The sequence below is a fragment of the Polyangium fumosum genome (assembly GCF_005144585.1).
Taxonomy (GTDB): domain Bacteria; phylum Myxococcota_A; class Polyangia; order Polyangiales; family Polyangiaceae; genus Polyangium; species Polyangium fumosum.
In genome coordinates this window covers 57,672-113,901 of record NZ_SSMQ01000014.1, presented here as the reverse complement: position 1 = coordinate 113,901, position 56,230 = coordinate 57,672, and the positions used below count along the sequence as shown (strand labels likewise).

Below are 56,230 nucleotides of genomic sequence, written 5' to 3'. Positions count from 1 at the left end.
GGCGAGCGCGCTCCAGTCGGAGGCTTGCTCGCACAGCTCCGCGAGGGCCCGCGCCGCGCGCACGCCCGCGTCCTCCGCGAGCCCCGCGTCCACGGCGCTCTGGAACGACGCGCGCGCCCGCTTCGGATCTCCCGTCTCCAGGAAGAGCTCGCCGAGGTCGGAGGCGATCTTCGCGCGTACGAGCGGGTCCTTCGCGCCGGCCGAGGCGCGCGTCAGCACGCGCGTCACGTCGAGCCGACGATCGAGCGCCGCGCCGATGGAGCGGTACCGCGCGCGCACCTCGTCGTCGTTGGGATCGACCGTGAGGATGCCCTCGTAGAGGGTGAACGCAGCGCCGAGGTCACCGAGGTGCTGGTATTGCAGCGCAGCGAGCCGCTTCTGCGCTTCGAGCCGGCGCGGACCGCGCACGCTGTCGATCTGGATCGTCAGCATGCGCGCGGCGTCCTCGTACTGCTCGCGCGACATGTACACGTTCTCGATGGCGGCGGCGGCGCGCGCGGCGAGCGTCTTGTGCGTGAGGAGCTGCTCGCAGGTGCTCCACGCGAGCTCGCTGTCGGGGTTCTTCTTGAGCACCTCCTCCGCGTGCGGCAGCGCCTTCTCGATCTCGTGCAGGCTGACCGAGTAGAGCTCGATGGCCTGCTCGCGCAGCGCGAGCAGATCTTCGTCGGCGGGCGGCGGGTCGGCGGAGATGGCTTGCTCGTAGAGCTTCGCCACGTCGGCGAAGCGGCCCGCGGCGATGAACCGCTCGGCCATCGCGTTGCGGCTGTCGGCGTCGGTCGGGTCGAGCCGGAGGATCTGCTGGTGGAGCTTGAACGCCTTGTCCTCCTCGCCTTGCAGCGCGGCGAGGATCTGCACGGCGGCGCGGAGGAACGCGAGCTGCTCCTGTTTGTCCGGCCGGTGCGCCGCCATCTGCGTGTAGAGATCGGCGAGCTTCGTCCAGTCCTCGCGGTCACGCAGGATGCCTTCGAGCCGCTGGAACGCGTCGACGTTGCCCGGCGACAGTTGCATGACGCGCTCGAGGTGCGGCTGCGCCGTCGCTCCGTCACCGGCGTAGTCCACGAGGAACGCCGAGGCGCTCAGCAAGAGCTCGATCTGCGCGGCCGGTTGAAGCAGGCGAATCTTCCGGTCGCGGCAGATGGCGTCGTAGGCAGCGGCGAGCTCGGCGATGCGGTTGTCCCGATGCGCAGCCTGATGGAGCATGTCCCATAGCTCTCCGGGGCTCGCGCCCTTCGCGAGGGCCTGCGCGAGCAAATCCAGGAGCGCGGGTTCGTTCTCGATCGTCTGTTCCAGGGCCGAGGCAACGGTGTCCAGCTGCGGTACGGCGCGACCGGTCTTCGATTCCTGCATGTCCCTTCCCGAGCCGCCGGGGAAAATCGGCGCGGCCGAGAACGTATCAAGGATCGTTCGGACGGATCGCATTGATCTGAATCAGCCGCCGGCAAAATCACGAAATGCGGCTGGAACCCCGGGGGACCCCGTCGGCCACCTCGCCCTCGCCCCGGGGGGTGGCCCCGCGCAGGGGGCGTGGGTTACGCTGCGTCACTGTGCGGACGACACGTCGTGGCTTCCTGATCGGCGCCTCCGCGGCGGCATGGACGTTCGGCACGACGCGACGCGCCGAAGCCGGAGGGACGACCGATCTCGGCGCCCCGGATCTCGACGTGCGCGACCTCGATCTTCCCGGCGATCGCGCGCTCGGCCGGCGCATGACCCTTTCGATCCCGCGCGGCCTCGATCCCACGAAGGCCCCGGCGCCGCTCCTCGTTCTCCTGCATGGCCTCGGCGAGACCGGCGACGAGCGCATGGGCGCCTACGCCTGGCTCGAACGGTACGGCCTCGCGACCGCGTTCGCGCGCCTCGGCCGGCCTCCCGTCGTGCGCACGTCGAAACGGCTGGACTTCACCGACGAACATCTCCGCGCGGTCAACGAGGAGCTCGCGCGCACGCCTTTCCGCGGCTTCGTGATCGCCTGTCCCTACACGCCGAACGTCAACAAGGCGGCGAACCCCAAGGCCGCGCTCGATGGCTACGCGCGCTGGATCGCCGAGGTCGTCGTCCCGCGCGCGCGCCGCGAGGCGCACGTGGCGACCGACGTCGCGCGCACCGCCCTCGATGGATGCTCGCTCGGAGGTTACGTCGCGCTCGAGGTCTTCTCACGCCGCCCCGAGACGTTCGGCGCGATCGGCGTCGTGCAGACGGCGATCGGCGCGCACCGGGCCGCGGGCTACGCCGATCGCCTCGCCGCGATCGTCACCGCTCACGGCGCGCGCGGCGTGCACGTCGAGACGAGCACCACGGATCCGTTCCGCGCAGCCAACGAAGCACTCTCCGCCGAGCTCACCAAGCGCAACGTCCCGCACGACGCCGTCGTCTTGCCGGGTCCGCACGACCAACCCTGGCTCCGCGAGGTCGGCACGCTGGAGATGCTCCGCTGGCACGACCGCCGCTTCCGCGGTTTGTCCGTCCGGAACCCCTGAGCGCAGCCTTCGTTACGCCTCGCCCACGGTCCGCATCGACATCATCACGGCGGGCGTAAGCCCGTGCAGCGCGTAGGCGCGCTCCCACCGATCGTCCACGTCGACGTCGAAGAGCACGCCTTCGTCGAGCGGCGTCGGCAGCCACGCGCCCGTCCCGATCTCCTTTTCGAGCTGCCCGGGGCCCCAACCGCTGTAGCCGAGCATCACCATCCGCCGCTTCGGATCCGGCGCGCCCGCCTGCGCCACGCGCTCCTGCACGAGCTCGTCGAACGCCGCGCGGCGCGACGTGATCCGGATCCGACCGTCCACGGCGAGCACGCCCTCCTGCTCCGCGTCAAGGCTCGGATCCACGCAGAGGATCCAGCCCATCGTCGGCGCCACCGGGCCGCCGAGGAACACCGGCCCCTCGTCCTTCGACTCGGGACCCTTGTACCCCGCGAGCTTCAGCACCTCGCCGAGCGACATCGGGGCCACGCGGTTCACCACGAAGCCGAGCGCGCCGTCCTCGTTGTGCACCGCGAGCAGCACGACCGTCCGATCGAAGTTCGGATCTCCGAGCGGAGGCGAGGCGATCAAGAACCCGGGCGCGAGCGAGCGGTGGGCTTTGTTCATCCGTTCCCATCTTAATCGAATTCGTCGCCGAGGGCGTCCTCGCTCCATGCTTCTTCCGCGTGCCTCGCCCCGCGCGACGCTCGACGCTACGCTCGCCTCACCATGCGCGACTGCACGGAAGGAATGCCGCCTCGCTCGCGGCCCTGGGTCACCGTGCATTTCGCGCAATCCCTCGACGGCCGCATCGCCACCTCCACCGGTGATTCGCGCTGGATCAGCGGCCAGGAGACCACGCGCTTCGCCCACGCCCTCCGCGCTGCCGCGGACGCGGTCCTCGTCGGATCCGGCACCGCGCTCGCCGACGATCCGCTCCTCACCGTGCGACACGTGCCGGGAAAACAACCCCTGCGCGTCGTGCTCGACACCCGCGGCCGCGTGCCTCCCGCAGCGCAGCTCTTCCGCGACGCGACCACACGCACGTTGCACGTCACGCGGCAGGCCTCACGCGCGACGCTGCCGTCCCACGTCGAGTGCTGCGCGCTCCCCGTCGCGACGAACGGGGAAGGCATCCACCTCGACGCGCTGCTCGGCGCGCTCGCGGAGCGCGGCACGCGCGAGCTCCTCGTCGAAGGCGGCCGCGGCGTGATCACCTCCTTCCTCCGGGAAGGGCTCGTCGATCGGCTCGTCGTCACCGTCGCGCCTCTCGTCATCGGCGCGGGCATCGAGGCCGTCGGTGATCTCGGCACCCGCAAGCTCGATCAAGCCCTGCGCCTGGAGCTCCGCCGCGTGGTTCACGTCGGCGGCGACGTGCTCCTCGAACTCGCCCGCGAAGGCGCGCCGCCCTTGCCGCTCTCCCTCCCCCACGCTGCCTCGGAGGCCTCGTGACCCGGGCCCGCGCGATCTGGTTCGAACGCCCCGGCGTCGCGGCCCTCCGCGACGAACCCCTCTCCGATCCTGGCCCGCACGAAGCCCTCGTCCGCACGCTCGCGTGTGGCGTCAGCGCTGGGACCGAACGCCTCGTTCTCATGGGCCGCGTACCGCCCGACATCCGCGCCGTGATGGCCCTGCCCGCGCAGCGCGGCTCGTTTGATCTCCCGACGAGCTACGGCTACGCGGCCGTCGGCGTCGTCGAGGCGATCGGCGTGCACACCTCGCCCGATCTGCTCGGCCGTACGGTCTTCGCGCTCCACCCGCACCACGATCGTTTCATCTCCAACGAACACGCGCTCCGCCCCTTGTCCGAGGGCATCCCCGCGCCCCGCGCCACGCTCGCGGCGAACCTCGAAACCGCACTGAATGCCGTGTGGGACGCGGAAATTGCGCTCGGCGAGCGCGTCGTCGTCGTGGGCCTCGGCGTTGTGGGGCAGCTCGTCGCGCGCCTCGCCACGCGCGCGGGTGGCCACGTCGCTTGCATCGACCCGGACGAACGCCGCGCCGCGCTCGCCCGCGACCTCGGATGCGCCGCAGCGCTCCCCTCGATCGACGCCGCGATCGTCGCCGAAGCCGACGTCCTGATCGAAGCCTCCGGCTCCCCCGAAGCCCTCGCCGCGCTCGTCGCTTCCGCCGGCTCCGAAGCGCGCATCCTCGTCGTCTCCTGGTACGGCGAGCGTGGCGTCCCCTTGCCCCTCGGCGGCCGGTTCCACCCGAACCGCGTCACGATCCGTTCGAGCCAGGTCGGCGCGATCCCGCCCGCGCGCCGCGCTCGCTTCACCTTCGATCGACGCTTCTCCGTCGTGAACGAACTGCTCCGCGACGACCACCTCGATCGCCTCGTCGGTCCGCTCGTTCCGTTCACCGATGCGCCCCGCCTGTACGCGTCGCTCGCTGCCGGCGAGGCGTGGAATCCGCCGCATCGTGTGCTCGATCCGTCACGTTGATCCGTGGCTCCTGCGGTATCTTGGAGCGCATGTACACGGTCGGCGTTCGCGATCACATCATGGTGGCTCACCGCCTCGACGGTGACTTCTTCGGGCCCGCGCAACGCATGCATGGCGCGACGTACGTGGTCAGCATCGAGGTCGAGCAAGAAGAGCTCGACGAGCATTGCGTCGTCTGCGACATCGGCATGCTCCGCGCCAAACTGCGCGGCGTCCTCGAGCAACTCGACTACCGCAACCTCGACGATCACCCGGGTTTTTCGCCGGGCAGGTCCACGACCGAGGTGATCGCGCGGTACATCCACCGCGAGCTCGGGCACGTGCTGCCGCTCCGCGCGGGTACGATGCTCACCGTCGTGCTCGACGAGTCCCCGAACGCGTGGGCCAAGTACCGCGGGCCGATCCGCCCGGCGTCGACCATGCCCGGCGTGGAGCCCGGGGTTGCTTGATGGCGCGCGCGTCGCATTCGTCGTCGATGGCCCGCTCGATCAACCCACGGGCGGCTACCTCTACGATCGCATCGTCGCCTCGGGCCTGAGGACACGCGGCTGCCACGTCGACGTCGTGAACCTCGACGTGCGTGGGCCGCTCGCCCCGCTGCGCGAAAACGTTCGCCTCCTCGGCCTCCTCGCGCCGCGCGTGTCCTCTCCCCGCATGCACGACGTCGTCATCATCGACGAGCTCTGTCATCCGCGCGCGGCGTTCGCGGCTGCGCTGCGCGCTCGATCGCCAGCGTCCCCGCGCCTCGTCACCTTGCTCCATCACCTCGCCGCAAGCGAACGAGCGGGCGCCTCCGCAAACCTCCGCCTCGCCCTCGAACGTGTCCTCCTCACCGCCTCGGATCACGTCGTGGTCACGAGCGAGACCACTGCACGTGTGGCCAAGGCCGCGGGCCTCCCGCGGGATCGCATCACCGTCGTGCCTCCCGGCCGCGATCGACTCGGCGCGCGCGCCACGCCCCCCGCGCGCGCACGCGGCGCCCCCGTGCGCCTTCTTTTCCTCGGCGCCCTCACGCCCCGCAAAGATCCGCTCGCCTTGCTCGAAGCGTTCGCCGCCGTCGCCGCGCGCGCCGTGCTCACGCTCGCCGGGCCTGCCGATCGCGACGCGTGGTACGCCGCGCGCGTGCTCGCCGCGGCCTCCCGCTTCGGGAGCCGCGTGCGCGTGACGGGCGCGCTCCCGGACGAAGCGCTCGCCCGGGAGCTCGGCGCGCACGACGTCCTCGTCCTCCCGAGCCGCTACGAGGGGTACGGCATCGCGCTCGCCGAGGCGGTTTCGCACGGCCTCGCCATCGTGTCGTGTCGCGCGGGCGCCATTCCCGAGGTCGTCCGCCATGGCGAAGAGGCCCTCCTCGTTTCGCCCGGCGATCCGCGCGCGCTCGAAGACGCGCTCGTCCGTGTCGTGAACGACGAGCAGCGTCTCGACGCCATGCAACACGCCGCCCTGCGACGCGCCGGGACGCTGCCTACGTGGGCCGACACCCAGGATGCCTTTTGCCGTGCCGTATTCCCGGCAGCGCGTTGACCCCCGCGCCGCGCGCGCTTTTTGCCGCCTTCACGAAACCCCGAACCACGTCCGCCTTCCGTTCTAGAATGGTTCGAGTTTCGTACGGATGGGCCACGCCATGCACGACGAGCACGTCGCACAGACCTCCCGCTTCGAAGGTGCCGTGGAGGAGGCTCTCGCGGGGGTGCGGGGCCTCTTTCGCCTCATCGTGGAGAAGACGAGTGAGCTCGTCGTCGTGCACCGCGGCGGCAAGATCCTCTACGCCAACCCCACGCTCCTCACGTGCCTCGGCCATGAGAGCGCCGAGTCGCTCTACGGCCGACCCCTCGGCGAGATCCTCCACGCCGAGGACGTCACGCGCGAGAACCGCCGCGTGCGCGTCATGCTCGCGACGGGCGAGGCCGCGCCGCTCTACACCTACCGCCTCGTGCGCCGCGACGGCGGCGTCATCACCGTCGAAGTCGCCTCCGCGCCCGCGCCCTTCGAGGGCGGCATCGCGATCATCAGCCTCTGCCGCGACATCACGACGCGCATCGAGACCGAGGCGCGCGTCTACCAGGCGAACCTCATGAACTCCATGGGCACGCTCGCCGCCGGCGTCGCCCACGAGATCAACAACCCCCTCGCCTACGTCACGCTCAACATCGCGCTCGTCACGAAGAAGCTCGAAGATCTCGCGAGCACCTCCGGCGCGCGGGGCGACACCGAAACCCAAGCGCTCGCGCGCGAGCTGCTCGGCTTCTGCGGCGAGGCCCTCGACGGCACCGGGCGTGTCGCGCAGATCGTGCGCGACTTCCGCGTCTTCTCCAGCGCCAACCAGGAAGAGCGCCGCCCCATCGACGTGCGCCGCGTGCTCGACGCCTCCATCAAGGTCGCCGACAACGAGATCCGCCATCGCGCCCGCCTCGTCCGCAGCTACGGCGACGTCCCGCTCGTCCACGCGAACGAGGCTCGCCTCGGGCAGGTCTTCTTGAACCTGCTCGTCAACGCCCTCCAGGCCCTCCCGCAAGGCTCGGCGCAGACGAACGAGATCCGCGTCGTCACGGCCACGCACAAGGTCTCGGGCAGCGCGCTCGTCGAGATCCGCGACAACGGCCCCGGCATCCCGACCGAGATCATGAACCGCGTCTTCGAGCCCTTCTTCACGACCAAGCCCGTCGGCGTCGGCAGCGGCCTCGGCCTCTCGATCTGCCGCAGCATCGTGAGCGCGCACGGCGGCCGCATCGAGATCGAGAGCGAGGTCGGCAAAGGCACCGTCGTCCGCGTCACGCTCCTGCCTGCCGAGAACGTCGATCTCGGCGGCGAACCTCGCTCCGAGATCCCGAAGCGCGCGCCCGTCCCGCGCCTCACGGTCCTCGTCGTCGACGACGAGCCCGCGCTCCTCTCGGCCATCGTGCGCCAGCTCGAGCGCAGCCACGACGTCGACGGACGGACGAGCTGGAAAGGCGCGCTCGAAGCGCTCTCAGACAAACCCTACGACGCCGTGCTCTGCGATGTGATGATGCCCGGGGTTTCTGGCTTCGACATCCACCGCGCGCTCTGCGAGCGGATGCCCGAGTCGAACGAGCGCATCGTCTACATGACGGGCGGCGCTTTCACCCAGGATGCCCGCAGTTTCCTGGCCCAGGCCCCGAACCGGTGCCTGGAAAAACCCTTCTCGCCGGCCGACCTCGAAGAGATCCTCCGCGCGATCGCCCCGCGCGCGCGCGCGTCGTCCTCGGTTTGAGCTAACCTCCGCCCCCGAGATGATGAGCGATGGCCTCCGCCTCGCGTTTCAGGGCGGCACCGTGCGCCTCGACGGCCTCGCGCAGGACGACGCGACGAGCCTGCCGCCCGCTTGCGCATGGGACGCGCGCGAGAACACCTTCCGCCTCCCCGCGTCTTCGTACGCGGACATCGTCCTCTGGCTGCGCGCCAAGAAGCTCGCCTTCACCGACGAAGCGCGCACCTACGACACGCTCGACATCGAGCCCGCCGCGCGCCACGAGCCCTTCCCGTACCAGCGCGAGGCGCTCGACGCGTGGGCCGCTCATCGCTTCCGCGGCGTCGTCGTCCTGCCAACCGGCGCGGGAAAGACCTACGTCGCGACCATGGCCATCGCTGGCCGCAAGCGCTCCACGCTCGTCGTCGTGCCCACGCTCGACCTCTTGAACCAGTGGTACGACATCCTCGCCGCCGCGTTCGGCCGCGCCATCGGCGTCATCGGCGGCGGCTACCACGAAGTCGAGCCGATCACCGTCACCACCTACGACTCCGCGCACCTGCACATGGATCGGCTCGGCGGGCGCTTCGGCCTCGTCGTCTTCGACGAGTGCCATCACCTCCCGAGCCCCTCCTACCAGCTCGCCGCGCGCATGAGCATCGCGCCCTTCCGCCTCGGCCTCACGGCCACGCCCGAGCGCACCGATGGCCGCGCCTACGACGAGCTCATCGGCCCCATCGTCTATCGCAAGGACATCACCGAGCTCTCCGGCGAGTACCTCGCTTCCTACGAGACCGAACGAATCAGCGTCCCGCTCTCGCCCGAGGAGCGCGAGGCCTACGACGCCGCCCGCGGCGAGTACGTCACGTTCCTCCGCGAAGAGGGCATCCGCATGTCGGCGCCCGACGGCTGGAGCCGCTTCCTCTACCTCTCCTCGCGCAGCGAGGCGGGCCGTCGGGCCTTCCTCGCCTACCGCAGGCAACGCGCGCTCGCGCTCGCCGCGCCGGGCAAGATCAACGTCCTCGCCCGCTTGCTCCACAACCACCGCCACGACCGCACGATCGTCTTCACCGAGGACAACGCGACCGTCTACCAGATCTCGCGCCGCTTCCTCCTGCCCGCGATCACCCACCAGACCCGCGTCAAGGAGCGCAGCGCCATCCTCGCCGCCTTCAACGCCGGTGACCTCACGGCCGTCGTCACCTCGAAGGTCCTGAACGAAGGCGTCAACGTCCCCGAGGCCAACGTCGCCATCGTGTTGAGCGGCAACGGCTCGGTCCGCGAGCACGTCCAGCGCCTCGGCCGCATCCTGCGCAAGGGAACGGACAAACGCGCGCTGCTCTACGAGCTCGTCGCCGAGAACACCGCCGAGCAGTACACGAGCGACAAGCGGAGGGAGCACGTTGCTTACAAGTGATCTCCTCCGCGTGCGCCGCAAAGGCGGCCGCGTCCTTCCTCGTTACCTCCGCGGCAACGACGCCGAGCTCGCCAAGACGCTCGCGAAAGACTTCGTCCGCATCCTCGGCAGCGCCGTCGGCCACAGCCGCGACGAGATCGAAGCCGCGCTCGACGCGGTCCCCGTCCCCGCCGACGCGCGCCTCGTCGGCGACGGCCTGCGCAAGGTCCTCGACGGCCAGTGCACATGGACTGTCCCCGCCGGCGTCGATCCCGAGGAGATCCGCCGCGAGGTCTTCCTCGCCGCAGCCCTTGCCCACCGCGCGCTCGACGTCCGCAGCGAGTTCGATCGCGACGCCGTCCTCGCCGAGCTCGCGCCGCGCCTCGGAAAAACCCCGGCGGAGATCGACGCTGCGCTCTACGCCGATCTACGCGAAAACGAGCGGCTCGAAGCCTTCCGCCCGATCGGCCCCGACGCCTTGCTCGAGCGCTACGACCTCGGCCTCGCCCAGGCCGTCTTGCTCAAGGCCACGCGTGTCACGATCCGCGTCGCCGACGAGGGCCCGGATCGGTACCGCAGGCTCTTTCGCGCCGCGCGCTTCCACGGCCTCATCCACGTCGTCGAGGGCTCGCCAGCGGAGGGCTACACGATCACGCTCGACGGCCCGTGGAGCCTCTTCGACGCGGTCCAGAAGTACGGCCTGCGCCTCGCCATGTTCCTCCCGCAGGTCCTCGCGTTCCGCTCCTTTCACGTCCGCGCCGAGCTCGCGTGGGGCAAGGCCAAGACCCGCGCCGTCCTCGAAATCGCCCCCGAAGACGGCCTCGTCTCGCACGTCGCCGAGGCCCCCTCCACGGGCCCCGATCTCGACGTGTTCAAGCAGGCCTTCGAGCGCCTCGGCTCCGAGTGGGTCGTCACGGACAACGATCACGTCTTCGCCCTCCCCGGCGAGATCGCCTGCGTCCCCGACCTCGTCTTCCGCAGCGAGACCACGGGCGAAGAAGTGTTCCTCGAGGCCTTCGGTTTCTGGAGCCGACAGGCCGTCTGGCAACGCGTCGAGCTCGTTCGCAAGGGTTTTCCCGCGAGGTTCCTCCTCGCCGTGGGCAAGCAGCTCCGCGTGAGCGAGGAGGTCCTCGGCGAGGACGAGGCCGGCGAGATCTACGTCTACCGCGCCACGATGTCCCCGCGCGCCGTGCTCGAACGTCTTCGTCGCAAGGGCTGACACGTCAATCCGTGGGCAGCGCCGACTCGTTGCCGATGAGCGAACGGGCGAGCAGCGGAACGCCGAACCCCTTCGCCGTGTGCAGCGTCGAGCTCGCCCCTCCGCAGTCGTACGTCGGCTGCGCGCTCGCCCATCGCGACTTGCACACTTTGTTCACGTACGCAGCGACCGATCCGCTCGTATCGCCGTGCCACCGCGTGTGCTCGATGCAGCGCGCGCCCATCGGCGTCCACTCCGCCTCGAACGCGAAGTCCGTCACGGCGGCGTCCTGGATCCCGAACTCGTCCCACACGTCCACGGGCGTCCCGTCCTGCGTGTGGGGCACGCCGTCGCCGCAGTAATCGGCGCGCAGCATACGCGTGCACGTCTGGTGCAGAAGCGCGCCGGGGATCTCCTTGCACACGCCCGGCGCGGCGCACTCCGTCACGCTGCTCCACGGCTTGTAACCAAGCTCGACGCACTTCGCGATCGCGAACGGCCTGCACGCGAAGGTGAAGGTCGTGTCGGACGGCTGGTGCATGCCGCTCGTCGGCTTCTTCTGCGAGTAGTCCCAGGTGCCCGCGAGCGGGATCGCGCGGCGCGGCGTACCACTCGACGTCGTGCCGCAGAGGCTCTTCCACGTGTTCTGGCTCGTGTTCGACAGGTACGAGACCTCGTACAGGAACACGTCGGGGCGCGTCGACGGCACGCGATCGTCGATCCGCAGCTTGATCGTCTGCCCGTTGCTCAGCGTGCCCGTGAGCGTCACGCCGACGAACGCGTCCGGGGCGAGCGGCGCGCCCGACGCCGTCTTCCCGACGAACGTCGTCCCTTCGAGCGTTACCCCGTTCAACGCGAGCCCGTTCAGCGCGAGCCCGTTCAACGCGAGCCCGTTCAACGCGAGCCCGTTCAACGCGAGCCCGTTCAGCGCGAGCCCGTTCGTCGTGCTGAGCGCCTGAACGGACGTGATGACCTCCTCCTCTTCGGGCTCTCCCGTCGGCTCGGTACAAGCGGAGCCGAAGAGCATTCCCAGGAGGATCGGGGCCCCCAAAGCGGCGCGTCTCCATCCATTTTCGGACGTGCAGGACATCCACGAATGCATGTTTCTCCCCTCTCTCGAACCGCAGATGCCCCGTCGCGCGGGCGCGTTTCGCCGGGGCCGGAGGGAAGCAACAAACCGTCGCCTCGAGATCCGTGGCTCACGGATCGCGGCGACGGTTCCCGATCCAACCCTTTCGCCAATAGAAGACGAAGAGCCCCGCCACGCTCAGCAACATGAGCCCGATCGAGGCCGGATATCCGAACCGCCATTCCAGCTCGGGCATGTTGTACGGCGAGATCTTCGTGTCGAAGTTCATGCCGTACACGCCCGCGATGAACGTGAGCGGCAGGAAGATCGTCGAGATGATCGTGAGCACCTTCATGATCTCGTTCATCCGGTTCGACACGCCGGAGAGGTGCAGATCCATGAGGCCCGAGGCGATCTCGCGGAACGTCTCGACCATATCCATCACCTGCACCGCGTGGTCGTACGTGTCGCGCAGATAGATCCGCGTGTGCTCCTGGATGTGCGGCGATCCGTCCCGGAGCAGCGAGTTCGCGACCTCGCGCTGCGGCCAGATCGTCCGCCGCAGCGCGAGCAGATCCCGCTTCACGTCGTGGATCTGGTGCGCCGTCCCGTCCTTGCCCTGCAACGCGTCGAGCTCGATCTCGTCGAGCCGGTCGCTGAGCTTCTCGAGCACGGGGTAAAACCCGTCGATGATCGCGTCGAAGAGCGCGTACGCGAGGTAGTCGGCGCCGCCCGTCCGCATGAGCTGCCTTCCTTTGCGGATGCGCTCGCGCACCGGTTCGAGCACGTCCGCGCTCGGCTCCTCCTGCACCGTCAGCACGAAGCCTTTGCCGAACACGATCGCGATCTGCTCGGTCACGAGCGCGCCCTTCACGTTGGACTGCGCCATCCGGCAGATGATCACCTGCTGCTCCGGGTACACGTCGCTCTTCGGCCGCTGCGGCACGTTCACCACGTCCTCCAGCGCGAGCGGGTGGATGCCGAAGATCTCCCCGAGCCGCTCGAACGTCGGCTTGTGCCCGATCCCCTGCACGTCGATCCACGTGACGCTCGGGCGGTCGTCGGTCAGGTAAGGCACGGCCTCGTCGACCGAGTCGATCCATTTCTCGACGATGTGCTCGAGGCAGTAGTCGATCAGGTAGATCTTCGGCTTGTTCGGGTCCTCGACGAGGAGCGTGCCGGGCGGCGCGCCGGGCGTGGGCTCGTTCGAGAGGATCAGGCTCGGCCGGGGCCTCTTGCGACCCGAGGCCAGGCTCTTCGACGAAGGCGGCGGGGCGTCCTGGGTGTCCTGCACGGAGGACATCCTACCGAAGGCCCGGCCTTGATTCGCCGCTCGCTTGCGCCGATGGGCGAGACCCCTCGCCATCGGCCTGGACTCTCGCTATGGACTTCCTCCCATGCCGGTCCCCGTCATTTCCGAGCAAGATTTCGAACGCGAGGTCCTGCGCAGCGAGCTGCCCGTCCTCATCGACTTCTACGCCGACTGGTGCGGCCCCTGCAAAACGGTGGCCCCCGAGGTCGAGGCGCTCTCGCGCGAGCTCGAAGGCAAAGCCAAGTTCGTCAAGGTGAACATCGACCAGAGCAAGCGCCTCGCGCAGGCGATGCGCGTGCAGGCCGTGCCGACGTTCATGGTCTTCTTCCGCGGCCGCCCTGTCGCCGGAGAACAAGGCGCCGTGCGCAAGGCGCGCCTGCGCGAGCTGCTCGATCCCTTCCTCCCGCGGGCCGAGGGCGCCATCCGCGTGCAGGAGCTCGCGCAGCTCCTCAAGCAACACCAGGTCGTCGCCGTGGACACGCGCGAGGCCGCTGCCTACAACCGCGCGCGTATCCCGGGCGCCGTCAACATCCCGCTCGAAGAGATCGAGACCCGCCTTGCCGAGCTCCACATGCTCCCGGGCGAGCCGGTCCTCTACGACCGCGCTGGCGACAAGGCGAAGGTCGTCGTCGAGACGCTCGCGAAGAGCGACGTGCAGATCGCGTTCCTCGAGAGCGGCTTCCTCGGCTGGGAAGCCGAGGGCCTTCCGATCGAACGACCCGATTGAGCCTCTTTGCATCGACCGCATCGCGGTCGATGCACCTGAGGTCCAGGGCTGTGCCCTGGTTCGGGTCCAGGGGCGAAGAGCCCCTGGTCGGGCCCGGGGTGAAACCCCGGCGCATCGCCTTCAGACGGCCAGCGCAGCCAGCGCAGCCTGGATCACCTCACGCAGCGCCACACCGTGTGTCTTCGCCGCGGCTGCGCAGTCCTCGAACTCCGGCTTGATCTGCGGCGGACCGAAGGGCCCCTCGCTGATCTTCACGCGCACCCGCCCGTAGGCCGTGTCCACGGCCACCGTGCGCCGCGGCCGCTCCGTCCGCGTCACCGGGATCTTCCGCAGCCCGATCGACGTCGTCTCGCGCAGGAGCGTCGCGCCCACCGCGTCTGCTTGCGGCGCTGGCGCGAGCGCTGCGATCGTCAGCGCTGGCCGCCCCTTCTTCATCGTGATCGGCACGGCCCACGCGTCGAGCGCGCCTGCTGCGAAGAGCGCCTCGATGGCGTGCGCCGCCATCTCGCCCGTCATGTCGTCCACGTTCGCTTCGAGCACCACGTGCGACGCGCCGATCGCGGGCTCATCCGTGTCGCCTCCGCGCGCGCCGAGCACGACCCGCAGCAGGTTCGGCCGATCCGGCAGCTCCCGCGACCCTGCGCCCCAGCCCACGCGCTCCGGCGCGAACGTCGGCCACCGCTCGAAGCGACCTGCTGCCGTCGCGAGGATCGCCGCGCCCGTCGGCGTCACGAGCTCCGCGTCGAGATCCACGCCGTACGTCGGCACGCCGCGCAGGCACTCCACCGTCGCTGGCGGCGGCAGCGGCAGGATCCCGTGACGTGCCTTGACGAACCCTCGCCCCATCGGCAGCGGCGCGCCCCGCACCTCGGCCCCGAGGTACACGAGCGCTGCGGCTGCGCCCACGATGTCCACGATCGCGTCGACGGCCCCCACTTCGTGGAAATGCACCTCGTCGAGCGGCATGCGGTGCACTGCGCTCTCCGCCTCGCCGAGCCGCCGGAAGATCCGGCGCGCGAGCGCTCGCACCTCGGGCTCGAGCGGGCAGGACGTGAGCATCGCGTCGATCGACGCGTACGTCCGCTCCGGCTGCGGCGTCTCCACGTGCACCTCGAACGAGGTCGACACGATGCCGCTCCGATGCACGTGCCCGCGCTCCAGGAACACCCCTTCGAGCGGCAGCGCCGCCACCGCGTGCTCGATCACGAGCAGCGGCACGCCAAGGTCGAGCAGCGCCGCGATCGTCATGTCCCCTGCGACGCCGCTGAAGGCGTCGAAGAACAGGATCTTCCCGACCCCCGAGCCCTGCTCCAGGAGCGGCGTCCTCACCGGATGCTCATGCCCGCGCCCGTGCTCGTGCCCGTGCACATGCCCGTGATCGTGCGAAGCCGCGGGCGCATGTGCGTGGGTGTGCGGGCGCTCGTGCGTGTGCGTGTGCGCGTGCCCGTGATCGTGCGCGTGATGCACGTGGCCTGGGCCGTGCGCATGATCGTCGTGGTGATGGTGATCGTGCCCGTGGTCATGGTCGTGCCCATGCCCATGATCGTGTCCGTGTCCGTGCACGTGCCGTGCTCCTTGCTCAGCCTGCGGTCTTCGGCGGCTCGATCGCTTGCGACGCCTTCGGCATCATACGGTGCACCGCCATCGCCGCGCCGAACCCGTTGCCGATGTTCACGACCGACACCCCCGACGCGCAGGACGTGAGCATCGCGAAGAGCGCCGTAAACCCCGAGAGCGCCGTCCCGTACCCCACCGCCGTCGGCACGGCGATCACCGGCGTCGCGACCATCCCGCCCACCACGCTCGGCAGCGCCCCTTCCATCCCGGCGCACACGATCGCCGCGGACGCGCGCCGCAGATCCTCCACGCGGTGCAAGAGCCGATGGATCCCCGCGACCCCGATATCGTAGATCCGCAGCGGCTCGAGCCCCAGCGCGGACAGGGTCTCCGCGGCCTCCTCGGCCACCTCGTTGTCGCTCGTCCCCGCCGTCACGACCGCCACCGGCGCGCACGGCCGCTTCGGCGGCGGCGCGAGCTCCACGCTCCCCGTCCGCGCGAGGGGCGCGTAGCGGAAGCTCGGCACCCGATGCCCCACGATCGCCGCCTTGTGCGCGTCGATCCGCGTCACGAGCACGTTCGTCCCGGCGCGCACCATTTCCTCGGCGATCCCCGCGATCTGCTCGCCGCTCTTCCCCTCGCCGAAGATCACCTCCGGCACCCCTTGCCGGAGCGCGCGATGATGATCGACCGTCGCGTAACCGAGGTCGCGAAAGGGCAGGCTCCCGAGCGCCTCGACGGCTTGCTCGACCGTCACGTCCCCACGCCGCACCCGATCGAGCAGCTCCTCCACGCGCCTCGGATCCATCTCGGGAGCCCTTAGCCCGGTGGAAGCCCGCGCGCAACGCACGGCCGATCCCGCCGCAACGCGCGCGCTCGACCTCGCCCGTTCCCCCTCACGCGCTGCGCGCGAGCGTGATCTCTACGCCGAGAAACTCCTGCCCGTCGGGCGTGATGTTGTACATGCGGATCGTGAGCTTCTCCGCCTGCGCGTCGTCGATGACGGTGCGCCATCCCCAGTGCGGGTGCCCTTCGGCTGCGAAATAACGACCCCGAACGTCGATGTCCGTCCCACGGCCCTCGGACACGAGGATCATCGTGCCCGTGTGGAAGCTGTCCACCCACGAGGTCCGCCAGAGCTTCTCGCCCGACTCGAAGGCGATCAGCATCTCCCCGACGATCGGCTTCCCCTCGACGCTCGATCGATACACGAACCGCACGAACCTTCCGCCCAGGATCCCCGCGATCCGCCCTTCCCAGGCCGCGTCGAGAGGCTCCGCGCCCGGCCCCATGATGGTCCGCGCCGTCCCCCGCCATTCGCCTGCGAGCCGCGCCAGGCGCTCGTGCTCGCTGTCGCGCTCGTAGGGTGATGTCGCCTCGGTCTCCAGGTTCAGGTTCTTGTTGTTCATGCTTCAAGCTCCACGTTTTTCTGCCTGGCCCAGCGACGGAGATGATACCGGACGACCTCGCACTGCGTGGGGCTCTGCACGCCCGGCTGGATGCCCGCCGCCTTGTACTCTGCGTTCAACGCCGCGGTCGTGAATTTACGCTTTTCGAGGCGCTCTCTGAGCACGTCCACGATCTCGCGTCGCGCGCGCTTCAGCCGCGTCGCGTTGAGGTTGAGGGCGTCGATGTCACCCTGCACCCTCGCAGACGACGTACCGCTCGACGGCAGGACCTCGCCTTCCGGCGTGTAGCGCAGATGCTCCCGAGGATCGGGACCTCTCCCGGCGACGGGGTGCAGGAACAGCTTCTTGTTGCCCCTCGCCGTATCGCAGTGCCGCTCGCCTGCCTTCGCGCCCGACTCCTGCGCTTCATCACCGAGGCAGACGCCCAGCATGTCGAGCCACCGCAGCGTGCCTTTCGCCTCTCCCTCGGCGGACTGCGGGTGCCAATGCTCGACCTTCATGCGCCCCTCTTTCGTGGCGATCCGGCGCTGGCAGTACGCACAGAGTTCCCCTTGATCGCGCAACAGCGCAGCCCGAACCTCGTCCTTGTCGGTTGCGGAGAGGCTCTCCCAGTCCGCTCCCGGCGTGGCTTGCCATCCGGTGAGCACCATCGGCGCGGCTCCTTTTGCGAACCGCAGCATCAGCCGACGCCGGGCTCCGGCGCCTCGCGCTCCAGGATCCACCGGGCGCGGATGACCGCGGGATCATCCGGACCGAGGCGCTGTTCGAGTCGCGCGAGCATGGCTCGCCCTTCTTCGTAGCGCTCCTCGTCGAGGACCCGCGAGAGCTCGTCGATCTCGCGCTGCTCCTTCTCCGGCCGCTCCGGCACGCCGAACACGTCTTCGAGCAGGCTGTTCGTGTCTCGCCCCTCCACGAAAGGCTGGATGGGAACGAGCTTGTTGTTGTCGAAGACCCGCACCTCGTCGCGGTGCGCACTCGCGATGACCTGGGGCGAGTGCGTCGTCACGACGAACTGGATGTTCGGAAACGTGCGCCGCAGATCGCCGAGCACGCGGCGCTGCCAGCGCGGATGCAGGTGCAGATCAACTTCGTCGATCAGGACGACGCCCTCGGATTTCTCGGCCGCCTCCTCGGCAAGATGCGGGTTCAAGACCGCAGCGCGCCACGCGACGTCGGCGACGAGGGCGACCATGTTGCGGTAGCCGTCGCTCAGGAACGAGAAGGGGAGCCTCTCGCCGCTCGCGCGTTCGAGCATGAGCTCGTGACTCTTGACGTCGAAGAAAAACCGCGTCGTCCCTTCGATGCACTGACGAACGGCACGCTCGATGGCGCGAAGTTGAAGGACGGGGCTGCCGCTTTGCAGCTCGATGAGTGTCTGCTGGTAGATCCATTCAGCAAGCAGACGATGGTTTGGCGTTGGATCGAGGGCATCCATGTAGCCATCGAAGCGCGAGCCGATGCCACGCTTCGGGTCGATCTTCTTGTAGCGCCAGACCCCCAGGCGCTCCGCGCCGTAGTAGCCCACGACAGGCAAATCACGAGGCTCGCCAGCCTTTACGGCCGCTGCGAGCCTTGCACTGATCGGTCGCAACGAGGACCGCGTTCTATAAAACTCCGGCGGAGAATCATCGACCCGCATGCTACGGACCCAGCGCACGGGCTGACCGTCGAGACGACCACGTGCTGCGACACGCACGGGCCCTTGCGGCTGTAGATCCAGCATCCCCGCGTGCTCGTAGATCCGATGCCGAGCATCCGTGAGTCGGAGCGAGCGGCCCGTCTCTCCGGGAATCGAGCGGAAGAGAGCTCCAAGCGCCACCGCCAGCGCCTCGAGCAGCGCCGTCTTCCCCGCCCCATTCTCCCCGATGAGCACGGTCATCGATGGGTGGAACGTGACGTCGAGCATCTCGAACCCGCGAAAATTCTCGATGTGCAGCGCATGGATCTTCATCGAGGCGACCGGCCCGCATCCTAGACGTTCGCCCCCGACTCCCTCAACGCTTGCTTCAACGCTTGCAACGCCGCCCCGAACGCCGAGCCGCCCGTCTCAACGCTTGAAGCGCCCGCCTCGCCCTCCGAGCCGCCCGTCTCAACGCTTGAAGCGCCCGCCCGGCCCCCGGCGCCCCACTTTACAACGCTTGCAACCCCCGCCTTGACCGCCGCGCCACCCCTTGCAACCGTTGCGGCGCCTTGCCCGCCCCCCTCGCCCCGCTCTTCGGCTTCACGCTCGGCGTCCTGCTCGCATGGCTCGCCCGCTTCGAGGACAGCCTCGACGAACGCCCCGTCGCCTCGTCCTGGGATCGCCCGACCCTCGCCGTCGCCCTCTACGCCCTGCTCGTCTACGCCCCGGTCTCGGCCTACTTCACCGTCTTCGCCGCCGACTGGTCGTTTGCTTACCTCCTCGATGGCCGCGCCCTCCCGTCGGCCTTGCAGCTCCTCCTTGTCCTCCTCGACGCCGCCGCTCCCGTCCTCGGCTTCCTCGCTGGCCGCCGCGCCCTCGCCCGCCGCTCCCTCGCCGCCCTCGCCTGGCTCGCTGCCCTCCCCCTCGCTGCCGCCACCGTCCCCCTCGTCGCGCTCCACGCGCGCTTCGGCATCGACGCCACCTACGACCAGGTCCAGAGCGACTTCGGCACCCGCCCGCTCCCGGGCAGCCCGCTCGGGTATGCCGTCCTCTGGATGGACGGGATCCTCGTCGCCGGGGCTGTCTTCACCGCGCGGACGTTGTCAACCATCGACGCCTCCGCCGCGCTCCCGGCGCGCCCCGGACGGCCTGCGCCGCCGGTTCTGCCCTCCGAGCCCCCCTCGGAGGAGCCGCCGCGCTTTCTCGGTCGACCCCGGAGGCCACGCTGATTGACGAGCGTCCGGTTGTCCACCACGCTCTGCCCCCACGATGACCGCGCCGAACCGGCTCGAGACCGAGATCGAAGAGTTGAAGAACCTCGCCGCGGACGTCGTCCGGCGCGCCCGTACGGGTGGCGCCGACGTCGCCGAGGCCATCGCGCGCTCCGGCTCCGAGCTCAGCACGAAGGTCCGCCTCGGCGAACCCGAGCTCGTCGAGGAGGCCTCGCACAAGAGCCTCGGCATGCGCGTCATCAAGCAGGGCCGCGTCGCCCTCACCTCGACCTCGGACCTCACCGCGCGGGGCATCGACCGGTTCGTCCGTGACGCCCTCGAGCTCGTCGACATCTCCCAGGAAGACCCGTTCGCCGGCCCGGCCGACCCCTCGCTCATCGCGACCGGCCCCTTCCCGGACCTCGAGCTCTACGACCCCAAGGGCGGCGACGTCACCGCGGCCGAGGCCATCGACATCGCGCGCCGCGGCGAGCAGGCGGCCCGGGACGCCGACCCTCGCATCACGAACAGCGACGGCGCCACCTTCAGCCGCACCGCCGGCATCTTCGCCCTCGTCCTCTCGGGCGGCTTCACGGGCGGGTATGCCGGCTCGTATGCCTCGCTCGTCGTCTCGCCCGTCGCCGACGACGAGGGTGGCAAGAAGCGCCGCGGCTTCCACTGGACGGCCAAGCGCCACCTCGACGCCCTCGACGCGCCCGAGGTGGTCGGCCGCGAGGCCACGCGCCGCACCCTCCGCAAGCTCGGCGCGCGCAAGGTCCCCACTTGCGAGGCGCCGGTCGTCTTCGACCCGGACGCGGCGCGCGCCATCTTGGGGTTGCTCGCCGGCGCCATCATGGGCAGCTCTGTCTGGCGCAAGTCGAGCTACCTCGTCGGCCGTGAGGGCACGCGGGTCGCGAGTGACCTCGTCACCATCGTCGACGACCCCTTGGTCCTCCGCGCCCCTGGCTCTCGACCCTTCGACGGCGAGGGCCTCGCGGCGCGCAAGAACCTCGTCGTCGAGCAGGGCATCCTGAAGACCTACCTCTGCGACAGCTATAGCGGCCGCAAGCTCGGCCGCCCGCCCACGGGCAGCGCGTCGCGCGGCGGCGGCGGCGGCGTCGGTCCTTCCACCTCGAACTTCATGCTCCTGCCCACGCAGACGAAGGCCGCGGACATCGTGAAGAGCACTCCGCGTGGCCTCTACGTCACGGAGATGATGGGCTTCGGCTACAACCCCGTCACGGGCGATTTTTCGCGCGGCGCGGCGGGATTCTGGATTGAAAACGGCGAGCTTACGTTCCCGGTCAGTGAAGTGACCATCTCGCTGAACCTCGATCAGCTTTGGCAACGCATCGACGCGGTCGGCGACGACCTCGATCTTCGCAGCTCCACGGCTTCGCCTACGCTGCGAATTTCCTCGATGACGATCGCCGGCTCGTCCTGAGCCGGTCGAAATCGCTACGCTACAAAGCACATTTGCGCGTCAAATTTGACGCGCACGGACACGCGATTTCTCCTATTCTCCGTCCTGGAGGTTGGAGAATCGAACGATGAGAACGCTTTCTCGAACTTTGGGTCTGGCCGCCCTTGCCGTGCTGGCCGGCACTGGCCTCGGGTGCGCTCCGTATGGCGCGCTCTGCGAGGATGAGATGATTTGCCGCGACGGCAACGACGCGGACGTCGATGCCTGCATCGTCGGTTACGAGACGCGGGAGGAAGTCGCCTCGATCTATGGCTGCGAAGATCGCTGGGACGACTACCTCCTGTGTATGGAGGAGGAGTTCCGCTGCGATGGCAATAGCTGGACGACGCGGGACGACTGCAACGACGAGCGAAACCGTTACAACGATTGCGTTGGCGATTAGGAGCGCGACGACGATGAAAACGCAATGGATCTTGCTTGCCGCCCTCGCGCTCACCCCGCTCGCCACTGGCTGTGGCAGCGTCGTCACCGACGCGTGCGACAAAATCTGCGATTGCCAGGATTGCACCGAGCGCGAGTATGACGAATGCCTCGTCGAGGGCGACGCCGCCCAGGAGACGGCGTCCATTTATGGCTGCGACGCCGAATACGAGGAGCTGACGATCTGCGTCATCGAGGAGTACCGGTGCACGGCGGGCGTGTGGGCCCCCGACCCGACCGACCTCCTCGCCTGCGTGAGCGACGCGAACGACCTCGGCCAATGCCGCGATCGCGGCTCCCGCCTGTAGCGCTCGCTTCCCGACGAGGCTTCGGGGCCATGCTCGGCTCGCCCGAGCGTGGCCCCGCCCCTGCAATCCGCTCCGTCGGACAGCCGAGCGGAGCGCGCATCGTTTTACTGCGACGAACTTACCGCGACGAACTCACCGCGACGAACCGCCTGCCGCGCGCGGCGGCAGCTCTTCCACGGCCTGCACGGCTCCGGCCGGCTCGTTTGCATTCGCGGCCGCGGCTGCGGCTCCGGGCGGAGCCGCCACGGGCGCCACCGGCTCGGGTACGAGCAGGGTCCGAAGGCCCTGCGCGTCCGTCCGGCCCACGCGCGTCACGAAGGCGGGCAGCCCTGCCGCCTCGTCGCTCAGCACGACGAAGCGTGCATCTCGACACGCCCGCTCGAGCGCTTCCATCCAGCGCGCCACGTCCACGTCCACCGCGACCGCTTTCGCGTCCACGATGAACACGTCCGGAGGGTCCGATCCCGCGAGGACGAGGGCATCGTAGGGATGCTTCACGTCCCGGAGCGGCATCATGTCCCCGAGCGCGCGGGTGACATGGGCGAGCGTGTCCTTCGAGCCCACCACGAGCCCGCTCTTCGCGCTCGCCCGCGCGAGCTCCCGGGGCACGCTGTAACCCCAAGCTCGCAGGAAATCCGCCACGTCGGCTGCGCGGAAGCGCAAGTGCCGCCCTGGCGTGCGAAAATGTGCGATCCGGCCACGATCCACCCAGTTATGGATGGTCTTCAGATCGACCTCGCACAGCGCTGCGAGGTCGGACGCGGTCAGCAGTTTCTCTCCACGTACTCCGGCCATCGTCCGAACTCCACGCGAAAGGTGTGCCAACCCGTCCAGCCCTCCGGACCAGCAGACCACACCAGCGGGTGGCCCCCCACCCTGTTGCTCTTTGTATCCAAACCTAGCACTTTTTTGCGAAGGTGCGGGCTTTGTTAACTAGCCCACCCGAGGCCCTGACTCCAGTCCACTTCGCTCGGGCCTCCTGACTCGCTGGTTCAGCAAGGTTGAGGCCGCTGGCTCCGATGTAGGAACGACACCGCTTGCTCGCTCCCTCGGACGTCCCCGCCCGTCTGTACAGGCAAGGAACGTTCGCTCTCGTAGGCAAGTAAGACGCCTTCTCCATCACGGCCACCTCCGAGCACGGTTTTTCCGTAGTCAAGGGAATGACGCTGTGTTCGCGGCCCCCGGCGTCGGAGGGGCCAGCAGGAAAGAATCGCTCACTCCATCCGGTGCGTCGGGTGACCGCCGTGCCACGCTTTGACCAGCCTTTGGTTTTGGAATGGCGGGAAACCTGGAAAGAATGCGTCCACGCATATCGAGCAGCCGCACGATCTCGCCCCCATTGCCAAGCCCGCTTTTCCCGAGCGCGGGGACGCGCACAACGATTGCATCCTCGGCCGGCGGCACGTCGATCTCGTCGTCTGGGACGAACGTCTCGTTCACGATCACAGCAAAGCGCCCAGGCGGCAGCATGATTCCCGGCAGCACGGTTTCGCCCCCGATATCGCTGATCACGAGCTCGCCGAGCGCCGCCTCCACGGCCCCGTCATTGTAGAGCTCGACCCACTCCTGATCCGGCTCCGGCCCGAGCGGATTCGCCATCACCTCGTTCAGCACGACGTGTGGCATCGGCGTCAGGGTGGTCGCGGAAAACTTCCGACGTTGCTCCCGTCCGCGCACGTCGATCGTCGTGACGTCCAGCGTGATGTCTTTGCCCGCGGGCAATCCCTTGAGGACGAACCGCTCGTTTTTCCCGGTCGTCATCACCACGTCGAGCCCTTCGCCGGCGATCCCCCATAGCAGGGCCGCCTCGGGCGCGCGCCCGAGCAGCCGGTCGTCCTCGACCTCCACACAACCCGGCCCGAACGGAACCTCGAACGCCGTGCATTCGAGCGCCCCCGGGTCGAGCGGCCCCTCGATCGCCTCGCCCACGTCCTCGTTCACGCCCCCAAAGGGCCGTGGATCGAGCCGCAGCGGCCACGGCAGGCCGGGCAGCCACACGACGGGTGGTGGCACCCAGGGCCCCCCGTCCGGCGGCGCGAGCCCTCGACCCACGAAGCGCAGGCAAGCGCCCCCCGCGCCCGCCGGCGCAATGCCCCGACCAAACGCGCCGAGCGGCCCGTCTGGCGCCAGCGTGGCCTCGAACGTCACCTCGGGCAGCGTCATCTCCCCGCAATAAAGCCCGAACAAGCCCGCGCCCGTCGCCTCGACCGGCGGCCACACGCGGACGAGCAGCGGCGCCGCCTCGGCCGGCTCCACCACGAAGGGAAGGCTCGCCTTCGGCTCCCCACTCGCCACGGCGTACGTCTCGCCCGGATCGAGCGGCGCCGTCGGCGCGAGCACCACCGACCCATCGTCTTCCCGCCAGGTTCGACTCGGCACGAACCGCGCGGCGAGCGCCTTCGAGACGTCGTCCTGCTCGATCTGCCGGAGGTGGCTGTCACGCACCTCGCCGCGCACGAGGAAGAGCCGCGCCTCGTCGAGCGCCGGCTCCGCGGCGACGTGCAGCCGGAGCACACGCGGCGCCGCCGTGACGGGCGCCTCCGGCTCGAAGGCGACCGTGATCCCGGCCGGCGGCGTCATGAAGGCGGGACGGGCTTCGGGGATCGGGAGATCGGGCCGACAAGCGACGAGGGCGAGGGCGAGGAGCGTGGGGGTGAGCCGGGAGGCCTTCGGGCATGTGAGGGTTTGCATGCCGGTACATCGACCGGGGCCCCCGCCGGTTGCGTGAAATTGATAGGTTTACGCGCCCATGACGCCCGATGACCTCAAGGCGCTCCGCAAGGAGCTCGATTGCACGGCGAAGGAGCTCGCGGCGGCGCTCGGGCTCGAACAGGAGACGGTGCTCGCGTGGGAGCGAGGCGACCTGTTCCCGACGAAGCGCTTCGTCACGAAGATGGAAGAACTCCGGAGCAAGGGGAAAGGGGCGATCGTGCGCAAGCCGCGGCGCGGAGCCGTGGCGGCGTCGCCGATGGCCGTGCTCGCGGATCCAGAGACGTGGAAGCTCGTGCGGAAGCTCGTGGCGCACGCCGAGCTGCGCCGTGAAGTCGGCAAGCTCGCGGAGGCCTACCCGGACCCCGCCGAGGAGTCCGGCTCGACGTGACCTGACCCGGCCGAGGGTTATTCGTCCTCGTCCTCGTCCTCGTCGTCCTCGTCGTCTTCGTCCTCGTCTTCGTCCTCGTCCTCGTCCTCGTCCTCGTCCTCGTCCTCGTCGTCTTCGTCTTCGTCCTCGTCCTCGTCGTCTTCGTCTTCGTCCTCGTCCTCGTCCTCGTCTTCGTCCTCGTCCTCGTCCTCGTCTTCGTCCTCGTCCTCGTCCTCGTCCTCGTCCTCCTCGTCGTCCTCGTCCTCGTCCTCGTCCTCGTCCTCGTCCTCAGCGGCCAACCGCTCCTCGGCCTCTTCCTTCTCGGACCACTCGTCGCTCGCTGCTTGCACGTCGTTCATCGCTTCCTCCCCGCCGCTCTCCATCTGCGTCCGATCCTCGTCCGTGAATGCAAACTCGTCACGCGTTGCGCTCTCCGTATCGCCGGCGGCCGCTCCCTCCGGCGGCACGACGTGCCGCTGGAAGCTGCCCTCGCCTCCCATGAGACCACCGTCCGCCGCGGGTGAGCTCGTGTCCGTGAAGGCGACCGCTGCCTCCGGCGGCTCCTCGCCCATCTCGCGCTCGTAGGCGCGCCGCGACTCGTCCGACAGCTCGGTGAACTCGCGGAGCGTCGGCAGATCCGAGAGCGTGCGCAGGCCGAAGAACTCGAGGAACTGCGCCGTCGTCCCGTAGAGCATCGGCCGCCCCGGCTCTTCCTTCTTGCCGAGGATGCGCACGAGGTCGCGTTCGAGCAGCGACTTGAGCACCGCGCCCGAGTCCACGCCGCGCACCTCGTCGATCTCCGGCCGCGTGATCGGCTGTCGGTACGCGACGATCGCCAGCGTCTCGACCTGCGCGCGTGTCATCTTCACCGGCTTCTTCGCGACCTGCTCGCGCACGAACGGCGCGAACGCCGGGCTCGTCCGGAACACGTACCCGCCCGCGACCTCGTCGAGCCGGATCCCGCGGTTGCGGTACTCGGCCCCCAGCTCGCCGAGCAGCGACACGACGAGGCGGTGCTCCGCCTTCGCCACGCGCGCGAGGTCGCGTGACGTCATCGGGTGCTCGGACGCGAAGATCAGGGCTTCCAGCACACCCTTCAGATGCGCGCGGGCAACCGCGCCGCTCGCCTGTCCGGCGTTCTCTTCCTGCGCCGCCGCAGCGCCGTCCGGGGCGCCGTTCGTCGCGGCCGCGGGCGTCTTGCCGACGTTGCTGACGAGGCGCTGCGCCCGAAAAAACGCGGCCGCGAGCGAACGAAACCGCTCGACCGGCGAGAGCGGCGCGGGCTTCGGCTTGCGGGGCGCGCGCTTGCGCTTGGGCTCGGCCGTCTCGGTCGATGGCTCCGCTTCCGGCGCCGCGACCGCTTCCGCTTCCGGCGCCGCGACCGCTTCCGCTTCCGGCGCCGCGACCGCTTCCGCCTCCGCCTCCGGCGCCGCGACCGCTTCCGCTTCCGGCGCCGCGACCGCTTCCGCCTCCGGCGCCGCGACCGCTTCCGCTTCCGGCGCCGCGACCGGCGCAGCTTTCGCCTTCGCCTTCGCCTTCGACGGCTTGGCGGGCGCCGCCTCCGCCTGCGGGACCGGCGCGGTCTCCGCCTCCGGCTCCGGGACCGGCGGCGCTTCCGCCTCCGCGACCGCTTCCGCTTCCGTGACCGGCGTGGTCTCCGCCGTCTTCGGATGGAACCATGCCCATGCCGCGCGGCGGAGCCGCTCGGGCGAGTCGCTGTCCGGCGGGGCCTCCTCTTGCGGCTGCGGCACGAGCCGCAACTTCCCGCGCCGCTTCGAGCCGCCCTCAGTCGCCATCGTTCACCTTCGGCTCGATCGGCTCCTGCTCGACCTCTCTGTCGTCGTCAGGCGCCTCGGTCGGCTCCTCCTCGGCCTCTCTTACCGCGACAGGCGCCTCGGTCGCCTCCGGATCGACGCCCCTGTCGTCACTTGGCGCCTCGGTCGGCTCCCGCTCGACGCCCCTGTCGTCGCTTGGCGCCTCCGTCGGCTCCCGCTCGGCGTCTCTATCGTTGCTTGGCGCCTCGGTCGGCTCCCGCTCGACGCCCCTGTCGTCGCTTGGCGCCTCGGTCGACGCGTCTTCGTCGTCTTCGCTCGTCCCCTCCCGTATCGACAGCTCCAGGTGGATCGTCGCGAGCGGATCCGACTGGTAGATCCGGAGCAGCTTCATCCTCGCCATCTCCAGGATCGCGAGGAACGTGATCACGATGTCGAAGCGCGTCAGCGGCGCGCCTTTCCGCGCCGGATCGTCGAGCACGAGCTCCTCGAACGTCGCGCGCCGCCGGCCCGTGAGCCGCTCCGTGAGCTGCACGATCCGGTCCGTGATCGTGATCCGATCGAAGTTGACCTGGTGCTCGATCTTCACGTTCGTGCGCTTGAGCAGCTTCTCCAGCGCGTCGAAGAGCGAGAACACCCCCGGCGGCGCGAACGGCGCCGGCCCCTCCGGCACGGGCTCCGGGATCCCGCGCGAAAAGATGTCCTTCCCGAGCGTCCCGCGCTCCGCGAGGTCCGCCCCCGCCGCCTTGTACTTCTGGTACTCGAGCAGCCGCCGGACGAGCTCCTCCCGTGGATCGACCTCCTCCTCCGGCAGCCCATCCCCGTCCTGATCCTTGGGCACCACCGGCAGCAACATCTTCGACTTGATGTGCGTCAGCGTCGCCGCCATCACGAGGTACTCGCTCGCGAGATCAATCGACAAAGCCCGCATCATCGACAGGTACGCGAGGTACTTCTGCGTGATGAAGCTCACGGGGATGTCGAGGATATCGAGCTCGTGCTGCTGGATCAGGTGCAGCAGCAGATCGAGCGGCCCCTCGAACTGCGGCAGCGCGATGCGGTAGGCGTTGTCGTTGTCGAGCGCCTCGGCCGCCGCGGGCATCACCTCGCGGATCGGCGTCGGGGCCTCGGACGCCTTGCCGCGTGGCTCGCGGGCGCGCGCGGACGAGGACGAAGGGGAAGGGGCCGCCTTCGCCTTCTCCTGGGTCTTGCCCGCCGCGTTCGCCCTCGCCTTGCTCACCTGGGCCCGGACGGTAATCCGGAGGCCGCGTGGGATCCACGCGTTCCTGCTACACTCGTCCCGCCGATGACCCCGTCCCCTACGAAGAGTTGCCCGTCGTGCGGCGAGCGCTACGACGCGGATGTCCTCTTCTGCCCACAGGACGGCACGCCCCTCGTGAACGTGAAGGGGCCCTCGCTCTCGAGCCCCGAGGTCGACCCGTACGCGGGCCTCGAGCTCAGCGGGCAAATCCGCATCAAGCACCTGATCGGCATCGGCTCGATGGGCCGCGTCTACCGCGCCTTCCAGGCCGGCATCGATCGCGACGTCGCCGTGAAGATCCTCCACCGCGAGCTCAGCGGCAACGCCGAGCTCGTCGGACGTTTCCACCGCGAGGCCAAGATCGCGAGCCGCCTCGCGCACCCCGGCGTGGTCTCGGTCCTCATGACCGGCACGATCCCGCAACGCGGCGATCCCCGCACGGGCGGCGAGATGTACCTCGTGATGGAGTACCTCGACGGCATGTCGTTGCTCTCCGCGCTCGCCGCGGCGGGCACCGGCGGCGAGCCCTCGGCGTTGCCATTGCCGCGCGCGATGCACATCGCGCTCCAGATCTGCGACGCCGTCGGCGAGGCCCACGCGCAGGGCATCGTGCACCGGGATCTCAAGCCCGAGAACGTGATGCTCGTGCGCCGCGGCGACGACCCGGACTTCGTCAAAGTCCTCGACTTCGGCATCGCGCGCCTCGACTGGGCCGATCGTGGGGGATCGATGGCCACGCAGGCGGGCCTGATCTTCGGCACGGCGAAGTACATCTCGCCCGAGGGCGCCGAGGGCAAACCCGTGAGCCCCGCGGCCGACGTCTACTCGATCGCGACGATCCTCTACCAGTGTCTCGCCGGCCGAACGCCCTTCGAAGGCGAGTCGCCGGTGCAGCTCCTGATCCAGCATACGCACGATCCTCCGCCCGACCTGCTGCGCATCCCGCGCGCGAGTTACGTGCCCGCGCCGCTCGCCGCGGTGATCATGCAGAACCTCGCGAAGAAGCCGGAGGCGCGCGCCGCCGACGCGCGCGCGCTCGGCAAGGATCTCTACGCAGCCGCGCGCCAGAGCGGCCTCGATCCGGACGAGCTCGCCCGATCGAACTTGCTCTTCGCGCGGCAAGGCGCGGTGAAGCTCCCCTCGAAGGAGCGCACGAAGTCCCTGGAGCTCTCCACGGATCTCGCCGCGAAGATCGGCGGCGTCGCCGCGCACCCCGAAGCGACCCCGCTGCCGATCTCCTCGCGGATCGTCGACGATCCCGACAGCTCCCCCGCGCCGTTCGTGCCGCCGGCGCCCACGTCCTCCGCGGGCCGCGCCGTGTCGTCCCCTGCGATCGAGGACGACGACGAGACGACCGCCGCGCCGCCTTCGATCCGAAGCGAACCCCGCGTCGCCGACGACGACGCGGGGGATCTCGACGACCCCGACGATCACGCCTCGCCCGCGGCCCCGTTCGCGCGCGAGTCGACGATGCAAGGCACGGAGACGCCGCTCTCCTTGCCTCCGCCGGCCGACACGAAGCGACGCGCGCGCCTCACGCGCATCGTCACGATCGTCCTCTGCCTCGCCGCGGCGCCGCTCGTGATCGTCCTCGGGGGCAAGCGCCTCGGCCTCGTCGGCGCGACCTCGGCCGACTCGCTCGACGGCCGCCTCGAAGCCGCGCGTGACGCCATGAAACGCCAGGCCTGGGACGCGCCGCCCGGCGACAACGTCAAAGAGATCCTCGACGCCGTGAACGCGCGCTGGCCTGGCGACGCGCGCGTGAAGGAGCTACGCCGCGAGGCCGCCGAGCGCCTCGTCACGAGCGCGCTCGGGCGCAAGTACGCCGGGGATCCCGCGGAGGCCCTGCACCTCGCTCGGATCGCGGTCGCGCTGAACCCCTCGCTCACGACGGCGCAACACCTCGTCGCCGAACTCGAATCCAAGGCGCCCGTGGAGCTCGCGCCCGCGACGAGCAACGCCCCTCGCGCCGTCCCCACGGATCCACGCCCGAACGGCCGCTTCCCTGCGCCGCGCCCCACGGGCAAGGACGGAAAACCGCTCCCGAGCGCTTCGGCGACGACCACGCCCGGCCCCACGGCAACCCCCACGCCGACGTCCACGACGAAGGAGCCCGCGGGCAAACCGACGGGCCCGGACGGCCCCGTGCTTCCGCCCACGCCGCCGCCCTTGCCAACGAACGATCCGCCGCCCACACCCACCGGTGGGCCATGGCTCTGACGCGCGCGACTCGCCCCCTGCTCGTCGCCCTCGCGACCACGTCCGCCGCGCTCGCCGCGCTCGTCACGTGCCCCTCCCGCGCCCACGCGCAGAGCCAGGAGTCGGCCGCCGCGCGCCGCGCCTCCGCGGCCCTGGAGCAGGACTACACGCACACGCTGGTCTCGGTGAACGCGGGCCTGCTCAGCTTGCCCGCGGCGAACGTCTGTCCGCGCTCGCGCACGAGCTGCGAGAAGGGCGAGACGAGCTTCTCGCTCGGCGTCTACAACCAGTACCGCATCGGCCGCTTCGGCCTCGGCGCGAGCATCTCCTGGGCGCAATCGCTCCTCAGCGGCACGGCGCCGGGCGCCGCCGAGCTCGATCGCGAGCACGACCGCAGCTACTTCCTCGTCGAGGGGCAGCTCCGTTACTACGGCATCCAGAGCGACAAGTGGGTGTGGTGGGGCGGCGTGACGCTCGGCGCGGTGATCATCCGCGACGCCTGGACCGTGGTCACGGATCGTGAGCCCGCGGCGGACACGGCCTTCGTCGGCCCACGCGCCGCGACGCTCTCGACCGAGGGCCTCGCGCCGGGCCTGGCGATCGGCGGCGAGTGGACGGTGGCCCCGAACTGGTCGCTCGGCACGACGCTGCGCTACGCGAGCTGGTTCCTCCCGACCGAGCCGGTGCAGGCGCCCACGGGCGACAGCGCGTCGCTCTCGGGCCGCGTCGACATGCTGGAGTTCGGCTTGCTCGTGGCCTACCGCCTCGCGCTCTAAACAGGGAATTGACGCGTCCGCGCGAGATCGGTACGTGTCCCCGTCTCGATCCTTACGGAAGGCGCAATGGCCCTCGATCTCTCGAGTCTAGGCTTCACCACGGAGCCGTGCTCGTTCCCCTACGACTGGAAGACGCTCGCGCTCTACGCGCTGGGCATCGGCGCGAAGCGCGACGAGCTCGCCTACCTCTACGAGGGCACCGAAGGCGGGATCCGCGTGGTCCCGACCTTCGCCGTGATCCCCGCGACGGAGCCCGTGTTCAAGTCGCTCGCGCGCACGGGCGGCAACTTCGCCATGGTCGTCCACGGCGGCCAGAAGATCCGCGCCCTCGCGCCGATCCCGCCGTCCGGCACGCTCCTCACGACCGCCACGATCCGCGGCATCTACGACATGAAGAAGCTCGCCCAGGTCGTCATCGACACGACGACCACACTCGAGAGCGGCGAGCGCGTCTACGAGACCACGTGGTCGATCCTCTACCGCGGCGAAGGCGGCTTCAGCGGCCCGCGCCCGCCTTCGGATCCGGACGAACCTTCGCTCCCGAAGGATCGCGAGCCGACGTTCATCCACGAGGAGACCACGTCCCCGGAGCAAGCCCTGCTCTACCGCCTCTGCGGTGATTTCAACCCGCTGCACGCCGACCCGGCGTTCGCCGCGTCCGTCGGCTTCCCGCAGGGCCCCATCCTCCATGGGCTCGCGACGTACGGGTTCGCGGCGCGCGCGGTCGTGAAGGGCCTCCTCGGGGGAGATGCTTCGCGCTTGCGGGTTTTGTCCGCGCAGTTCCGCAAGCCGGTCTGGCCTGGGGACACCATCGTCACGCAGGGATTCTTGCTCGAAGGTGGAAAGGTGGCGCTCCAGGCGAGCGTGAAGGGACGACCGGAGGCGGTGCTCACGGGCGGATACGCGGAGATCGCCTGACGAGCCGCCGAGGCGCATGCTAACTCGACCGGACCGACAGCAGGTCAAAGCCGCCCGCGCGGCATGAACGGTGGGGCAAAGCCCTCTCTCGAAGAAGTCATCATGAGCAAAGAGACCAAGACGCAGCGCAAGGCCGAAGAGGATCCCGAGCTCGACAAGAAGCGGGCGGAGGACGAAGAAGAAGACGAGGACGAAGCGGAAGAGGGCGCGGAAGGCGAGTCCGAAGAGGAAGAAGAAGACGAGGACGACGAAGAAGACGAGGACGAAGAGGACGACGAAGAAGACGAGGACGAAGCGGAAGACGAGCACGCGAAGCACCAGGGCCAAGACGCCGCCGCGCACGGCGACGACGAGGACCCCTACTGGTGGACGCCGCACGTCGTCCTGGCCGTGCTCGTGCTGATCGGCATCCTCGGCTTCTTCGGCATGTTCAACAAGCCGCTCGGCTTCCTCGCCGCGAAGCCCCAGGGCGGCGCCGCGCACACCGAGACGGCCTCGACGCAGCCTGCCACCCAGGCGACGCCCGCGACGCCGCCTCGCCCCACGGCCCCCGCGCAGCAGCAGCCGCCGCGCGAGATGTTCGGCGCGAAGCACTTCCTCGTGATGTACAAGGGCAGCATGCGCGCGCCCGCGAACATCACGCGCACGAAGGAAGAGGCGAAGGCGCGCGCCGAGGAAGGCCTGAAGAAGGTCAAGGACGGCGGGAAGTTCGAGACGATCGTCGGGGAGTACAGCGACGAGCCGAACGCCGGCGCCCGCGGCGGCGACCTCGGCCTCTTCCCGAAGGGCGCGATGGTCGGTCCCTTCCAGGAGGCGGTCGAGAAGCTGAAGGTCAACGAGGTCAGCGGCCTCGTCGAGACGCCCTTCGGCTACCACGTCATTTTGAGGACGAAGTAACTCGCGACGGACAGCCCCTCTCCCCTGCCCCTCTCCCGAAGGAGAGGGGTCGGGGGGCGCGGCTCACTTCTTCGCGATCACGTCCTTCAGCCGCTTCGTCTTCTCGTCCTTGCCGAGCGAGATCTTCCCGACCTCGTCGGCCGTCATCCCGCTCCGCAGCACGCGCACCTCGTCGCCGATCCCCACGAGCCGGCTGCCCGTGCGCGCCACGATCCACTCGACCGCGGGCGCCTCGCCTTCCTTGCTCATGAAGCGCACGGCGCCGTCGCCGATCCCCTTCTCTTTTTGCGCCCCGGGCCCCTTGCCGAGCGTCGCGAGCACGTCCTTCGCCTGCTCTTCGTCCACGCGCACCAGGACGGCGAACCGATACCGTTTGTCCCCGTCCTTGTAGTAGCCGAACGCGCCGCCGCCCGTGCTCGGGATCCCCAGCAGATCCTTCGTCACCACACGCACGCCGAGCGGCAGCCGGTTCGCCTCCGGCAGCGCCGCCGCGGCCGGCGGGAGCGCCGTCTCGCCGGGCAGCTTCGCCCCGATCTCCTTCACGAGCGGCGCGAGCAGTTTGTCCCCGAGCGCCTTGATGGCGGGCTCCGCCGCGGCCTCGTCGTTGTACGTGATCTCCGCGAGGTGCGCGCCGCGCCAGAGGTACGCCGTCCCGAGGCCGAGCGCCGCGGCGCCCCCGCCCTCGATGGCCCGCGGCGTGTCCTCGCCCGCGGGATCGCCGTCGCCGACGACGCGCTTCGTGAACATCGCGTACGCGCCCTCGGTCGTGCCGAACTTGGAAAGGTGCACGTCGATGGTCGCCGCGCTGCCGCTGCCGTCGACGTAACGCAGCTCGACGACGCGGCGAACGCCGAAGCCTTTGTAGATCTCGCACTCGCCGTCGAACATGTCGCAGATCTGATCGAGCGGGAGGCTCGCGCCCTCGCCGTACGTCTTGTCGCCGCCGTTCGGGTCGAGGCAAAAACCGCCCGTGGTGCGCGGGAAAAACGCCGCCGACTGCGCGTCGGACAGGGTCCCGCCGCCGCCCGCGCAGGCCGCAGGTTTTGCCGCGGGTGGCGGCGGAGGCGCCGCGCCACGAGGCTCCTCGTTCTTGCAAGCGCTGACGAGGGCGAGGGCGAGGAGGGAACCGAATGCCGCGTGCCGTTGCATCATGGTCGACCGCACATGCAACGATCAGAAGACCGGTGCAAGGGCACGAGGCTCCCGGCCCCCCGGATCCCGCAACTTTTGCAGAGCGTCGCAATCCGTAGCGGCTCGCCTCGCGTGGCACCACGCATCCGGCCTTGCTCCCGGCCCGTTCAGCGCAACCGAAAACTTCTCTAAGAAGGCACGAGGCTTGCTACCAATCATGATGGTGGCTCGTTTCCTTTCTCGCCGACTTCCCCGAAGGCGGACCGCAGGTGCGGTGGAGCGGCGGCGTGGCTTCACGCTGACCGAGATCCTCGTGGTCATCTTCATGATCGCGCTGCTCGCCGCGGTCGCGTCGCCTGCGTTCATCCGCATCATGCGCGACATCGGCTTGAGCCGCCTCACGATGCAGCTCGCGGAGGTCTATCGCCGCGGCTACGTCGAGTCGTCCGAGCGCGCCACGTTCCTCGTGCGCTTCCGCAAGCCGAGCGGCTCCGTGCAGATCGAGACGATCCGCGCCGCGCTCGACACGCCCACGCCGACGCTGATCTCGCCGCGCGGCTGCAACACGATCAACTGGGACGACCCCCTCCTCGAACGACAAACCTACCGGTTCGCCTCGACCGACAAGAAGACCCTCGTCGACGTCGGCTTCCTCGGCCCCGACAACGCGAGCCAAGAGATCGCCGACGTCTGCTTCGCGCGCCGCACCGCGTTCGTCCGGTACAACGACGGCGCCTTCACGCAGATGGTCGGCGCGGCGAAGGTCTCCGTGAAGAACCTCTCGAACGGCCGGATTCGCCGCGTGCTCGTGCCGTCGTTTGGCCTGCCGAGGGTGATCCAATGAGGCGGGCTGTGCGTGGCTACACGATCATCGAGGTGATGATGGCCCTCGCGATCCTCGCGGTCGGCGCGACGGGCGTGATCGCGCTGCAGAAGGTCGCGTTGATCGGCAACTCGAACGCGCGGATCGGCGACGGCGCGCGGCAAGTGGCGTCCACGTGGGCCGAGCGCCTCAAGGTCGACGCGCTCCAGTGGAACGATCCGCTCGGCATCCCGGACATCGGCGAGACGCGCTGGCTCGCCACGTCCGTCGTTTACGATCCGGTGAATCCGCCCGGCCCGGGGCAATGGGTCCTCGCGCCCGAGGTCCCCGGCTGGAGCTCGCCCGTGGCCGACATCCACGGCGCCGACGTGGCCATCGGCGACACCACGACGAACGGCGTGTTTTGCACGCACCTGCAGATGGCGCGCGCCGTCCAGAAGCCACTCTCGCTGGTCGGCGCGACGCACCCGATCGCCGTGCGCGGCCTCGTGCGCGTGATCTGGCGCCGCGACCTCGCGCCGTTCACCGAGTGCCGCACGACCGCGCCCGCGAGCATCGAGGACAACGACACGCGGTACGGCTTCTACTACCTCTCCACCGTGATCGGCCAGGAGGAGGCCTCGAACTGATGCGCGCGAACCACCGCATCCTCCGGAGCGGCGATCGGCGCGGCTTCACGCTCGTCGAGCTGCTCGTCGCCATCGCCGCGGGCGCGCTCGTCGCCGCCGCGGCCGTGCTCCTCTCGAAGAACGCCGTGCGCCTCTTCCAGGAAGAGGCGCGCATGTCGTATGCGCAGGTCGCCGTGGCGATGGGCCTCGGCCGCATGGGCACGGATCTCGAGCACGCGGGGCGCAACGCCACGCGAAACCCCTTCACCGACCGGCGCATCTGCGCCCAGCCGAACCTCGTCGACTGGCCGGCGGGCATGCGCAGGCTCGCGCCCGTCGTCATCGAGGCGCGCCCCGATCTGCCGCAGAACGCGGGCAACGACCTGCGCAACGAGCGCATCACGATCGCGGGCGACCTCGACTCCGGCGAGAACTTCGTCATGAGCACGACGCTGCCCGGCGCGAGCACCACGACGATCGTGCTGCAGCCGCAGAGCCGCGCGATCCGCCGCCTCACGGCGCTGACGCAGAACGGCGCCGTCGCGGCGAGGCTCGCCGAGCTCTTTCGCGTCGGCCGCATCCTGCACATCGAGGGCCCGACGAGCGACTACTACGGCCGCATCCAGGGGTTTGCCGCGGCGGGCACGCCGATCGACTCGATCCAGGTCGTCATCGAGAACACGCCCCTCGTGCCGATCCAGACGTCCGCAGGCACGGGCCCCTCGTGTGGGATCAAGGGGTTTGGCAGCGGATGGCCCGTGCACGTGATCTCGCGCGTCCGGTACGAGCTCCGGTCCGTCGTGGCAGACCCGAGCTTCGCTGATTTCGTGCAGCCCCTGAGCGACGTCACCGGCGACGCCGATCGCACCGAGCTCGTGCGCGTCGAGCTCGCGCCGGACGACACCGAGATCCCCGGCACGCTGGAGCTCGTCACCGAGTACGCGATCGCGCTGCGCTTCGGCATCACCGCGCTCGCCCTCACCTCGCAGCCGGACGCGCCGGTCCTCGAGCGCTTCCCGATCACCGATCCCGTGCCGAACACGCAGGTCTACGCGATCGCGGGCTCGCCCGACGTGCAGGGCAGCCGGCCCGAGGCGGTGCGCTCGGTGCAGGTTCGTCTCTCCACGCGATCCCGCGCGCCCGATCGCCCCACGCAGATCCCGGCACCCGCGGGTCGCCCGTTCCGCTTCTTCATCGAAAAGGCGAAGGGCGCGGATCGTTTCGCGCGCGTCCGCACGCTCGAACGCGAGTTCGCGCTCGTGAACACGCGGGGAGGTGGCTCGTGAGCCGGTTCGAACGGCGAACCCCGAGCGCCATCACGCGCCGCCTCGCGCGCCGCGGCGAGCGCGGGGCCACGGTCTTCGTGGTCGTGCTCGTCATCGGGATGCTCACGGGCATCGGCCTCTTCGCCGCGCAGGCGAGCACCATCGCGACGAGCACGAGCGGCACCTCGCGCGTCACCACGCAGAGCCGCTACTTCGGCGAGAGCGCGATGAACGCCGTCACCGCGAAGCTCTCGCGGGATCTCGGCGCGCAGGTCGACTTCCTCGCGCGGCAGAACTCCACGGAGTGCCTCGGCATGTCGGGCGATCCGTACTACCAGAACTGCACGCGGTTCGGCCGGACGTACCTCGAGAAGGAGCTCGGTTTCGCGCTCTTTCAGCCCTACGACAAGCAGACCGGGCATCACGGCACGCTCGGCCGCATCGAGAACGCGACGGCCGATCTGCTCGTCGAGATGAACGACCTCTACCGCATCGATCGCCCCATCGCGGGCTTCGACTACACCTCCGCGGGCGCGGCGAACGTCCACTTCATGAGCATCATGCTCCATGGAACGGGCCGCATCCGGCTCGAACCGCCCGGCGGAGTCGCGAGCACCCTTTCGAGCACCACCTTCCGCGCCGAGCTCATCGTCGGACCGATTTCCGGACCTTGACGGAGGACCTCATGCGAACCCTGACCCGCGTCCTCGCCTCGCCCATCGCCGCAGCAGCCCTGCTCTCGATCGCGTCCTTCGCTTCGGTCGCCGAGGCGCAGCTCGACATCAACCCGCCGCTGCCGAACGTGCTGCTCGTCATCGACACCTCGGGGTCGATGGAGAACATGGCGAGCGGCAAACGGCCGGAGGAGGCTGGCGCGACGTGTGTCCCCGGGACGGCCACGCCGCTCAACCGCTGGGCCACGCTGGTCACGGTCCTGACGGGGACGATCCAGAACTTCTCCTGCTTCGCGCAGGATCGATCGTCGACCTCGTTCGCCAACGAGTTCACGCTGCCGAGCGGCCCCGATCCTTACGACTACAAGTACTACTTGCCGTTCCACCGCATCCTCTCGAATGGCTGCGCGTACGGCCCGGGATCGATGGGCGGCTCCTGGTGGGACTGGCCCGCGAACGCGCTGAAGACGCACGCGTGGAACAACACGAGCCAGGCCTGCGCGGCGCCGGGCTTCCAGCAAGCGAACGACGGCCTGCTCGACACGTACCGCGATCGCGTCCGCTTCGGCCTGATGACGTTCGACACGCTGCCCGATCCCGGCACCGGCGCGAGCGGCTCCGTACCCGCGCCGAACGACGGCACGAAGGGCATGTGGAGCTACTACCCGAACTGGAGCTCCGGCGGCTCGCCCGCGAACGGCAACCCGCCGAACTGCGCGACCCACGACTTCGAGGTCGGCGGGCGAAACCCCGCCGCGCCGCCGTGGGAGGGCCGCCTCCTCGGCTTCGGCCCGCACGACGCGCCCATCGCGCAGGTGCAGCAGACGAACGATCGCATCCAGAGCTCGCTCCTCGCGATGCGGCCCTACGGCGCGACGCCGATCGCGGGCATCCTCGCCGACGCGCGTGACTACCTGCTGAACGACGGATCCAACGATCCGGCCACGGGCAAACCCTTCGGTCCGAAGAACGATCCGTACTACGCCGGCAAGTGCCGCGATCAGTTCGTCATCCTTCTCTCGGACGGCGAGCCGAACCTCGACCTGCGCGAGTCCTGCGCGACGGGCAACGGCAAGTGCCCCTACGCGCGGCCGCACGAGATTGCGCACCAGCTCGCGACGCAGTCGCACCCGATCAAGACCTTCGCGATCGGCTTCGGATTGTCGCAGGCGGGGGGCACCGATTGCAGCGCGCTCACGCAGAGCGACATCGTGAGCCCCGGCGGCCTCTGCTCGAACGCGACGGGCACGCTCAAGGCTTGCTGCACGCTCTCGCGCATCGCGTACGAGGGCGGCACGAAGCGCGCGTTCTTCGCGAATGACCTGCCTTCGCTGAAGAGCGCGCTCGATCAGGTCCTCGCCGTCGTCTCGGCGGGCTCGACGAGCCGCACGATCCCCGTCTTCTCCACGGCCGGCGCCACGACGAGCCAGGGCAACGCCTCGGCCGCCGGCTACCAGTTCGTCACGTCCTTCGACGCGCCGGTCGGCTCGCTCTGGACGGGCAACCTCGAGCGCAAGCGGTACGTCTGCGAGAACCAGGGCGGCGTGCTCAAGCCCGTGCTCGCGTCGATCGAGCAAGCCAAGGGCGACGACTTCGAGGCGAACCTCAACTCGAACACCCCGTCCCGCAAGTTCTTCACGCTCGTCGGCCCGCAGGCGAACGGGCAGGTTTACTCGCGCCGCTCGCTGCGGCCGAGCGTCACCACGGACGACGGCCTCGGCCTCTACGGCGGCACGACCACGGGCTTGCTCGACGGCGCGCTGTTCGCGTCGACGCTCGCGCAAACGCCGCTCGCGCTCGACATCCCTTCGAGCCCCGTGCCGGATTCGTGCAAGGCGATCGCCGGCTCGGGCGCGAACGCGAACACCTGCGCCGACACGGTGGTCCGCTGGGAGGTCGGCATGCCCGGCGTGCCGCAGTCTCGCTACGGCAACGGCTTCGGCAGCATCTACCACGCCTCGCCCGTCACGATGGGCGCGCCGAACGAGTTCCTCCGCGACGAGTCGTACGCCGCGTTCGCCGCCGATCCGGAGTACAAGAAGCGCCCGCTCGTGCTCTTCGCGGCCACGACCGACGGCCAGCTCCACGCGTTCAAGGTCGCGTCGAACGATTCGGCCGACACGCAGCGCGTCGACACGCTGGAGAACAACGAGCTCTGGTCGTTCCTCCCGCCGCACGTGCTCCCCGGTCTTTTGCCCACGTACGGTCGGCAGGCGTTCCTCCTCGACGGAAGCCCCGTCGTGAAGGACGTGATCTTCGAGCGCAACCGCGCGCAGGCGCAGGCCGGCGCCGCGGGCTCGAAGTGGAGGAGCGTGCTCATCGCGGCCGGCGGCCTCGGCGGCAGCTTTTACTACGCGCTCGACGTGACGAAACCTTCGGACCCGAAGTTCCTCTGGCAGCTCTCGACGAACACGAACGGCGAGCCGCTCTTCGGGGCCACCACGATCAAACCCGCGATCACCACGATCGCCGTCGACGACGGCAGCGGTGACGTGAAAGAGGTCGCCGTCGCGATCCTCCCGGGCGGCACGACGACGCTCACGACCGGGAGCTGCCCGCGCCTCAAGACGTCGACGACTGTCGCGTCGTCCGATGCGTACCAGCCCAAGACCAGCGGCGACGTGGTGCGGTGCTGGCACGACGCGAGCGGCAGGGTCGGCGCGGCGCGCTCGCTCTCGGTCGTCCGCCTCGACACGGGCGAGCTCCTCATGAACTTCCGCGGCAAGGCGGACGACGGCCCCGTGCTGCCCTCGGCGAAGGTGAAGGAAAACGCCTTCGATTCGCCCGTCACCGGCGTCCCCGTCCCCTACCCCTCGTTGCCCGGCCAGGTCTCCGATCGCATCTACGTCGGCGACGCGGACGGGACGCTCTATCGCATCAACCTCGCCTCGCCGAAGCCCGACAAGTGGACCGTCGATCTCGCGTGGGACGCGTACGCGTTCGGGAGCGACACGGCCGCGACGCGCCAGCCCATCGAGACGCCGCCGATCGTCACGGTCGATCCGATCGGCAACCCCGTCGTCCTCTTGTCGACCGGGGATCAAGAGACGTTCACGTCGAGCGCGGGCGTGCAGACGCGCGCGTGGTCGATCCGCGAAGAGCCGAACGGCGCGGGCACGTTCGTCACGAAGAGCAACTGGGTGATCCCCTTCGAGAACGGCGTGCGCGTGACCGGCCCGATCTCGCTCTTCAACGGCGTCGCGTACTTCTCGACGTTCACGCCGACCGGCGCGCAAGGCAACGCGTGCGCCGACGGCTACGGCGCCGTCTGGGGCGTCGACTACTACCGGAAGACGGCTTGCAGCGCGAACGGCCCCACGCCGCCGGCCGACTGGCCCTGCCCGCGGTACGTACAGGATCCAGTGAACGCAGCGCAGACGGTGAGCTTCTTCGAGAACCAGCAGCCCGGCACCGTCGTGTTCGGCGTGGCCGTCACGCAGACGCCGAGCTGCTACGAGCAGCTCGACTTCGCCGACCCCGCGTTTGGCGCGATGTCCACCGTGAGCAACTCGACCGCGGGCGAGTTCCAGCTCGTCTTCCAGACCGGCCAGGGCGGCACGTCGGCGGACAACTCGAAGACGAACACCGTGACGAAGCGCCTGCCGCCGCCGCGCACCTCGGTGAGGATCGACTCGTGGGGCCTCGTCCTCGAGTGAAACACGCGCTCCTCTGCGCCTCCGCGGCGCTCGTGCTCCTCGCGGCCTGCCGCGGGGAAGGCGAGCGCCCTGCGCCCGCCGGCGCCTCCTCCGCGGCGCCGCCCCCGCGCCCCGATCAGCTCGCGCCCGGCGAGCTCGCAGAGGGTACAGTCGATGCGTTTGGGCTCAAACTACCTCGCGCGATGACCGTGACCGCGCAGTTTCCCGACGCCTTTTTCGCCCGGGGCAGCCTACGCGCCGAGGACGTCGCGACGTACGTGAAAGAGCGCGTCGTCTCCGCGCGGGTCGAGTCCGCCGCGCCGAAAACGGTGTTCCACGGCGCGACGGCAAAGTCCGCGCCCGCGCCTGCGCGTGTCCTCGACATCGAGATCCTCGTGCGAGACGACCACACCGAAATCGTGGTGCGCGACGTGACCCGCCCCCCGGCGAAAGACGGCATGACCGAAGAAGAGCGATGGCGCGAACTCGGCCTCACGCCACAGGGACAACCCCTCGACCCCACGAAGCTCGAATAAGCCCTCCAACAGGAGGCGCGACGCGTCATGGCACGCGCATGCTGGGATCGTGCGTCCGTGCTGGACCGCACCGGACGACCATCGACTTTGCCCCCGATCCGGACTACATCGCGCGGGTGTCGACCATGGATCAGTCCCCGGCAGCGCTTCGCAGGACCCCCCTTTACGACGAGCACCTCAGGCTCGGCGGTCGCCTCGTGCCCTACGCGGGCTGGGAGATGCCCGTGCAGTACAAGGGCGTCACGGACGAGCACCGCGCAGTCCGCGCGGCCGCTGGGATCTTCGACGTCTCCCACATGGGCGAGCTCGTCCTCTCGGGCGACTCCGCGGCGGACGTGGTCAACCACCTCATCACGAACGACGCGAAGCGCCTCATGGACGGGCAGGCGCTCTACACCGTCGCGTGCAACGACGCGGGCACGATCCTCGACGACCTCATCGTCTACCGCGTGTCGCAGACCAAATGGCTCATCGTCTGCAACGCCGCGAACCGCGACAAGATGGTTGCGCATTTCCGGGCCGCCGCGGCGAACCACTGCGACTTCGACGACGCCTCCGACCGCACGGCGCTCATCGCGCTGCAGGGCCCGAAGGCGCTCGCGCTGCTCGCGCAGGCGGGCGGGGAAGGCGCCGCGCTCGCCGAACTCCCGAGCTTCCACTTCCGTGACGCCACGCTGGCGAACGTCCCGTGCACAGTGGCGCGCACGGGGTACACGGGCGAAGACGGCGTCGAGATCTTCTGTCCCACGGACGGCGCGGCGCAGCTCTGGCGTGCGCTCGTCGAGCTCGGCGCGCCGATCGGCCTCGAGCCGGCCGGCCTCGCCGCGCGTGACACGCTCCGCCTCGAAGCCCGCCTCTCGCTGTACGGCAACGAGATCGACGAATCGACGAACCCGCTCGAAGCCGGCCTCGCCTGGGTCGTAAAGCTCGACAAGGGCGACTTCGTGGGTCGCACGGCGCTCGAGCGCTTCAAGGCCGCGGGCCTGACGCGCAAGCTCGTCGGCTTCGAGATGATCGGCCGCGGCATCGCGCGGCACGGCTACCCGCTCCTCGACAAGGTGGGGATCAAGGTGGGCTTGTGCACGAGCGGCAGCCCCGGCCCCACGGTCGGCAAGAACATCGGCCTCGGGTACCTGCCCACGTCGCTCGCCGAGGTGGGCACGTCGATCGAGGTCGACTGCCGCGGCCGCTCGGTGAGCGCCGTCGTGGTGAAGACTCCGTTTTACAAGCGTTCGTCGTAACGAAAGCGTGTCGTCGTAGCAGGGGACAGGAGAGGGCTTCGTATGAGCAGCGATGATGTTCGGTCGGATCGTCGGTACACCAAGGATCACGAGTGGACGAAGGAAGAGGACGGCCGGGTGCTCGTGGGCATCACGGCGTACGCCGTGGATCAGCTCGGTGACATCACGCTCGTGAACCTCGACGTGAAGGTCGGCGAGACGATCACCCAGGGCAAAGCCTTCGGGACCATCGAGAGCGTCAAGACGCTGAGCGACCTCTTCGCCCCGGTGAGCGGCAAGGTCGTGCAGATCAACGATCTCCTGGAGAGGGAGCCGGAGAAGGTGAACGAGGATTGTTACGACCGCGCGTGGATGATCGCCGTGGAGCCCTCCGATCGGAGCGAGCTCGATGGCCTGCTCGACGTCACGGCCTATACTGAGCTGCTGAAGAACGCCGGCCACTGAGACAGGCCGCGGCCTTCCCCTCCTCTCTCTCCACACCCATGCGATACCTCCCTCATACGACCGAGGAGATCGCTTCGATGCTGGAGGCCGTCGGCCTGCCTTCACTCGAGGCGCTCTACGAATCGATCCCCGCGCGCGCCCGCTACGATCGCCCGCTCGACCTGCCCGCGCCGGTCGACGAGCCGTCGCTCATGCGCCACCTCGAAGAGCTCGCCCGCAAGAACCGCGCGGCCGGCATGCTCTCGTTCCTCGGCGCCGGGGCCTACGAGCATCATTTCCCGCCCGCCGCCGATCAGCTCCTCCTGCGCAGCGAGTTCTACACGGCGTACACGCCCTACCAGCCCGAGGTCGCGCAGGGCACGCTGCAGGTGATCTTCGAGTTCCAGACGATCATCAGCGAGATCTTCGGCCTGCCGCTGGCCAACGCGTCGATGTACGACGGCGCGAGTGCAGCCGCCGAGGCGGTGCTCATGGCGCGCAGGCTCGTCGGGCGCGAGCACACGGTGATCTCCGGAGGCATCCACCCCGAGTACCTCGAGACGATCGAGACGCACGTGCGGAGCCTCGGGGCCGGCAAGGCATCCCTCACGACCGTGCCCCTCGCCGCCGACGGCGCCGCGGACGTCGACGCGCTCGCAGCCGCGATCACGCCCGAGACCGCGTGTGTCCTCGTCGGCTACCCGAACTTTTACGGATCCATCTGCGATCTCCGCAAAGTGGCCGAGGCCGCGCACGCCAAAGGCGCGCTCGTCATCACGGCGACGCAGGACCCGTACGCGCTCGCGCTCCTCGAGTCGCCCGGCGCGCTCGGCGCCGACATCGCCGTGGGCGAAGGCCAGCCGCTCGGCCTCCCGCCGCAGTTCGGCGGCCCCGGCGTGGGGCTCTTCGCCTGCCGCGAAGACCGCAAATACCTCCAGCAGATCCCCGGCCGCATCGTCGGCGAGACCGTCGACAAGGAAGGCAACCGCGGCTACGTGCTGACGCTGGCCACGCGCGAGCAGCACATCCGGCGCGAGCGAGCCACAAGCAACATCTGCACGAACAGCGGCCTCTGCGCGACCGCGGTGACCATCAAGATGTGCATGCTCGGCAAGCAGGGCTTTGTGGCAGCCGCGCGCCAGTGCCTCGCCAAGGCCGAGTACCTGAAGAAGGCCATCGCAGGGCTCGAAGGCTACGCGCTGCCCTACGGCGCCCCGACCTTCAACGAGTTCGTCGTGCGCGTGCGCGGCGGCGACGCGAAGAAGGTCTGTGACACGCTCGCCACACGGGAGATCATCCCCGGCTACGACCTCGGCCGCGTCAGCGCCGACCGCAAGGGCGAGCTGCTCATCGCCGTGACCGAGCGCCACACGCGCGCCGACCTCGACCGCCTGGTCGAGGCCCTCGCGGCGATCTGAATTCCGATCAGAAGAACCGCGGCGACGTCCCGAACGAGGCCGTCGCCGCCGGCGTTTGATGCGCCGGGTACGGGTTCGGCCACGCGTCGAGCATCGACTGCCGGTAGACCGTCAGGCGCAAGAAATCGATGCCGGCGAACGCGCCGAACGCGAGCGCATCGCCCGTCCCGTAGAGCCCCTGCACGCCGATCGAGAAGCCGAGCGGCAAGCCCAGCGTGAGGCCCCCGGCCACGCCGCGCGAGTACGTCCCCCAAAGCCGCTGGTAGCCGCCCACGTCGACCGCGACGCCGACCTTGCCCGCTTGAAAGCCGTGCGTGGCGAAGCGCGCGAGCAGCGACAGGTCCGCGCCCTCGTCGATCACGGGCGTGAGCCGCGCGAGCCCGCCGATAATGAACGACCCGTCCGGCGACGTGCCCACGCCGTAATCGAAGTTGAAGGCCGCGCGCGGCGCGAGCGCCGCCGTCCCCTCTTTCCACGCGAGCGCCCCTGCCCCCGCGAACGCCCACGCCGACGCATCGGCCCGCGCGACGTCCGGCGCGAGCGCGATCCCGAGGGCGAGCGCGACTCCGATCCACGAAGCTTTTACGTTGCGACGCACGGTCACCGCACCTAGCACGTTTTTCTGCGGCGGGTGAGGATCCGCCGCTCGACGATCCGCGCGACCTCCTCGTCGAAGAGCACCGTGTTGTGCCCTTGGCCCTCCAACACGATCACCTCGCCGCCGGGCAGGGCGTGTGACACGGGCGAACGCAGGACGGCGTCCGCCGCCGCGATGATCGAGAGATGCGGGACGTTCGCCGTCGCCGAAGCGGCGAGGCGGATCTTGCGAAGGACCGCGCTGTCCGGCGCGAGATCACGCGCCGCCCCGAACCCGAGCGCGCTCGCCCCGACGACGCCCGCGAACGGGCTCGCCATCGAGATCGTCTGCACGACCCGCGTATCCCCCGCCTCCTGCGAGTAAAACCGCGCCACGACGCCGCCGAGGCTGTGCCCCACGAGGTGCAGCCGCGCCGCGCCCGGAAGCTCCGAGACGAGCGCCGCGAGCCGCTCCGCGAGCTCCTCGACGCCGGGGCCCGGCGGATAGGTCATCGCGGCGGCGTGGACGCCCTTGTGCCGCGTGATCGCCCGCCGCATGGGACGCAGCCCCCCGGCCGTCGCGAAAAGCCCGTGGAGGAGCACCACGACGTCCTCCCCGTCCCGCACCTCGGCAGACGCCGGCGCCCCCTCCAGATCGTGCCGTAGGAGCCACGCCTGCCGCCCGAACGCGAGGGCCTCGCGCCCCGCGTTCACGAGCGCGCGTGTCCAGGAGGGACGATCCGCCATGCCGCGAGGATGCCACGGACGGCGCCCGTGATCTTCAAGGTCGTACGAGCCACACGTGGAAGCTCCGCCACGCGTTCTGCTGCGCCGTAATCTTCACCGAATCCTGGCCGCCGACCGAGGACAGCGCGACACGCGCCTCGAACCAGGCCCCCTCGTCCCGCGCCGGGATCTCCACGGTCTGCGTACCTCCCCCGGTGTGCTCGATCCGGAGCGTGACCGGTCCACCCCCGTCGGTCCGCAGCACGAGCGTCGCGGGGCCTCGCGCGACGTGCGGGGCGACGACGAACGACTCGTTTTGCCCCTGGGGAACGATGCGCCCCGCGTCGAACCGCGGATGCCCGGCCTCGTCCCTCAGCGTCGCGCCGATCACCCACCCGGCCTGCGGCCGCGGAAACGTGTATCGGTGCGCGCGTTCGTCCACGAGATCCGCGACGTCGATCTCGAAGACCGCGCCCGCCCGTGTCTCCCCCTTCGGCGCGAGCGAGGACCAGTCCGCGGCATACACGACCTTCTCCGGCGCGGCGCAGATCACGTTGTCTTCGATCCGCACGGAGAACATTTCCTTCCCAAACGATCGCGCGAGATCGGGGAACCAGCCCGGGTAGATCGCCAGCACGTCGGGACGCTCGTTCTCCGGCATCCGCTCGATGAGCTCGACGATCGCGGGGATCCCGTGCACCGACGCGCGGGCGAAGGGCAGGTCGTGGTAGCCGCCGAGGCCGAGGCCATCGAGCGCGGAGAGACCCGAGAGATAGGGGATCGCCCCCGCATCACCGACGAGGACCCGCCGCGGCCGCGGCGAGAGCGCGGCGAGCCTGCGCGCGACCTCGGCTTGCTGGTGCTCGATGTTCCCCGAAGCGCGAGCGAAGTGATCGATCTGCCGCGGGAAAAGCCTCGCGGGCGCGAGCGTGGCGACGAGCGCGAGCCCGAGCCCGAGCCCGCGAACGACCCGCCCCCTTCGCATCAGCTCCCCCGCGCCGAGCGCCGCGGCGACGAGCAAAAACAGCAGCGATGGCACCACGTACCGGAAGTTCTGGTACCGCGCCGTCGTGTTCAACGACACGAGCAGCATCATCCCGATCGCGCCTGCGACGAGCGGCGCCGCGAGCAAGCGCGTGCGCCGCGACAAGACCGCCACGAGCGCGAGGAGCGGCGCGACGAACGCGAACGACGGGCCCCCGAGCGCGACGTCGAACGCCTGCGCCCGCAACACGGCGAGGTTCTTGATGACCTCCACGGCCGCCTCGATCGGCGTGAGGTACGGGTTCGACCCGACGAGCTTGCGGACGGCGCCCGCCTGGCTGATCTCCCCGGTGAACACGAGGTTCGCCGTCGCCTGCGCGGCCAGGAAGATCCCCATCGGGCCGAGCGCGCGGAGGAGCGACGGGAACGTGCCGAGCGAACGCGCGCCATACACGACGGCCACGCCGATCGGCCCGACGAGCGCCGCGGACTCGGGCCGCGTGGCCACGAGAAGCGCGCCCCAGAGCCCGGCGCGGAGCTGCGCGGCGCTACGCGCGGTTGGCGAGGCCGTCGTCGCGTGATGCGCCGCCACGAGCAGGCGCCCGAGGATCCCGGCGAAGAGCGCCGTCTCCATGCCGGAGTAAAAACTCCAGTCGACGAGCGGCACCGCGAGGAGCAAGGGCGCCGCGATCCAGGCCGCGCGCCGCGGCGCGCCGTCGAGCAAGGCCCGCACCGAGCGGCAGAGATCCCACAAGCAAACGCACGCGAGCGCCGCGGCGAAGTACGAGAGCCACGCGCCCCGCAGGCCGAGCGCCCACGCAGGCGCGAGCACGAGCGGGTACGTCAGGCTCGTCCCGCCCGACGAGTACCCGTTCTCCGGCAGCCACGCGAACGGATGGCCGAGCGCCGCGGACCGCGCGAAGCCGTAGTGGATGTAGACGTCGTCGAGGGGGACCGGAAACACCCCGCCTGTCCGTCCGAACCCGGGCAGCCAGAACACGAGGCCCACCGCGATCACGAGGATCGCCGCGAAGGCCTGGAACAGCGCGGGCTCGCGGGGCTTCACGAGGGGGACTAACCACGAAACACGTGGTGCCGGAAGCGCGGATCGGTCGCCTTACGGCGCGCCGCGCTTTCCGCGCGTATGCTTCGCGCATGGCAACGCAGACCGTGGATGCACAAGACGCCGCCCGATGGGACGCGGTCGAGGAGGCGACCGAGCTCATGAATGACGGCCGCTTCATCGAGGCGCTCGTCGCGCTGCGGAACGTCATCAAGGCCGACCCGAGGAACCCCTACGCGTTCCATTTCCTCGGCGCCGCCCTCTTCGAGACGGGCGAGCGCGAGACCGCGCGCGAGGCCTACCGCGCGGCGCTCCGCCTCGCCCCGAACTACCTCGGCGCGCGCGTCGCGCTCTCGCACCTCCTGCGCCAGCTCGGCGACCTCGACGGCGCGCTCTCCCAGGCGAACGAGGCGCTGCGCAGGTTCCCCGGCGACGGCGAAGCGATGCAGGCCGCCGGCCTCGCCTACGCCGCGAAGGGCAACCGCAAGGCCGCGAAGAAGCAACTCGAAGGGTTCCTCAAGTCGAACCCCGAACTCGAAACGCGGCTCGAAGTCGAGCAGATCCTCGGCATGCTGGGGATCGCAGGCGAGAACGAGCCGGTCGAGTTCGATTGAGCGCGGCCGTCAAACGCTGACGCGCGTCAGGCACGCCTCGGCGAGCGCCTTCGCGCCCACCGACTCGGCCACACGCGCGGCCGCGCGGAAGCCCGCGGCGCGCTCCAGCGCCTCGGCCCCGCGACGCGCGCCTTGCACCCGGAACGACACGCTCCGCACGAACGCGCGCATCGCCGCCACGTCGTCCCCCGCGGCCGCCAGGATCTCGCCGAGCACGAGCGCCGCGTGCGCGGCCACGGCCTCGCTGCCCGGGTAAAACGGCTCGGCCAGCACCCGCGTGAGCGTCGCGCCGTCCTTCTGCGAGGCCGCCTTCTGCGCCGCGATCTCCGGCGTGGGCCGCGGCGCAGGCTCGAACCCGAGCCGCGTCTCCAGGTACCCGAGCACGTCCCATGCGACACGCCGGAACGCTTCGAGCCCGTCCGTCGGCGCTTCCAGCACCCCGCCGCCCGCGCGTCTCCCCTCGCGATCGAGGTCCCGCACGATCACGAGATCATCCCGCTCGCCGATCACGAAGAGATCGCCGTCCCAGCCGAGCGACTTCTCCTCCGTCAGCCATTTCGTTGCGGGACCGACCTCCTCGGGCCCGAGCAGGCGCGTGCCGTCGCCGAGCTCGAGCCCGCCTGCGTTCGCCCAGATCGCCGCGAGATCCGCGGGGGGATCCCGCGCGAGATCCCACGCCCCTTGCCCCGGTGGGCGTCGCTTCGTGATCGCCTGCGCGGCGCAGATGTGCGCCGCGCGCTCGCGCGCGGAGTCTTGGGTCACGGCTGCGAAACCTGCCCCTTCGGATGGTCGCTCAGGCTGCGGAGGAACTTCGAGGACTGCGATCGCGCCTCGGCCACGCGGAAGACCACGAAGTGGCCGTCCGAGTTCTCCGGCACTGGCCACTGCGCGAGCACGCCCGTCGCCTGCCCGTCGGCGAGGTTGCCCGAAAGGCCCGTCTCCGGGATCTCCACCGTGCCCGGCCCGCCCCACGCGAGCTCGGGGATCGCCCACTGCGACGGCTCGACGAGCGGCAGCCCCATCGCGATCGCGTGCATCTCGATCCCGCGTGTCGGCGAGTAGCTGTCGCCCGTCCCGTCGGAGTTCACGCCCTCGGTCATGTAGATGCTCTTCGCCGCCATCCCCTCGCGCGGCGCGAGGGCGACATACCGCGCATAATGCAGCGGATCGGTCGCGTCCACGAGCATCTGCGCGAGCGAGAGCGCCGGGTGGAAGAGGTCGAGCTCGCCCTCCTCCTCGGCCCTCAGGCTGAGGAACACCGTCTTCACGAGCTGCGCGATGCTCGGCGACGGGCTCGTCTTCTGGAGCAGCGTGATCGCCATGACCGCCGATGAGCCCGACAGCACGCCCCCGCGCGCCTGATCGTCCGAGGCGAGGAAAAGCGGACCGTTCAGCCCGCCCTGCGAGTGGCCGAAGTACGAAAGGCGCGAGCCGTCGAAGCGAATCGCCTCGCCCGTCACCGAGATCGACGCGGGCACCTCCATCTTCGACTCCGTGAAGAGCCGCGCCCGCTGCACCTCGTCGAGCGCGGCCTGCCGGCTGTTCGTCCGGGCCGCCAGCACGTTGTTCACGTTGAAGAAGAGCAGCGAGATCCTCGACGTATCGCCGTCCTTCGGCGCGCCCGGCCGGCGGCCGTGGAAGATCTGATCCACCCCCATCGACGCGATGCATTGCTCGGCGAGGCTACGCGCGGTCCCGTCGTACACGTAGCTGCGGAAATCGCCGCCCGTGCCGTGCGCGTAGAGCACGATCGGGAAGCCCTCCGCCGGCATCGGGCACGCGGCCGCGTTCGGCACGGTGAGCGAGAAGCGCAGATCGAACGTGTCCACGACCGCGGGCGCGCCGCCTTCGATCTTGAACGCGCCGCCGTCGCTCGGCTTCTCGAAGGGCACCACGCCCTCCTGGTAGTTCGGCGAAGGCCCGTAGACGCCGATGTATTCGGTCCGCGCGTCCCACGTGCCTCCGATGATCCACGCGGACGGGTTCGCGACGGGCGCGGGCACGTTCGCGCGCAGGTGATCCCGCGCCGCGAAGAGCTCCTCCGCCGGATCGTTCGTCCGGAAGACCGCGAGGTGCACGATACGCTCGTGATCGATCCCGGCCCTCTCGATCTCCTCCACGGCGAGCGCGAGCGCCTCCTTCGCGGCCGCAGCCGCCGCGCGCTCCGGCCTCTGCTCGCCGAGCACCTGCGCGAGCTCGGCGCTCTTCGTCACGGCGCCTCCCGAGGCGCCGCGCACGGCGTCGGTCACGACGAGCGCGTACCGCGTGTGGGGCCGGAGCGGGAAGCCCAGCGTGGGCATGAAGGCGAGCGTGTTCGTCGGGTAATACACGCCCTCTTCGGCGCGGAACTGGAGCGAGACGAGCTTGCGGCTCCCGTACTCGGGCGACGTGGGATCGATATCGAGGAGCTGCACCGACGCGTCCTTCTCGAGCGCGAGGGCCGGCGTCTGCGGCAGCGACCTCGGATCGAGCGGACCCGCGAAGCGCAGGTACCCCGCGGCCGCCGGCGAGAAGCCGTCGAGCTTGCGATCCATCTTGGTGATGTACTCGGAGAGGATCGGCACGGCCCGCGGGTTCGGGAATCCTTCGAGGGGCACGAAGCCGTCTTCGATGCGCAGATCACTCGGCCACGGGTGATCAAAAAAGTCTGTCTCCGCGAGCGCGGTGGGCGACGACGGGGCCACCCAGATCGAGGCGAACTCGGGCACCTGGGCCGGCGCGGGACCACACCCGGCGACGCCGAGCAGGATCGAGGACGATACGAGCGCAAACGAGAAGCTCCGAAGGTCGCGCATGGCGGAAAAGTATGCATGACCGTAGCTCAGCGCGATAGGCCGGGGACGCCTGCTTTTCGCGTCGACAGCCCGCGCAAATTCCGCACCCGCGCGGCGCCCGGGTCGTCCCCGTTTCGTCACGCTCGCCGCCCGATCGGCTCGGACGCTCCGTCCCCGCTCCGCCGCTGGGCCCGCCTGCCCACGCCGCTCGGCTGCGTTGTTCTTTAGATATGAATCTTTTATACGTGCGTCATGTTCCTCGCCGGAAGAAATGCCCTGGTCACGGGAGGCGGGCGCGGGATCGGGCGCGCCATCGCCGAGCGGCTCGCCCGCGAGGGCGCCCGCGTCCTCGTCACGGGGCGGACCCAGCCCGAGATCGACGAGGTCGCGCGCGAGATCGGCGGCGTCGCCGTGCACATGGACGCGAAGGATCGCGCGAGCGTGAAGGCCGCGATCGACGTGGTGCACGCCGTCGGCCCCGTCGACGTGCTCGTGAACAACGCCGGCTTTGCCGAGTCCGTGCCCTTCGACCGAACGACGGACGAGGTCTGGGACGATCTCCTCGAAGTGAACGTGACGAGCGCCTTCGCCCTCTGCCGCGCCTTCGTCCCCGGCATGATCGAGCGTGGCTTCGGCCGCGTCATCAACGTCGCCTCGAACGCGGGCCTCGTCGGTTACGGCTACAGCGTCGCGTATTGCGCCTCGAAGCACGCGATGGTCGGCATGACACGCGCGCTCGCCGTGGAGATCGCGAAGTCGCCCGTCACCGTGAACGCCGTCTGCCCGGGGTGGACGCGCACGCGCATGGGCGAGGAGGCGACCTCGCGCATCGCGGAAAAGACCGGCCGCAGCGCCGATGCCGCGCACAAGATCCTCGCGAACATGTCGCCGCAGCAGCGCTTCGCCGAGCCCGAAGAGATCGCCCACATCGTGGCCATGCTCTGCGCGCCCGAGGCCCGCAGCGTGCACGGCCAGGCCCTGCCCATCGACGGCGGCCAGGTCATGAAATAGGACGGGGTTTGGGGCGAAGGGCGCCGAAGGCGACCCGAAGCCCCAAGCGGTGAAACAAGCCATGAACGACAAGCTCACCTTCGTGAACCCGGAGGGCTACCTGCCTCCGAAGGGATACTCGAACGGCGCCCTGGTCTCCGGGCCCACGCTCTTCGTGGCCGGCCAGGTCGGCTGGAACGCGCAGTGCGAGTTCGAAACCGACGACCTCGCCGAGCAGTTCGCGCAGGCGCTCGACAACGTGCTCGCCGTCGTGCGCGCGGCCGGCGGCGGCCCCACGGACCTCGCCAAGATGACCGTGTACGTGACGGATCTCGACGCCTACCGCGGCTCGCTCAAGGCGATCGGGCAGGCGTGGCGCGCGCGCCTCGGCAAGCATTTCCCCGCGATGGCGTTGCTCGGCGTCGCGGGCCTCGTCGAGAAACGCGCCAAGGTCGAGATCGAGGCCGTCGCCGTGCTTCGTGGAGCGACGGACCCGGCGTGAGGCGAGGCGCGCCGACCCGCAGGCCCGTGAGCGCGCAGCCCACGGGCAAGGGCGAGCAGAACCCCGCCGTGCGCGCGTGGGTCCGCATCCTCGCCGTGCAAAAAGCCGCGCTCGCCGCGATCCGCGACGACCTCGAGCACGAGATGACCTTGCCGCGCTTCGATCTGCTCTCGAACCTCGTCCGCGAGAACGGCCAGACCCTCGCGTCGCTCTCGCGCTCGATGCTCGTCACGGCCGGCAACATCACCGGCCTCGTGGATCGCGCCGCGCGCGACGGGCTCGTCGAGCGCAGGGCCGATCCGAACGACCGGCGCGCCTGGCGTGTGCACCTCACGCCCAAGGGCCAGCTCGCCTTCCAGCGCGCCGAGCGCCGCCACGCCGCGCGCGTCTCCAAGCTCTTCTCCGCGCTCAGCGGCAATGAGATGTCGAGCCTCGTCCGGATGCTCGACAAGGTACGACACACCCTCCACGGACCCGAGCTCTCGGCCGTCCGTGGCCCGCGCGGCGAGGCACGCCGCACCCCCGAGCGCGGCACGGGCAGGCGCCGCGCCCGCGCCAAAACCGAGGACGACTCGTGACCCTCTCGCCGACCACCTTTGACCTCGAAATCTCCCGCGGCATCGCCCAGATCACCCTGAACCGGCCCGAGCGCCTGAACGCGCTCACCTTCGAGGTGTACGGCGAGCTCGCGCAGACCTTCCGCTCCCTGGAGAAGGCCAACGACGCGCGCGCCGTCGTCATCACCGGCAAGGGCCGCGGCTTCTGCTCGGGCGGCGACGTCGAGGGCATCATCGCCGAGCTCTTCGCCCGCGACATCACGGGCCTCATCGAGTTCACGCGTGTCACGGGCGCCCTCATCCAGAGCATCGCCGAGCTGCGCCGCCCCGTGATCGCCGCCATCAACGGCGTCGCCGTGGGCGCGGGCGCCGTCATCGCCGCGGCCTGCGACCTGCGCATCTTCGCGGAGAGCGCGCGCATCGGCTTCATCTTCCCGCGCGTCGGCCTCTCGGGCGCGGACATGGGCGCCTCGTTCCTCCTGCCCCGCATCGTCGGCCGCGGCCGGGCCGCCGAGCTGCTCTTCTTCGGCGACCTCATCGGCGCCGAGGAGGCCCACCGCATCGGCCTCGCGAACCGCGTCGTGCCCGACGCCGACGTCCTCGTGACGGCGCGTGGCTGGGCCGAGCGCCTCGCGAAGGGCCCGACCTTCGCGCATCGCATGACGAAGCAGATGCTCGAGAGCGAGCACGACATGACCCTCGCCGCCGCGATCGAGGCCGAGGCGCAGGCGCAGGCGCTCTGCATGGCCCACCCCGATTTCCGCGAGGCCTACGAGGCCAACAAGACGAAACGCCCGGCGCGTTTCCTCGGCGCCGAGATCTGCGATCCGCCGCCGGCCGCGCCGAAGGCCGACGCAGGGAGCGAGCCGTGAGCGCCCGCTTCATGCTCTCCGTCCCGGACCTCGCGCCCTTCTTCGAGGCGCGCCACCACGAGCTCGCGGCGCGGCTCCAGGGCGAGCACCTCGACGTGCTCCGGGCGACCGAGGACGCGGCCGAGGTCGCGCGCCTCCTCGGCGATCCCCTCGGCCTCTACGCCTACCTCGTGCCCGAGGCTTACGGCGGCGCCACGACGGGCCGCCCGATGGACCTCGCGTACATCGACGTGCGCGCGCTCGTCCTCGTGCGCGAGGCGCTCGGGCAGCTCTCCGCGCAGGCCGACTCGATCTTCGCGGTGCAGGGCCTCGGCACCTACCCGATCCTCCTCGGCGGCTCGCAGGATCTCATCGCCGAGGTCGTGCCCGACGTCGTGCGCGGCCGCCGCCTCGGGGCCTTCGCGCTCACCGAGCCGGAGGCGGGCAGCGACGTCGCGTCCTTGCAGACGGTCGCGCGCAAGGACGGCGAGGGCTGGGTGCTCGACGGGGAAAAGACGCTCATCTCGAACGTGCCGATCGCCGATCACCACGTCGTCTTCGCGAACGCCGACCCTTCGATCGGCCGCAAGGGCATCACGGCGTTCTACGTCCCCAAGGGCGCGGCCGGCCTCACGCTCGAGCCGCTGCCGATGAGCGCGCATCCGCTCGGCCGCATGCGCCTCGACGGCTGCCGGGTGCCGAACGAGCACGTGCTCGGGCACGTGGGCGCGGGCTTCCGCATCGCGATGGAGACGCTCGACGCGTTTCGCATCTCGGTGGGCGCGGCGGCGAACGGCATGGCCGCGCGGGCGCTCGCGGCGACGCTCGATCACGTCAAGCGCCGGCGCCAGTTCGGCGCGCCGCTCGCGGATCGTCAGATCGTGCAGGCGTACCTCGCGGAGATGGCGACGGAGCTCGACGCGGCGCGGCTGCTCGTGGCGCGGGCGGCGCACCGGCGCGACACCACGGGCGAGCGTGTCACGAGCCTGGCCGCGATGGGCAAGATGTACGCGACCGAGGCGGCGCAGGGCATCATCGACAAGGCGGTGCAGCTCCACGGCGGGATCGGCGTGCTCGAAGGGAGCGTGGTCGAGCGGCTTTACCGGGAGATCCGGCCGCTGCGCATCTACGAGGGGACGACGGAGATCCAGAAGCTCGTCATCGCGAAGGCGCTGCTCGGCTGAGGGGCCCTTGTGCACGGCCTCCAAGACCCCGCGCATGGCCTTCAAAACCCCGCGCGCGGCCTCCGAGACCCCGTGCACGGCCTCCGGGACCCCGTGCACGGCCTCCGAGACCCTGTTCACGGACTCCCTAGACTCCGTTCACGGCCTCCGGGACTCCGCTCACGGCCTTCGAGACCCCGTCCACGGCCTCCGAGACCCCGTTCACGGCCTCCGAGACCCTGTTCACGGCCTCCGAGACTCTGTTCACGGCCTCCGAGACCCCGTCCACGGCCTCCGAGACTCCGTTCACAGCCTCCGGGACCCCGTTCACGGCCTCCGGGACCCCGTTCACGGCCTCCGGGACCCCGTTCTCGACCCCCAAGGACCACGTTTACACACACCGCCATGTGGAAGCCCAAGGAGCGCATCCGCCATCCCCTCCCCGAGGACCGGCCTCCCACGGCCGAGGAGGCCGCTCGCGCGCGCCTCTTCTCGCCGCTCACCCTCGCCTCCGGCCTCACGCTCGCCGATCGCACGTGGGTGCCCGCCATGGTCCCCTGGCGCGCGTCCGAGGAGGGCTTCGTCACGAAGGACGTGCTCGACTGGTACGGCCGCTTCGCCGAGGGAGAGCCGGGCGTCCTCGTCGTCGAGGCCACCGGGATCCGGGACGTCCCGAGCGGGCCGCTCCTGCGCATCGGACACGATCGGTTTCTTCCCGGCCTCGCCGAACTCACGCGCCGCGTCCGCGAGAAAAGCGGCGGCCGCACCCGCCTCTTCGTCCAGATCATCGATTTCCTCCGCATCCGGAGGCGCCCGCCCCACGAAAAATTCCTGGAGACCCACCTCGTCCTCACGCCCGCGCACCGGAAGAACCTGGCGCGCGAGACCGGGGACGCCGCATGGACCGAGGCCCCCGACACGAGCGTCCGCGCCTTCCTGCGGGCCACGAGCG

General features: G+C 70.0%; 55 protein-coding genes (2 of these 55 only partly in view). 34 read left to right on the top strand and 21 right to left on the bottom strand.

What is annotated here, in order from left to right:
• Positions 1–1,347, bottom strand: partial view of a tetratricopeptide repeat protein gene (locus E8A74_RS15880; RefSeq protein WP_136929854.1) — the 5' portion only. It extends 9,687 nt beyond the left edge of the window; the window shows 1,347 of its 11,034 coding nt (coding positions 1–1,347); the start codon lies at positions 1,345–1,347; the stop codon falls past the left edge of the window.
• A 197-nt stretch (positions 1,348–1,544) separates the two neighbouring features.
• On the opposite strand from E8A74_RS15880, the gene E8A74_RS15875 reads away from it, so the two are divergent.
• Positions 1,545–2,477 (top strand): alpha/beta hydrolase, encoded by a 933-nt coding sequence (locus tag E8A74_RS15875; protein ID WP_136929853.1) that lies wholly within the window; start codon positions 1,545–1,547, stop codon positions 2,475–2,477.
• Positions 2,478–2,489: 12 nt separating this feature from the next.
• On the opposite strand, the gene E8A74_RS15870 is transcribed toward E8A74_RS15875, so the two are convergent.
• The gene (locus tag E8A74_RS15870; protein WP_136929852.1) at positions 2,490–3,089 is read right to left on the bottom strand and encodes a YqgE/AlgH family protein; all 600 of its coding nucleotides are present in this window, start codon (positions 3,087–3,089) and stop codon (positions 2,490–2,492) included.
• A 102-nt stretch (positions 3,090–3,191) separates the two neighbouring features.
• Here E8A74_RS15870 and E8A74_RS15865 point away from each other — a divergent pair, with 102 nt between their 5' ends.
• From E8A74_RS15865 to E8A74_RS15835, 7 genes are all read left to right on the top strand, one after another.
• The gene (locus tag E8A74_RS15865; RefSeq protein WP_211365369.1) at positions 3,192–3,914 is read left to right on the top strand and encodes a RibD family protein; all 723 of its coding nucleotides are present in this window, start codon (positions 3,192–3,194) and stop codon (positions 3,912–3,914) included.
• A complete protein-coding gene (locus E8A74_RS15860) occupies positions 3,911–4,906 on the top strand; it encodes a zinc-binding dehydrogenase (RefSeq protein ID WP_136929851.1) in 996 nt (331 codons plus the stop codon). Before E8A74_RS15865 ends, E8A74_RS15860 begins: the two co-directional genes overlap by 4 nt.
• Before the next feature lie 29 nt (positions 4,907–4,935).
• Complete coding sequence (locus E8A74_RS15855) at positions 4,936–5,355, top strand: 6-pyruvoyl trahydropterin synthase family protein (RefSeq protein ID WP_136929850.1); 420 nt, start codon at positions 4,936–4,938, stop codon at positions 5,353–5,355.
• A complete protein-coding gene (locus E8A74_RS15850; RefSeq protein ID WP_136929849.1) occupies positions 5,348–6,427 on the top strand; it encodes a glycosyltransferase family 4 protein in 1,080 nt (359 codons plus the stop codon). The genes E8A74_RS15855 and E8A74_RS15850 overlap by 8 nt, the downstream gene beginning before the upstream one ends.
• A gap of 100 nt (positions 6,428–6,527) precedes the next feature.
• Positions 6,528–8,135 (top strand): hybrid sensor histidine kinase/response regulator, encoded by a 1,608-nt coding sequence (locus E8A74_RS15845; protein WP_170229157.1) that lies wholly within the window; start codon positions 6,528–6,530, stop codon positions 8,133–8,135.
• Between the two features lie 22 nt (positions 8,136–8,157).
• On the top strand, positions 8,158–9,528 hold the full coding sequence (locus tag E8A74_RS15840) for a DEAD/DEAH box helicase family protein (protein ID WP_136929917.1): 1,371 nt from the start codon (positions 8,158–8,160) through the stop codon (positions 9,526–9,528).
• Positions 9,515–10,726: a DUF790 family protein gene (locus E8A74_RS15835; RefSeq protein ID WP_136929847.1), complete on the top strand. Its 1,212-nt coding sequence runs from the start codon at positions 9,515–9,517 to the stop codon at positions 10,724–10,726. Before E8A74_RS15840 ends, E8A74_RS15835 begins: the two co-directional genes overlap by 14 nt.
• Before the next feature lie 4 nt (positions 10,727–10,730).
• Here E8A74_RS15835 and E8A74_RS15830 read toward each other — a convergent pair whose 3' ends face one another.
• Complete coding sequence (locus E8A74_RS15830; RefSeq protein ID WP_136929846.1) at positions 10,731–11,732, bottom strand: ADYC domain-containing protein; 1,002 nt, start codon at positions 11,730–11,732, stop codon at positions 10,731–10,733.
• 172 nt (positions 11,733–11,904) lie between these two features.
• Positions 11,905–13,068 (bottom strand): magnesium/cobalt transporter CorA, encoded by a 1,164-nt coding sequence (gene corA, locus E8A74_RS15825; RefSeq protein ID WP_232379572.1) that lies wholly within the window; start codon positions 13,066–13,068, stop codon positions 11,905–11,907.
• A gap of 103 nt (positions 13,069–13,171) precedes the next feature.
• Between corA and trxA the strand changes: the two genes are divergently transcribed.
• Positions 13,172–13,813: a thioredoxin gene (trxA, locus tag E8A74_RS15820; RefSeq protein WP_136929844.1), complete on the top strand. Its 642-nt coding sequence runs from the start codon at positions 13,172–13,174 to the stop codon at positions 13,811–13,813.
• Positions 13,814–13,933: 120 nt separating this feature from the next.
• Here the strand turns inward: trxA and larC are convergent, their stop codons facing one another.
• The 6 genes from larC to E8A74_RS15795 all read right to left on the bottom strand — a co-directional run bounded on the left by larC (position 13,934) and on the right by E8A74_RS15795 (position 18,730).
• Positions 13,934–15,142, bottom strand: coding sequence for a nickel pincer cofactor biosynthesis protein LarC (gene larC, locus E8A74_RS15815; RefSeq protein WP_232379584.1), 1,209 nt, complete (start codon positions 15,140–15,142; stop codon positions 13,934–13,936).
• The gene (locus tag E8A74_RS54750) at positions 15,139–15,348 is read right to left on the bottom strand and encodes a hypothetical protein (protein WP_269749873.1); all 210 of its coding nucleotides are present in this window, start codon (positions 15,346–15,348) and stop codon (positions 15,139–15,141) included. The genes larC and E8A74_RS54750 overlap by 4 nt, the downstream gene beginning before the upstream one ends.
• Positions 15,349–15,392: 44 nt before the next feature.
• A complete protein-coding gene (gene larB, locus E8A74_RS15810; protein ID WP_136929842.1) occupies positions 15,393–16,178 on the bottom strand; it encodes a nickel pincer cofactor biosynthesis protein LarB in 786 nt (261 codons plus the stop codon).
• A gap of 88 nt (positions 16,179–16,266) precedes the next feature.
• Entirely contained in the window at positions 16,267–16,779 is a 513-nt protein-coding gene (locus E8A74_RS15805) for a DUF1579 family protein (RefSeq protein WP_136929841.1), read from the bottom strand.
• Complete coding sequence (locus E8A74_RS15800; protein WP_170229156.1) at positions 16,776–17,429, bottom strand: retron system putative HNH endonuclease; 654 nt, start codon at positions 17,427–17,429, stop codon at positions 16,776–16,778. Before E8A74_RS15800 ends, E8A74_RS15805 begins: the two co-directional genes overlap by 4 nt.
• Before the next feature lie 29 nt (positions 17,430–17,458).
• Positions 17,459–18,730, bottom strand: a complete 1,272-nt coding sequence (locus E8A74_RS15795) for an AAA family ATPase (protein WP_136929839.1) — start codon at positions 18,728–18,730, stop codon at positions 17,459–17,461.
• 239 nt (positions 18,731–18,969) lie between these two features.
• Here E8A74_RS15795 and E8A74_RS15790 point away from each other — a divergent pair, with 239 nt between their 5' ends.
• The 4 genes from E8A74_RS15790 (at position 18,970) to E8A74_RS15775 (ending at position 21,822) form a co-directional block, all read left to right on the top strand.
• On the top strand, positions 18,970–19,629 hold the full coding sequence (locus tag E8A74_RS15790) for a hypothetical protein (RefSeq protein ID WP_136929838.1): 660 nt from the start codon (positions 18,970–18,972) through the stop codon (positions 19,627–19,629).
• Between the two features lie 40 nt (positions 19,630–19,669).
• Positions 19,670–21,055, top strand: a complete 1,386-nt coding sequence (locus E8A74_RS15785) for a TldD/PmbA family protein (protein ID WP_136929837.1) — start codon at positions 19,670–19,672, stop codon at positions 21,053–21,055.
• Between the two features lie 106 nt (positions 21,056–21,161).
• Positions 21,162–21,476, top strand: coding sequence for a hypothetical protein (locus E8A74_RS15780; protein WP_136929836.1), 315 nt, complete (start codon positions 21,162–21,164; stop codon positions 21,474–21,476).
• 13 nt (positions 21,477–21,489) lie between these two features.
• Positions 21,490–21,822, top strand: coding sequence for a hypothetical protein (locus E8A74_RS15775; protein ID WP_136929835.1), 333 nt, complete (start codon positions 21,490–21,492; stop codon positions 21,820–21,822).
• A 132-nt stretch (positions 21,823–21,954) separates the two neighbouring features.
• Here the strand turns inward: E8A74_RS15775 and E8A74_RS15770 are convergent, their stop codons facing one another.
• Together E8A74_RS15770 and E8A74_RS15765 are read right to left on the bottom strand one after the other, a co-directional pair.
• Positions 21,955–22,617 carry a helix-turn-helix domain-containing protein gene (locus E8A74_RS15770; protein WP_136929834.1) on the bottom strand — a complete coding sequence of 221 codons (663 nt, stop codon included), beginning with the start codon at positions 22,615–22,617 and terminating at the stop codon, positions 21,955–21,957.
• A gap of 357 nt (positions 22,618–22,974) precedes the next feature.
• Positions 22,975–24,513 (bottom strand): lamin tail domain-containing protein, encoded by a 1,539-nt coding sequence (locus tag E8A74_RS15765; RefSeq protein WP_136929833.1) that lies wholly within the window; start codon positions 24,511–24,513, stop codon positions 22,975–22,977.
• A 58-nt stretch (positions 24,514–24,571) separates the two neighbouring features.
• Between E8A74_RS15765 and E8A74_RS15760 the strand changes: the two genes are divergently transcribed.
• Positions 24,572–24,922, top strand: a complete 351-nt coding sequence (locus tag E8A74_RS15760; RefSeq protein ID WP_136929832.1) for a helix-turn-helix domain-containing protein — start codon at positions 24,572–24,574, stop codon at positions 24,920–24,922.
• 17 nt (positions 24,923–24,939) lie between these two features.
• Here the strand turns inward: E8A74_RS15760 and scpB are convergent, their stop codons facing one another.
• Positions 24,940–26,697, bottom strand: a complete 1,758-nt coding sequence (scpB, locus tag E8A74_RS15755; RefSeq protein ID WP_136929831.1) for an SMC-Scp complex subunit ScpB — start codon at positions 26,695–26,697, stop codon at positions 24,940–24,942.
• Positions 26,687–27,913: a segregation and condensation protein A gene (locus tag E8A74_RS15750; protein WP_136929830.1), complete on the bottom strand. Its 1,227-nt coding sequence runs from the start codon at positions 27,911–27,913 to the stop codon at positions 26,687–26,689. The genes scpB and E8A74_RS15750 overlap by 11 nt, the downstream gene beginning before the upstream one ends.
• 66 nt (positions 27,914–27,979) lie before the next feature.
• Between E8A74_RS15750 and E8A74_RS15745 the strand changes: the two genes are divergently transcribed.
• The 4 genes from E8A74_RS15745 to E8A74_RS15730 all read left to right on the top strand — a co-directional run bounded on the left by E8A74_RS15745 (position 27,980) and on the right by E8A74_RS15730 (position 32,724).
• Entirely contained in the window at positions 27,980–30,154 is a 2,175-nt protein-coding gene (locus tag E8A74_RS15745) for a serine/threonine-protein kinase (protein WP_136929829.1), read from the top strand.
• Positions 30,145–30,909: a hypothetical protein gene (locus E8A74_RS15740; RefSeq protein WP_136929828.1), complete on the top strand. Its 765-nt coding sequence runs from the start codon at positions 30,145–30,147 to the stop codon at positions 30,907–30,909. The genes E8A74_RS15745 and E8A74_RS15740 overlap by 10 nt, the downstream gene beginning before the upstream one ends.
• 66 nt (positions 30,910–30,975) lie before the next feature.
• Positions 30,976–31,827: a MaoC/PaaZ C-terminal domain-containing protein gene (locus tag E8A74_RS15735; RefSeq protein WP_136929827.1), complete on the top strand. Its 852-nt coding sequence runs from the start codon at positions 30,976–30,978 to the stop codon at positions 31,825–31,827.
• Positions 31,828–31,929: 102 nt separating this feature from the next.
• The gene (locus E8A74_RS15730) at positions 31,930–32,724 is read left to right on the top strand and encodes a peptidylprolyl isomerase (protein WP_136929826.1); all 795 of its coding nucleotides are present in this window, start codon (positions 31,930–31,932) and stop codon (positions 32,722–32,724) included.
• Positions 32,725–32,787: 63 nt separating this feature from the next.
• On the opposite strand, the gene E8A74_RS15725 is transcribed toward E8A74_RS15730, so the two are convergent.
• Positions 32,788–33,876, bottom strand: a complete 1,089-nt coding sequence (locus E8A74_RS15725; protein ID WP_211365368.1) for a DUF6599 family protein — start codon at positions 33,874–33,876, stop codon at positions 32,788–32,790.
• Positions 33,877–34,129: 253 nt separating this feature from the next.
• On the opposite strand from E8A74_RS15725, the gene E8A74_RS15720 reads away from it, so the two are divergent.
• The 9 genes from E8A74_RS15720 (at position 34,130) to gcvPA (ending at position 44,478) form a co-directional block, all read left to right on the top strand.
• Complete coding sequence (locus E8A74_RS15720; RefSeq protein WP_170229155.1) at positions 34,130–34,699, top strand: type II secretion system protein; 570 nt, start codon at positions 34,130–34,132, stop codon at positions 34,697–34,699.
• Positions 34,696–35,307: a type IV pilus modification PilV family protein gene (locus tag E8A74_RS15715; protein ID WP_136929824.1), complete on the top strand. Its 612-nt coding sequence runs from the start codon at positions 34,696–34,698 to the stop codon at positions 35,305–35,307. The genes E8A74_RS15720 and E8A74_RS15715 overlap by 4 nt, the downstream gene beginning before the upstream one ends.
• Positions 35,307–36,572, top strand: coding sequence for a prepilin-type N-terminal cleavage/methylation domain-containing protein (locus E8A74_RS15710; RefSeq protein WP_170229154.1), 1,266 nt, complete (start codon positions 35,307–35,309; stop codon positions 36,570–36,572). The genes E8A74_RS15715 and E8A74_RS15710 overlap by 1 nt, the downstream gene beginning before the upstream one ends.
• A complete protein-coding gene (locus tag E8A74_RS15705) occupies positions 36,569–37,225 on the top strand; it encodes a hypothetical protein (protein ID WP_136929822.1) in 657 nt (218 codons plus the stop codon). Before E8A74_RS15710 ends, E8A74_RS15705 begins: the two co-directional genes overlap by 4 nt.
• A gap of 11 nt (positions 37,226–37,236) precedes the next feature.
• Positions 37,237–40,881 carry a pilus assembly protein gene (locus E8A74_RS15700; RefSeq protein ID WP_136929821.1) on the top strand — a complete coding sequence of 1,215 codons (3,645 nt, stop codon included), beginning with the start codon at positions 37,237–37,239 and terminating at the stop codon, positions 40,879–40,881.
• Positions 40,878–41,396, top strand: coding sequence for a hypothetical protein (locus E8A74_RS15695; protein ID WP_136929820.1), 519 nt, complete (start codon positions 40,878–40,880; stop codon positions 41,394–41,396). Before E8A74_RS15700 ends, E8A74_RS15695 begins: the two co-directional genes overlap by 4 nt.
• A gap of 125 nt (positions 41,397–41,521) precedes the next feature.
• Positions 41,522–42,637: a glycine cleavage system aminomethyltransferase GcvT gene (gene gcvT / locus E8A74_RS15690; RefSeq protein WP_136929916.1), complete on the top strand. Its 1,116-nt coding sequence runs from the start codon at positions 41,522–41,524 to the stop codon at positions 42,635–42,637.
• A 42-nt stretch (positions 42,638–42,679) separates the two neighbouring features.
• Positions 42,680–43,081, top strand: coding sequence for a glycine cleavage system protein GcvH (gene gcvH, locus E8A74_RS15685; RefSeq protein ID WP_136929819.1), 402 nt, complete (start codon positions 42,680–42,682; stop codon positions 43,079–43,081).
• Positions 43,082–43,119: 38 nt separating this feature from the next.
• A complete protein-coding gene (gene gcvPA, locus E8A74_RS15680; RefSeq protein ID WP_136929818.1) occupies positions 43,120–44,478 on the top strand; it encodes an aminomethyl-transferring glycine dehydrogenase subunit GcvPA in 1,359 nt (452 codons plus the stop codon).
• A 7-nt stretch (positions 44,479–44,485) separates the two neighbouring features.
• Here gcvPA and E8A74_RS15675 read toward each other — a convergent pair whose 3' ends face one another.
• Genes E8A74_RS15675 through E8A74_RS15665 form a run of 3 tightly spaced genes read right to left on the bottom strand, consistent with a single transcriptional unit; the run spans position 44,486 to position 47,830 of the window.
• The gene (locus E8A74_RS15675) at positions 44,486–45,076 is read right to left on the bottom strand and encodes a hypothetical protein (RefSeq protein ID WP_136929817.1); all 591 of its coding nucleotides are present in this window, start codon (positions 45,074–45,076) and stop codon (positions 44,486–44,488) included.
• 11 nt (positions 45,077–45,087) lie between these two features.
• The gene (locus E8A74_RS15670; RefSeq protein ID WP_136929816.1) at positions 45,088–45,801 is read right to left on the bottom strand and encodes an esterase/lipase family protein; all 714 of its coding nucleotides are present in this window, start codon (positions 45,799–45,801) and stop codon (positions 45,088–45,090) included.
• 34 nt (positions 45,802–45,835) lie between these two features.
• A complete protein-coding gene (locus tag E8A74_RS15665) occupies positions 45,836–47,830 on the bottom strand; it encodes a hypothetical protein (protein ID WP_136929815.1) in 1,995 nt (664 codons plus the stop codon).
• An 89-nt stretch (positions 47,831–47,919) separates the two neighbouring features.
• On the opposite strand from E8A74_RS15665, the gene E8A74_RS15660 reads away from it, so the two are divergent.
• Positions 47,920–48,441, top strand: coding sequence for a tetratricopeptide repeat protein (locus tag E8A74_RS15660; RefSeq protein WP_136929814.1), 522 nt, complete (start codon positions 47,920–47,922; stop codon positions 48,439–48,441).
• Between the two features lie 9 nt (positions 48,442–48,450).
• Here E8A74_RS15660 and E8A74_RS15655 read toward each other — a convergent pair whose 3' ends face one another.
• The gene (locus E8A74_RS15655; protein ID WP_136929813.1) at positions 48,451–49,203 is read right to left on the bottom strand and encodes a hypothetical protein; all 753 of its coding nucleotides are present in this window, start codon (positions 49,201–49,203) and stop codon (positions 48,451–48,453) included.
• Positions 49,200–51,236 (bottom strand): hypothetical protein, encoded by a 2,037-nt coding sequence (locus E8A74_RS15650; protein ID WP_136929812.1) that lies wholly within the window; start codon positions 51,234–51,236, stop codon positions 49,200–49,202. Before E8A74_RS15650 ends, E8A74_RS15655 begins: the two co-directional genes overlap by 4 nt.
• Positions 51,237–51,467: 231 nt before the next feature.
• Between E8A74_RS15650 and E8A74_RS15645 the strand changes: the two genes are divergently transcribed.
• The 5 genes from E8A74_RS15645 (at position 51,468) to E8A74_RS15625 (ending at position 55,299) form a co-directional block, all read left to right on the top strand.
• Entirely contained in the window at positions 51,468–52,226 is a 759-nt protein-coding gene (locus E8A74_RS15645; protein WP_136929811.1) for an SDR family NAD(P)-dependent oxidoreductase, read from the top strand.
• A 61-nt stretch (positions 52,227–52,287) separates the two neighbouring features.
• Complete coding sequence (locus E8A74_RS15640; protein ID WP_136929810.1) at positions 52,288–52,707, top strand: RidA family protein; 420 nt, start codon at positions 52,288–52,290, stop codon at positions 52,705–52,707.
• Positions 52,704–53,285 (top strand): MarR family winged helix-turn-helix transcriptional regulator, encoded by a 582-nt coding sequence (locus tag E8A74_RS15635; protein WP_136929809.1) that lies wholly within the window; start codon positions 52,704–52,706, stop codon positions 53,283–53,285. Before E8A74_RS15640 ends, E8A74_RS15635 begins: the two co-directional genes overlap by 4 nt.
• The gene (locus E8A74_RS15630) at positions 53,282–54,136 is read left to right on the top strand and encodes an enoyl-CoA hydratase family protein (RefSeq protein WP_136929808.1); all 855 of its coding nucleotides are present in this window, start codon (positions 53,282–53,284) and stop codon (positions 54,134–54,136) included. Before E8A74_RS15635 ends, E8A74_RS15630 begins: the two co-directional genes overlap by 4 nt.
• Positions 54,137–54,147: 11 nt before the next feature.
• Positions 54,148–55,299, top strand: a complete 1,152-nt coding sequence (locus tag E8A74_RS15625; protein WP_136929915.1) for an acyl-CoA dehydrogenase family protein — start codon at positions 54,148–54,150, stop codon at positions 55,297–55,299.
• 127 nt (positions 55,300–55,426) lie between these two features.
• On the opposite strand, the gene E8A74_RS15620 is transcribed toward E8A74_RS15625, so the two are convergent.
• A complete protein-coding gene (locus tag E8A74_RS15620; protein WP_136929807.1) occupies positions 55,427–55,660 on the bottom strand; it encodes a hypothetical protein in 234 nt (77 codons plus the stop codon).
• A gap of 23 nt (positions 55,661–55,683) precedes the next feature.
• Here E8A74_RS15620 and E8A74_RS15615 point away from each other — a divergent pair, with 23 nt between their 5' ends.
• On the top strand, positions 55,684–56,230 hold the 5' end (the start) of the coding sequence (locus tag E8A74_RS15615) for an oxidoreductase (RefSeq protein ID WP_136929806.1). The gene runs 929 nt beyond the window's last position; the window shows 547 of its 1,476 coding nt (coding positions 1–547); it begins with the start codon at positions 55,684–55,686; its stop codon lies beyond the right edge, outside the window.

Excerpts from the sequence above, each read along its gene's own strand:
- E8A74_RS15780 (WP_136929836.1), top strand. The coding sequence starts at position 21,162 with ATGAGAACGCTTTCTCGAACTTTGGGTCTGGCCGCCCTTGCCGTGCTG.
- E8A74_RS15855 (WP_136929850.1), top strand. The coding sequence starts at position 4,936 with ATGTACACGGTCGGCGTTCGCGATCACATCATGGTGGCTCACCGCCTC.
- E8A74_RS15865 (WP_211365369.1), top strand. The coding sequence starts at position 3,192 with ATGCGCGACTGCACGGAAGGAATGCCGCCTCGCTCGCGGCCCTGGGTC.
- E8A74_RS15765 (WP_136929833.1), bottom strand. The coding sequence starts at position 24,513 with ATGCAAACCCTCACATGCCCGAAGGCCTCCCGGCTCACCCCCACGCTC.
- E8A74_RS15700 (WP_136929821.1), top strand. The coding sequence starts at position 37,237 with ATGCGAACCCTGACCCGCGTCCTCGCCTCGCCCATCGCCGCAGCAGCC.
- E8A74_RS15640 (WP_136929810.1), top strand. The coding sequence starts at position 52,288 with ATGAACGACAAGCTCACCTTCGTGAACCCGGAGGGCTACCTGCCTCCG.
- gcvH (WP_136929819.1), top strand. The coding sequence starts at position 42,680 with ATGAGCAGCGATGATGTTCGGTCGGATCGTCGGTACACCAAGGATCAC.
- E8A74_RS15830 (WP_136929846.1), bottom strand. The coding sequence starts at position 11,732 with ATGCTCTTCGGCTCCGCTTGTACCGAGCCGACGGGAGAGCCCGAAGAG.
- E8A74_RS15795 (WP_136929839.1), bottom strand. The coding sequence starts at position 18,730 with ATGAAGATCCATGCGCTGCACATCGAGAATTTTCGCGGGTTCGAGATG.
- gcvPA (WP_136929818.1), top strand. The coding sequence starts at position 43,120 with ATGCGATACCTCCCTCATACGACCGAGGAGATCGCTTCGATGCTGGAG.
- E8A74_RS15770 (WP_136929834.1), bottom strand. The coding sequence starts at position 22,617 with ATGGCCGGAGTACGTGGAGAGAAACTGCTGACCGCGTCCGACCTCGCA.
- E8A74_RS15670 (WP_136929816.1), bottom strand. The coding sequence starts at position 45,801 with ATGGCGGATCGTCCCTCCTGGACACGCGCGCTCGTGAACGCGGGGCGC.
- E8A74_RS15785 (WP_136929837.1), top strand. The coding sequence starts at position 19,670 with ATGACCGCGCCGAACCGGCTCGAGACCGAGATCGAAGAGTTGAAGAAC.
- E8A74_RS15725 (WP_211365368.1), bottom strand. The coding sequence starts at position 33,876 with ATGATGCAACGGCACGCGGCATTCGGTTCCCTCCTCGCCCTCGCCCTC.
- E8A74_RS15735 (WP_136929827.1), top strand. The coding sequence starts at position 30,976 with ATGGCCCTCGATCTCTCGAGTCTAGGCTTCACCACGGAGCCGTGCTCG.
- E8A74_RS15845 (WP_170229157.1), top strand. The coding sequence starts at position 6,528 with ATGCACGACGAGCACGTCGCACAGACCTCCCGCTTCGAAGGTGCCGTG.
- E8A74_RS15840 (WP_136929917.1), top strand. The coding sequence starts at position 8,158 with ATGAGCGATGGCCTCCGCCTCGCGTTTCAGGGCGGCACCGTGCGCCTC.
- E8A74_RS15660 (WP_136929814.1), top strand. The coding sequence starts at position 47,920 with ATGGCAACGCAGACCGTGGATGCACAAGACGCCGCCCGATGGGACGCG.
- E8A74_RS15805 (WP_136929841.1), bottom strand. The coding sequence starts at position 16,779 with ATGAACAACAAGAACCTGAACCTGGAGACCGAGGCGACATCACCCTAC.
- E8A74_RS15710 (WP_170229154.1), top strand. The coding sequence starts at position 35,307 with ATGCGCGCGAACCACCGCATCCTCCGGAGCGGCGATCGGCGCGGCTTC.
- larB (WP_136929842.1), bottom strand. The coding sequence starts at position 16,178 with ATGGATCCGAGGCGCGTGGAGGAGCTGCTCGATCGGGTGCGGCGTGGG.
- gcvT (WP_136929916.1), top strand. The coding sequence starts at position 41,522 with ATGGATCAGTCCCCGGCAGCGCTTCGCAGGACCCCCCTTTACGACGAG.
- E8A74_RS15715 (WP_136929824.1), top strand. The coding sequence starts at position 34,696 with ATGAGGCGGGCTGTGCGTGGCTACACGATCATCGAGGTGATGATGGCC.
- trxA (WP_136929844.1), top strand. The coding sequence starts at position 13,172 with ATGCCGGTCCCCGTCATTTCCGAGCAAGATTTCGAACGCGAGGTCCTG.
- E8A74_RS15745 (WP_136929829.1), top strand. The coding sequence starts at position 27,980 with ATGACCCCGTCCCCTACGAAGAGTTGCCCGTCGTGCGGCGAGCGCTAC.
- E8A74_RS15625 (WP_136929915.1), top strand. The coding sequence starts at position 54,148 with ATGCTCTCCGTCCCGGACCTCGCGCCCTTCTTCGAGGCGCGCCACCAC.
- E8A74_RS15730 (WP_136929826.1), top strand. The coding sequence starts at position 31,930 with ATGAGCAAAGAGACCAAGACGCAGCGCAAGGCCGAAGAGGATCCCGAG.
- E8A74_RS15650 (WP_136929812.1), bottom strand. The coding sequence starts at position 51,236 with ATGCGCGACCTTCGGAGCTTCTCGTTTGCGCTCGTATCGTCCTCGATC.
- E8A74_RS15870 (WP_136929852.1), bottom strand. The coding sequence starts at position 3,089 with ATGAACAAAGCCCACCGCTCGCTCGCGCCCGGGTTCTTGATCGCCTCG.
- E8A74_RS15800 (WP_170229156.1), bottom strand. The coding sequence starts at position 17,429 with ATGGTGCTCACCGGATGGCAAGCCACGCCGGGAGCGGACTGGGAGAGC.
- E8A74_RS54750 (WP_269749873.1), bottom strand. The coding sequence starts at position 15,348 with ATGGGCACGACCATGACCACGGGCACGATCACCATCACCACGACGATC.
- E8A74_RS15760 (WP_136929832.1), top strand. The coding sequence starts at position 24,572 with ATGACGCCCGATGACCTCAAGGCGCTCCGCAAGGAGCTCGATTGCACG.
- E8A74_RS15775 (WP_136929835.1), top strand. The coding sequence starts at position 21,490 with ATGAAAACGCAATGGATCTTGCTTGCCGCCCTCGCGCTCACCCCGCTC.
- E8A74_RS15740 (WP_136929828.1), top strand. The coding sequence starts at position 30,145 with ATGGCTCTGACGCGCGCGACTCGCCCCCTGCTCGTCGCCCTCGCGACC.
- scpB (WP_136929831.1), bottom strand. The coding sequence starts at position 26,697 with ATGGCGACTGAGGGCGGCTCGAAGCGGCGCGGGAAGTTGCGGCTCGTG.
- E8A74_RS15645 (WP_136929811.1), top strand. The coding sequence starts at position 51,468 with ATGTTCCTCGCCGGAAGAAATGCCCTGGTCACGGGAGGCGGGCGCGGG.